Source organism: Nocardia sp. NPDC055053 (assembly GCF_053608285.1).
Map to the genome: position 1 here is coordinate 1 of NZ_JBSGVD010000033.1, position 55,783 is coordinate 55,783.

At 69.0% G+C, this 55,783-nt stretch carries 56 protein-coding genes, 1 tRNA gene and 1 pseudogene (1 of these 58 cut by a window edge); 22 read left to right on the top strand and 36 right to left on the bottom strand.

Annotation, left to right across the window (positions count from 1 at the left end; translation table 11 throughout):
• Positions 1–319 precede the first annotated feature (319 nt).
• A complete protein-coding gene (locus tag ACWF82_RS26915; protein ID WP_452505548.1) occupies positions 320–757 on the top strand; it encodes a helix-turn-helix domain-containing protein in 438 nt (145 codons plus the stop codon).
• A gap of 1 nt (position 758) precedes the next feature.
• Here ACWF82_RS26915 and ACWF82_RS26920 read toward each other — a convergent pair whose 3' ends face one another.
• From ACWF82_RS26920 to ACWF82_RS26935, 4 genes are all read right to left on the bottom strand, one after another.
• Positions 759–1,187, bottom strand: coding sequence for a phosphatase PAP2 family protein (locus ACWF82_RS26920; protein ID WP_452505550.1), 429 nt, complete (start codon positions 1,185–1,187; stop codon positions 759–761).
• A 155-nt stretch (positions 1,188–1,342) separates the two neighbouring features.
• Complete coding sequence (locus ACWF82_RS26925) at positions 1,343–2,422, bottom strand: hypothetical protein (protein ID WP_452505552.1); 1,080 nt, start codon at positions 2,420–2,422, stop codon at positions 1,343–1,345.
• The gene (locus ACWF82_RS26930) at positions 2,419–2,913 is read right to left on the bottom strand and encodes an ImmA/IrrE family metallo-endopeptidase (protein ID WP_452505554.1); all 495 of its coding nucleotides are present in this window, start codon (positions 2,911–2,913) and stop codon (positions 2,419–2,421) included. The genes ACWF82_RS26925 and ACWF82_RS26930 overlap by 4 nt, the downstream gene beginning before the upstream one ends.
• Before the next feature lie 251 nt (positions 2,914–3,164).
• Positions 3,165–3,635, bottom strand: coding sequence for a CGNR zinc finger domain-containing protein (locus ACWF82_RS26935; protein WP_452505556.1), 471 nt, complete (start codon positions 3,633–3,635; stop codon positions 3,165–3,167).
• A gap of 70 nt (positions 3,636–3,705) precedes the next feature.
• On the opposite strand from ACWF82_RS26935, the pseudogene ACWF82_RS26940 reads away from it, so the two are divergent.
• Positions 3,706–4,711 (top strand): annotated as a pseudogene (locus tag ACWF82_RS26940) (epoxide hydrolase family protein).
• A 123-nt stretch (positions 4,712–4,834) separates the two neighbouring features.
• On the opposite strand, the gene ACWF82_RS26945 reads toward ACWF82_RS26940, so the two are convergent.
• From ACWF82_RS26945 to ACWF82_RS26985, 9 genes are read right to left on the bottom strand one after another with little or no spacing between them, the layout of a single operon-like run.
• Positions 4,835–6,148, bottom strand: a complete 1,314-nt coding sequence (locus ACWF82_RS26945) for an oxygenase MpaB family protein (protein WP_452505558.1) — start codon at positions 6,146–6,148, stop codon at positions 4,835–4,837.
• Between the two features lie 34 nt (positions 6,149–6,182).
• The gene (locus ACWF82_RS26950; RefSeq protein WP_452505560.1) at positions 6,183–6,980 is read right to left on the bottom strand and encodes an SDR family NAD(P)-dependent oxidoreductase; all 798 of its coding nucleotides are present in this window, start codon (positions 6,978–6,980) and stop codon (positions 6,183–6,185) included.
• Positions 6,977–7,408 carry an alpha/beta fold hydrolase gene (locus ACWF82_RS26955; RefSeq protein WP_452505562.1) on the bottom strand — a complete coding sequence of 144 codons (432 nt, stop codon included), beginning with the start codon at positions 7,406–7,408 and terminating at the stop codon, positions 6,977–6,979. Before ACWF82_RS26955 ends, ACWF82_RS26950 begins: the two co-directional genes overlap by 4 nt.
• Positions 7,405–7,911, bottom strand: a complete 507-nt coding sequence (locus ACWF82_RS26960; RefSeq protein WP_452505564.1) for an acyl-CoA dehydrogenase family protein — start codon at positions 7,909–7,911, stop codon at positions 7,405–7,407. The genes ACWF82_RS26955 and ACWF82_RS26960 overlap by 4 nt, the downstream gene beginning before the upstream one ends.
• A 5-nt stretch (positions 7,912–7,916) precedes the next feature.
• Positions 7,917–9,068 carry a thiolase family protein gene (locus ACWF82_RS26965; RefSeq protein WP_452505566.1) on the bottom strand — a complete coding sequence of 384 codons (1,152 nt, stop codon included), beginning with the start codon at positions 9,066–9,068 and terminating at the stop codon, positions 7,917–7,919.
• Positions 9,065–9,472: a Zn-ribbon domain-containing OB-fold protein gene (locus tag ACWF82_RS26970; protein WP_452505568.1), complete on the bottom strand. Its 408-nt coding sequence runs from the start codon at positions 9,470–9,472 to the stop codon at positions 9,065–9,067. The genes ACWF82_RS26965 and ACWF82_RS26970 overlap by 4 nt, the downstream gene beginning before the upstream one ends.
• A complete protein-coding gene (locus ACWF82_RS26975; protein ID WP_452505570.1) occupies positions 9,469–11,022 on the bottom strand; it encodes a class I adenylate-forming enzyme family protein in 1,554 nt (517 codons plus the stop codon). Before ACWF82_RS26975 ends, ACWF82_RS26970 begins: the two co-directional genes overlap by 4 nt.
• A 40-nt stretch (positions 11,023–11,062) precedes the next feature.
• Complete coding sequence (locus ACWF82_RS26980; protein WP_452505572.1) at positions 11,063–11,956, bottom strand: SDR family NAD(P)-dependent oxidoreductase; 894 nt, start codon at positions 11,954–11,956, stop codon at positions 11,063–11,065.
• A gap of 1 nt (position 11,957) precedes the next feature.
• Positions 11,958–12,740 carry a crotonase/enoyl-CoA hydratase family protein gene (locus ACWF82_RS26985; RefSeq protein ID WP_452505573.1) on the bottom strand — a complete coding sequence of 261 codons (783 nt, stop codon included), beginning with the start codon at positions 12,738–12,740 and terminating at the stop codon, positions 11,958–11,960.
• A gap of 130 nt (positions 12,741–12,870) precedes the next feature.
• Between ACWF82_RS26985 and ACWF82_RS26990 the strand changes: the two genes are divergently transcribed.
• Together ACWF82_RS26990 and ACWF82_RS26995 are read left to right on the top strand one after the other, a co-directional pair.
• Positions 12,871–13,575 carry a TetR/AcrR family transcriptional regulator gene (locus ACWF82_RS26990; RefSeq protein WP_452505575.1) on the top strand — a complete coding sequence of 235 codons (705 nt, stop codon included), beginning with the start codon at positions 12,871–12,873 and terminating at the stop codon, positions 13,573–13,575.
• A gap of 81 nt (positions 13,576–13,656) precedes the next feature.
• Positions 13,657–14,133: a hypothetical protein gene (locus ACWF82_RS26995; protein ID WP_452505577.1), complete on the top strand. Its 477-nt coding sequence runs from the start codon at positions 13,657–13,659 to the stop codon at positions 14,131–14,133.
• A gap of 14 nt (positions 14,134–14,147) precedes the next feature.
• Here ACWF82_RS26995 and ACWF82_RS27000 read toward each other — a convergent pair whose 3' ends face one another.
• The 3 genes from ACWF82_RS27000 to ACWF82_RS27010 form a co-directional block, all read right to left on the bottom strand.
• Positions 14,148–14,678: a hypothetical protein gene (locus ACWF82_RS27000; RefSeq protein ID WP_452505579.1), complete on the bottom strand. Its 531-nt coding sequence runs from the start codon at positions 14,676–14,678 to the stop codon at positions 14,148–14,150.
• Between the two features lie 164 nt (positions 14,679–14,842).
• The gene (locus ACWF82_RS27005) at positions 14,843–15,844 is read right to left on the bottom strand and encodes a hypothetical protein (RefSeq protein ID WP_452505581.1); all 1,002 of its coding nucleotides are present in this window, start codon (positions 15,842–15,844) and stop codon (positions 14,843–14,845) included.
• Between the two features lie 10 nt (positions 15,845–15,854).
• Entirely contained in the window at positions 15,855–16,940 is a 1,086-nt protein-coding gene (locus tag ACWF82_RS27010) for a trypsin-like serine peptidase (protein WP_452505583.1), read from the bottom strand.
• Positions 16,941–17,263: 323 nt separating this feature from the next.
• Between ACWF82_RS27010 and ACWF82_RS27015 the strand changes: the two genes are divergently transcribed.
• Together ACWF82_RS27015 and ACWF82_RS27020 are read left to right on the top strand one after the other, a co-directional pair.
• Positions 17,264–18,376, top strand: coding sequence for a hypothetical protein (locus ACWF82_RS27015; RefSeq protein WP_452505585.1), 1,113 nt, complete (start codon positions 17,264–17,266; stop codon positions 18,374–18,376).
• A gap of 1,155 nt (positions 18,377–19,531) precedes the next feature.
• A tRNA-Leu gene (locus ACWF82_RS27020) sits at positions 19,532–19,616 on the top strand.
• 231 nt (positions 19,617–19,847) lie between these two features.
• Here ACWF82_RS27020 and ACWF82_RS27025 read toward each other — a convergent pair.
• Positions 19,848–21,122, bottom strand: a complete 1,275-nt coding sequence (locus ACWF82_RS27025) for a glycosyltransferase 87 family protein (RefSeq protein ID WP_452505587.1) — start codon at positions 21,120–21,122, stop codon at positions 19,848–19,850.
• Between the two features lie 141 nt (positions 21,123–21,263).
• On the bottom strand, positions 21,264–21,695 hold the full coding sequence (locus tag ACWF82_RS27030) for a MarR family winged helix-turn-helix transcriptional regulator (RefSeq protein WP_452505589.1): 432 nt from the start codon (positions 21,693–21,695) through the stop codon (positions 21,264–21,266).
• A gap of 58 nt (positions 21,696–21,753) precedes the next feature.
• Between ACWF82_RS27030 and ACWF82_RS27035 the strand changes: the two genes are divergently transcribed.
• Positions 21,754–22,773, top strand: coding sequence for a hypothetical protein (locus ACWF82_RS27035; RefSeq protein ID WP_452505590.1), 1,020 nt, complete (start codon positions 21,754–21,756; stop codon positions 22,771–22,773).
• Positions 22,774–22,986: 213 nt separating this feature from the next.
• Complete coding sequence (locus tag ACWF82_RS27040; RefSeq protein ID WP_452505592.1) at positions 22,987–24,564, top strand: hypothetical protein; 1,578 nt, start codon at positions 22,987–22,989, stop codon at positions 24,562–24,564.
• Here ACWF82_RS27040 and thpD read toward each other — a convergent pair.
• The 5 genes from thpD to ACWF82_RS27065 all read right to left on the bottom strand — a co-directional run bounded on the left by thpD (position 24,561) and on the right by ACWF82_RS27065 (position 28,470).
• The gene (thpD, locus tag ACWF82_RS27045) at positions 24,561–25,475 is read right to left on the bottom strand and encodes an ectoine hydroxylase (RefSeq protein WP_452505594.1); all 915 of its coding nucleotides are present in this window, start codon (positions 25,473–25,475) and stop codon (positions 24,561–24,563) included. The genes ACWF82_RS27040 and thpD overlap by 4 nt on opposite strands.
• Entirely contained in the window at positions 25,468–25,872 is a 405-nt protein-coding gene (locus ACWF82_RS27050; protein ID WP_189022653.1) for an ectoine synthase, read from the bottom strand. Before ACWF82_RS27050 ends, thpD begins: the two co-directional genes overlap by 8 nt.
• Complete coding sequence (ectB, locus tag ACWF82_RS27055) at positions 25,869–27,137, bottom strand: diaminobutyrate--2-oxoglutarate transaminase (RefSeq protein WP_452505691.1); 1,269 nt, start codon at positions 27,135–27,137, stop codon at positions 25,869–25,871. The genes ACWF82_RS27050 and ectB overlap by 4 nt, the downstream gene beginning before the upstream one ends.
• Positions 27,137–27,688, bottom strand: coding sequence for a diaminobutyrate acetyltransferase (ectA, locus tag ACWF82_RS27060; RefSeq protein ID WP_452505596.1), 552 nt, complete (start codon positions 27,686–27,688; stop codon positions 27,137–27,139). Before ectA ends, ectB begins: the two co-directional genes overlap by 1 nt.
• Positions 27,689–27,756: 68 nt before the next feature.
• On the bottom strand, positions 27,757–28,470 hold the full coding sequence (locus ACWF82_RS27065; RefSeq protein WP_379307358.1) for a response regulator transcription factor: 714 nt from the start codon (positions 28,468–28,470) through the stop codon (positions 27,757–27,759).
• A 279-nt stretch (positions 28,471–28,749) separates the two neighbouring features.
• On the opposite strand from ACWF82_RS27065, the gene ACWF82_RS27070 reads away from it, so the two are divergent.
• Positions 28,750–29,697, top strand: coding sequence for a threonine/serine dehydratase (locus ACWF82_RS27070; protein ID WP_452505598.1), 948 nt, complete (start codon positions 28,750–28,752; stop codon positions 29,695–29,697).
• Between the two features lie 66 nt (positions 29,698–29,763).
• Here the strand turns inward: ACWF82_RS27070 and ACWF82_RS27075 are convergent, their stop codons facing one another.
• From ACWF82_RS27075 to ACWF82_RS27105, 7 genes are read right to left on the bottom strand one after another with little or no spacing between them, the layout of a single operon-like run.
• Positions 29,764–30,618, bottom strand: coding sequence for an SDR family oxidoreductase (locus tag ACWF82_RS27075; protein WP_452505600.1), 855 nt, complete (start codon positions 30,616–30,618; stop codon positions 29,764–29,766).
• Positions 30,619–30,652: 34 nt separating this feature from the next.
• On the bottom strand, positions 30,653–31,336 hold the full coding sequence (locus ACWF82_RS27080; RefSeq protein WP_452505602.1) for an FHA domain-containing protein: 684 nt from the start codon (positions 31,334–31,336) through the stop codon (positions 30,653–30,655).
• A gap of 1 nt (position 31,337) precedes the next feature.
• Positions 31,338–32,627, bottom strand: a complete 1,290-nt coding sequence (locus ACWF82_RS27085; protein WP_452505604.1) for a vWA domain-containing protein — start codon at positions 32,625–32,627, stop codon at positions 31,338–31,340.
• On the bottom strand, positions 32,624–33,640 hold the full coding sequence (locus ACWF82_RS27090; RefSeq protein WP_452505606.1) for a PP2C family protein-serine/threonine phosphatase: 1,017 nt from the start codon (positions 33,638–33,640) through the stop codon (positions 32,624–32,626). Before ACWF82_RS27090 ends, ACWF82_RS27085 begins: the two co-directional genes overlap by 4 nt.
• On the bottom strand, positions 33,637–36,033 hold the full coding sequence (locus ACWF82_RS27095; protein ID WP_452505609.1) for a tetratricopeptide repeat protein: 2,397 nt from the start codon (positions 36,031–36,033) through the stop codon (positions 33,637–33,639). Before ACWF82_RS27095 ends, ACWF82_RS27090 begins: the two co-directional genes overlap by 4 nt.
• Entirely contained in the window at positions 36,030–37,202 is a 1,173-nt protein-coding gene (locus ACWF82_RS27100; RefSeq protein ID WP_452505611.1) for a hypothetical protein, read from the bottom strand. Before ACWF82_RS27100 ends, ACWF82_RS27095 begins: the two co-directional genes overlap by 4 nt.
• Positions 37,199–38,173 (bottom strand): glutamate ABC transporter substrate-binding protein, encoded by a 975-nt coding sequence (locus tag ACWF82_RS27105; protein WP_452505612.1) that lies wholly within the window; start codon positions 38,171–38,173, stop codon positions 37,199–37,201. Before ACWF82_RS27105 ends, ACWF82_RS27100 begins: the two co-directional genes overlap by 4 nt.
• A gap of 140 nt (positions 38,174–38,313) precedes the next feature.
• On the opposite strand from ACWF82_RS27105, the gene ACWF82_RS27110 reads away from it, so the two are divergent.
• Positions 38,314–39,519: an RNA-guided endonuclease InsQ/TnpB family protein gene (locus ACWF82_RS27110; protein ID WP_452505614.1), complete on the top strand. Its 1,206-nt coding sequence runs from the start codon at positions 38,314–38,316 to the stop codon at positions 39,517–39,519.
• Here the strand turns inward: ACWF82_RS27110 and ACWF82_RS27115 are convergent.
• Both ACWF82_RS27115 and ACWF82_RS27120 read right to left on the bottom strand, forming a co-directional pair.
• A complete protein-coding gene (locus ACWF82_RS27115) occupies positions 39,503–40,774 on the bottom strand; it encodes a hypothetical protein (protein ID WP_452505616.1) in 1,272 nt (423 codons plus the stop codon). The genes ACWF82_RS27110 and ACWF82_RS27115 overlap by 17 nt on opposite strands.
• Positions 40,775–40,946: 172 nt before the next feature.
• On the bottom strand, positions 40,947–42,446 hold the full coding sequence (locus tag ACWF82_RS27120) for a flavin-containing monooxygenase (RefSeq protein WP_452505618.1): 1,500 nt from the start codon (positions 42,444–42,446) through the stop codon (positions 40,947–40,949).
• 214 nt (positions 42,447–42,660) lie between these two features.
• On the opposite strand from ACWF82_RS27120, the gene ACWF82_RS27125 reads away from it, so the two are divergent.
• The 3 genes from ACWF82_RS27125 to ACWF82_RS27135 all read left to right on the top strand — a co-directional run bounded on the left by ACWF82_RS27125 (position 42,661) and on the right by ACWF82_RS27135 (position 45,351).
• Positions 42,661–43,815: an LLM class flavin-dependent oxidoreductase gene (locus ACWF82_RS27125; protein ID WP_452505620.1), complete on the top strand. Its 1,155-nt coding sequence runs from the start codon at positions 42,661–42,663 to the stop codon at positions 43,813–43,815.
• A gap of 258 nt (positions 43,816–44,073) precedes the next feature.
• Positions 44,074–44,688 carry an HAD family hydrolase gene (locus tag ACWF82_RS27130; RefSeq protein ID WP_452505622.1) on the top strand — a complete coding sequence of 205 codons (615 nt, stop codon included), beginning with the start codon at positions 44,074–44,076 and terminating at the stop codon, positions 44,686–44,688.
• Between the two features lie 72 nt (positions 44,689–44,760).
• Complete coding sequence (locus tag ACWF82_RS27135) at positions 44,761–45,351, top strand: class I SAM-dependent methyltransferase (RefSeq protein WP_452505624.1); 591 nt, start codon at positions 44,761–44,763, stop codon at positions 45,349–45,351.
• On the opposite strand, the gene ACWF82_RS27140 is transcribed toward ACWF82_RS27135, so the two are convergent.
• The 3 genes from ACWF82_RS27140 to ACWF82_RS27150 are packed head-to-tail and all read right to left on the bottom strand — an operon-like array spanning position 45,339 to position 47,085.
• The gene (locus ACWF82_RS27140; protein ID WP_452505626.1) at positions 45,339–45,548 is read right to left on the bottom strand and encodes an SDR family oxidoreductase; all 210 of its coding nucleotides are present in this window, start codon (positions 45,546–45,548) and stop codon (positions 45,339–45,341) included. The genes ACWF82_RS27135 and ACWF82_RS27140 overlap by 13 nt on opposite strands.
• The gene (locus tag ACWF82_RS27145; protein ID WP_452505628.1) at positions 45,545–46,165 is read right to left on the bottom strand and encodes an alpha/beta hydrolase; all 621 of its coding nucleotides are present in this window, start codon (positions 46,163–46,165) and stop codon (positions 45,545–45,547) included. The genes ACWF82_RS27140 and ACWF82_RS27145 overlap by 4 nt, the downstream gene beginning before the upstream one ends.
• Positions 46,162–47,085, bottom strand: a complete 924-nt coding sequence (locus ACWF82_RS27150) for a zinc-binding dehydrogenase (RefSeq protein WP_452505630.1) — start codon at positions 47,083–47,085, stop codon at positions 46,162–46,164. Before ACWF82_RS27150 ends, ACWF82_RS27145 begins: the two co-directional genes overlap by 4 nt.
• A 101-nt stretch (positions 47,086–47,186) precedes the next feature.
• On the opposite strand from ACWF82_RS27150, the gene ACWF82_RS27155 reads away from it, so the two are divergent.
• From ACWF82_RS27155 to ACWF82_RS27170, 4 genes are all read left to right on the top strand, one after another.
• The gene (locus tag ACWF82_RS27155; RefSeq protein ID WP_452505632.1) at positions 47,187–48,110 is read left to right on the top strand and encodes a LysR family transcriptional regulator; all 924 of its coding nucleotides are present in this window, start codon (positions 47,187–47,189) and stop codon (positions 48,108–48,110) included.
• Between the two features lie 129 nt (positions 48,111–48,239).
• Positions 48,240–48,677, top strand: coding sequence for a DUF4247 domain-containing protein (locus ACWF82_RS27160; protein ID WP_452505634.1), 438 nt, complete (start codon positions 48,240–48,242; stop codon positions 48,675–48,677).
• 41 nt (positions 48,678–48,718) lie between these two features.
• Complete coding sequence (locus ACWF82_RS27165; protein ID WP_379307322.1) at positions 48,719–49,144, top strand: DUF350 domain-containing protein; 426 nt, start codon at positions 48,719–48,721, stop codon at positions 49,142–49,144.
• The gene (locus ACWF82_RS27170; protein WP_452505636.1) at positions 49,144–50,673 is read left to right on the top strand and encodes a polyamine aminopropyltransferase; all 1,530 of its coding nucleotides are present in this window, start codon (positions 49,144–49,146) and stop codon (positions 50,671–50,673) included. Before ACWF82_RS27165 ends, ACWF82_RS27170 begins: the two co-directional genes overlap by 1 nt.
• An 18-nt stretch (positions 50,674–50,691) precedes the next feature.
• Here ACWF82_RS27170 and ACWF82_RS27175 read toward each other — a convergent pair whose 3' ends face one another.
• Complete coding sequence (locus ACWF82_RS27175) at positions 50,692–51,753, bottom strand: NAD-dependent epimerase/dehydratase family protein (RefSeq protein WP_452505638.1); 1,062 nt, start codon at positions 51,751–51,753, stop codon at positions 50,692–50,694.
• A gap of 114 nt (positions 51,754–51,867) precedes the next feature.
• Here ACWF82_RS27175 and ACWF82_RS27180 point away from each other — a divergent pair, with 114 nt between their 5' ends.
• The 5 genes from ACWF82_RS27180 to ACWF82_RS27200 all read left to right on the top strand — a co-directional run.
• On the top strand, positions 51,868–52,491 hold the full coding sequence (locus ACWF82_RS27180; protein WP_452505640.1) for a TetR/AcrR family transcriptional regulator: 624 nt from the start codon (positions 51,868–51,870) through the stop codon (positions 52,489–52,491).
• A 94-nt stretch (positions 52,492–52,585) separates the two neighbouring features.
• Positions 52,586–52,903 (top strand): nuclear transport factor 2 family protein, encoded by a 318-nt coding sequence (locus ACWF82_RS27185; protein WP_452505642.1) that lies wholly within the window; start codon positions 52,586–52,588, stop codon positions 52,901–52,903.
• Positions 52,900–54,054 carry an alkaline phosphatase family protein gene (locus tag ACWF82_RS27190; protein ID WP_452505644.1) on the top strand — a complete coding sequence of 385 codons (1,155 nt, stop codon included), beginning with the start codon at positions 52,900–52,902 and terminating at the stop codon, positions 54,052–54,054. The genes ACWF82_RS27185 and ACWF82_RS27190 overlap by 4 nt, the downstream gene beginning before the upstream one ends.
• 67 nt (positions 54,055–54,121) lie before the next feature.
• Positions 54,122–54,442, top strand: a complete 321-nt coding sequence (locus tag ACWF82_RS27195) for a hypothetical protein (RefSeq protein WP_452505646.1) — start codon at positions 54,122–54,124, stop codon at positions 54,440–54,442.
• Positions 54,443–54,571: 129 nt separating this feature from the next.
• Positions 54,572–55,783 carry the 5' portion of a transcriptional regulator gene (locus tag ACWF82_RS27200; RefSeq protein WP_452505648.1) on the top strand. It continues 36 nt past the right edge of the window, so only the first 1,212 of its 1,248 coding nucleotides appear in the window; the start codon lies at positions 54,572–54,574; the stop codon falls past the right edge of the window.

The window sequence follows — 55,783 nt, forward strand, 5'->3', positions numbered from 1 at the left end:
GAAACCCTGTTTCCCGGTGGCTCGGCGCAGGGCGTTCGCCCGGACTACTTCCAGGACGGCAGACAGGATGCACGCCATTGTGCGTCCTGCGGTACCTGCGAACCTCGGGCGGTTCGCTTGCCCCCTTCGCGAGCGAACCGGGACTCGCCGAACTGGCCGGGCCCCTACCCAACCGACCGCGCAGGACGGCTATCGTGAGCCTAAGACGGTCAGCTTGCTAATGCAAGTTGCAGAAGCAAGTTTTGTGATTGCGGATAAGGTAGCTAGCAGTTGTGCCGGGCGGGTGCGCCGACCGACGAGGAAGAAGGAGGTCGGGGCCATGTCGAACCTCGAAAACGATGACACGCCAGCAGAGTCCGAATGCGGACCGCCGTTTGCTGATCGCCTGAGGTTTCTCTTCGAGACGGTGTATCCGCGCGGTCGGGGTCCGTACAGTCAGACCGAGGTGGTCGACATGATCAGGGCCAACGGGGGCGGAATGACCACCGGCTACATGTCACAGCTGTTGTCAGGGAAACGCCGTTCACCCACATTGCCGACCGTGACCGACATCGCCACCGTATTCCGCGTCCCGATCGACTATTTCGGGTCGCCGGAGTCCTATGCGGAGATCCGGCGCCACATCGCTTGGATCAGTACGATCCGTGACTCGGGTGCCGAACAGGTCGCTGCCCGTACCTACAACCCTGCCGAGGTGTTCGAAGTCGGGTTCCGGGAGTTGCGCCGCAGCACCGACGAAGGCGACGCGGACAACTGATTCAGGACGCGAGCAGATAGGCGCCGGCCGCGAGCGCCGCTCCCACGATGGAGCCGACGACGACCTGTCCGCGGGTGTGATCACCCAGCCACACTCGCGACCATCCATTGACGACAGTCAGCGGCAGCGCGGCAAGAAACCACGGTGAGGCGATCAGCGCCAGCAGGACCGTCGTTCCCGCACTCACAGCGGTATGGACACTCACCTTCCATTTGCCGATCACGGTCACGATTCCGATGCCGAACAGGACAACCAGCCCGGCCACCGTCCATGCGATCAGAGCGCGCGGGGCGCCCTGCACGATCTCGACGATCAGGCCAACGCCCACGATGCCCAGAATCGCCGGAATCACCCAGCGCCGACCGTCGATATCGGTCACATGGTGATCGCTGGCGATTCCGCGCCGCACACCGGCCAGGATGATGACCATCGGGATCCCGCCGGTGATCGCGGCGACGAAAAGCCCCCACCCTGGAGCACCCACAGCGAACCCGGCGATCGTCCCGGTCACGATATTGATCACCCAGGGCGCCCCGAGCTCGGTGATCACCCGAGCCGCACGCGCTTGCGGCACCATCGTTTCCGTCACGCCGAAACCTCTCGCTGTTCATCCCGATACTTCCGTGCCAACGTCATTGCCCACGTGCGGTCGAGTTCTGCCTCGAGGGCCGCCGAGCGAATACCGGCACTACTGAACGCGGACGACGCTCGCCCCCGTAACAGCCACTCTGCTACTGCCGCAGCTACTTCCGTCATGTCTGCCACGGAAGCGTCAGGTTGTGGGGTGCTCTCGGCTTCCATGCTCAAGGCGTCGAGCAATTCGGTGACCCGGTCATCGGCTCGCTCATCGGTGCTACTGCCCCGCCGGGACGCCCGGCGAACGCCGGGCCAGCGCGTCGTCAACTCTCGATGGAGCGGGCCGATCGCCCACAGGATTCGCTTCGCACGCACCCACGACACGACCGGCGACAACATCATGCCAACGAAGATCACCAGCACGCCCGCCGCGGACACCGCGCGGGTGACCTCGAAGACCACGGGCAGCTGGGGCGCACCGAGATAGCGCGCCGCCACGAAGTAGCTCAGCCGAATCCACGCCCACACCGTCGCCGCGGCCAGCCCCACCGACAGCAGGGTCAAACTCCAGCCGGTCATGCTGCGCACATCCGCGGCACGAGCGGTCATCACCATCAGCGCAGGGCACAGCAGCGCCGGGAACAGCGCACCGGCGATGCCTGCCTCGGCATATCCGGGCAGATGACTGTAGGAGATGTCGAACTCGAACCCTCCTGCCGCCTGCGGAACCGTCGGCGCGCAGGCGAAAATCGCCATCGCTGCCACCGAACCGACCACCGCGATCAGGCCGAGTACCCGCGCCCCGCGCGCGACCCTCTCCGGATCGGTCGTGACGGCCAATGCCAGCACACCCGAGGACGCCGCCATCAGGTTGAACAGCACCATGCGCAATCCGGTCGAGAAATTGGCAATCGGCACGACAGTCTGCACCAACGTCTCCACCGCCGGGATGTTCACACTCAAATGCACGGCGACAACACCCAATGCCACCACCATGCTCCCCAGAACCCAGCTGCGCGACCACCACCACCGCCACGCCCGGCTCAGCACAGCGATCCACATCAGGGGCGCCAGAACGATGGCGTTCACCCCAGTGCCTCGCCCCAGCGAGATCGCAACCGCGGCTCTTTGCGACCGATGCGCTGCAAGCGGTTCAACAGCACGCTCGCGAACTGCTCGGCGGCCAATTCCTCGCCGGCCACACCTGCATTGCCGCACTCTCGGCGCAACATCAGCGCGGCCAACTCGTGTACCGCTGTCGGCAGCGCTGCCTGCGCCAGCTCGAGCACCGGCCGTCCCTGATGCCCCAGCACGATATGACCCAGTTCGTGGGCAAGAGTCCGGTCCCGAGTCTGCACCCAGGAGGCAACGCTGACCTCATCGTGATCCCGGTAATGGACCCACTGCCCGAACACCCCCGCCGGCAGTGCCGAATTCTCGACCACCTGCAACGGCCGCCCCCGGAACCGAGAAACCGCCGCCACCAACCCATCCAACGACTGAGACTCCTCCACCGTCGCCATGGTGAAGATACGGTCGACCGCCGAATTGACCGCCGGACCGCTGAACACGCCCATCATCCAACCACACCCGGCCTCGCCCGCCGATCGCCGATTGCCGAGCCGGCTTCGCCGGAGAGACTCCATGGTCGGCCAACGCCCCCGCGGCTCGATCCAGGCGTGCGGTCGTGGCACGGGTCACCCAGACCGGTGAGCGCTTTCCGCCTGATACTCCAATCATGCTGTGCCCGTGACCGTTTCGCCGCGTCACGATCGACAAGAACCGGGTGCGTCAACCCGACCCGAGCCCCTTGCCTATGGTCAGCCTCTGGCTATTTACGCCGGCCGGCGTTGAAGCGTGCCTTCTTCTGGCGATTCCCGCATGTGTTCATATCGCACCATTTGCGGGTGCGGCTCTGGCTGGTGTCGAAGAAGGCAGCCCGGCAGGTCGGCGCCGCGCACAAGGCCAATCTTCCGTCTCGCTCACCCGCGATAATGCTGATCGCGTCGGCAGCGATGACGCCAAGGGCATCTTCGACGCCGGAAGCCGAGCCGAGTTGCCATCGACGGTTGCCCTCGGCCGTCAGGACGGCCGCGGCCCGGCCCTGGATGCTGAAGTCATTGATGACCTGGACTGCAGACGCAGGAAGGACGTCGTGGATCGCGGCCGCTGTCGCGGCGGCGTGCATCGATTCCCTCAGTTCCCGAGCACGTTCGAGCTGGGCGGTGGTGCAGGAGCCCACCCCGAGGCCATACACGGCCAGCCAGTCGACGAGCCGCTGCGGCGTGGGAATGCGCTCCACAACGTCGCCATGACGCTCCGGCGACGTCCGAGCGTTCGCAGCCCACGCACCCGACGCCGACCTCGACGATCTGCGCGCGAGATTGGCTGCGGCGCGACTGCCGGAAGCCGAGACGGTCTATCGCCCCGCGCCCGACCCTCGCCGATGGGACCAGGGTGTGCCTCTAGCCGACCTCGTCGAGGTCGTGAACTACTGGCGCACCGGGTACGACTGGCGATCGTTCGAAGAGCGCCTCAACCGAATTGGCCAGTTCCGCACGCTCATCGATGGTCTGGGAATCCATTTCCTGCACCGCCGCTCCGCGCGCGCAGGTGCCACTCCCCTGATCTTGACGCACGGCTGGCCGGACAGCGTTGCCCGGTTCATCGATGTGGTAGACGAGCTGGCGGACCCGAAAGACGCAGGCGCGCCGGCGTTCCACGTTGTGGTTCCGTCGCTACCGGGCTTCGGTTACAGCGACAAGCCGGCCACTACCGGGTGGGGAACCGAAAAGATCGCGGCCGCATGGGTGGAACTGATGGGAAGCAACGTTCGCGGAGGCGCCGCCCGGGTTGACCACGGACGGACTCACGGCGACCGAGCGCACATGGACCGAGGAAACCCGCGATTTCTGGCGCCACCGCGCGGCATACGCCAAGCAGCAGGCGACCCGGCCGCAGACCATCGGCTACTCGCTCGTCGACTCACCGGTGGGGCTCCTCGCCTGGATCCTCGACAAATTCGCCGAGTGGAGCGATACCGAGGACAGCCCGTTCGAGACGATTTCCCGAGACCGCATTCTCGACGACGTCACCCTGTATTGGCTGACACGGACCGGCGCGTCGGCGGCCCGTATCTACTACGAAAGTCACAACTCGCTGGACCCCGAACTCCGGGTCGAGGTCCCGTCGGCCCTCACCATGTACCCCCGCGATACCGAGAAGTGTCCGCGCCCCTGGGCACAGCAGCGGTACCGGCAGATCGTCCGATGGACGACGCCCGCGACCGGGGGACACTTCCCATCGCTCGAGGTTCCCGAGTACTTCGTCAAGGACCTGCAAGAAGGCCTCGCGGCAGTATTGGCCGCCAATCGGTGAACGCGCTAGGTCGTGTTTCCCAATAGCCTGAGCCATTCGACCGCGAGTGCCATGACGATCCCAGCACCGCTTGATCCGCCTGCCTCGCAACAGCTCTCGCGATCCGTCAGAATTCGATGCCGATCAGCCGTGGTATGTCGCAGCGTCGGTGGTGAATTCGGCATGGCCGAGCCGCTCCAAGTACCTGCCGATCTTGCGAACCAGGCTCACGTCCGCCGCCGAACGGGTGATCGGAAGTCGGAGCAGCATTCCAAAGCTGAAATGGAGGCAGGCCGCGTAGGCGAATGTTGTTGCCGCGCGAAGTTTGTCGGCGACTGTGAGCTGCATGCCCATAGCGGCGGCCCGTTCCTGGCTTCCGGCCAGAGCCACCTTGATGAAAAAGGCTTTGGCGGTGCTGCGTTCCATGTGGTCGCGGAGACGGCTGATGCGAGTGCGATCCGGTTCGGTGTAGGCCTGCATGGTCGCGCGGACCAGCGCACCGCAGGTCGTGTCGTCATAGGCTTTGCGTAGGGTGGCCTGCCGGGTCGCCAGGACATCGACGATCGCGCGGGGAGTCGCCTGGAGCAGATCCTCGGGCAGCCCGAGCAGGTAGCAGCGGTAGCGCGCGAATTCGACCTGGGCCTGCTCGTCGGGGGTGAAGTGATCGCGTCCTTGCTCGAGGACGCGCATGGCAAGCAGCATGGTCGGGATGAGTCCGGCGGGCATCTGATCCGACTGCGGGATGGGGATTCCGTACACCGTGGAGTCCCAGTCGTCGCGGCGCAGGATGTTGAACCGGACCATCGAGTGCATGAGCCGGACCTTGGCCGCGGCCCGGAACCCGACACCGTGGCGCTCCAGCGCACCGGGCAGGGTAGTGCAGGCGAAGAACGACGCGGTCTCCTTCATCCGCCTGCCCGCGGTCCTCGTGCTGAGCGAGCCGGTGATCGCCATCGGCAGCGCCGCGTAGGTGTTCATGAAGGTCGCGACGAAGGCACCGCGGATCAGGAACGGCATGAGGTGCGCGGCCATGTTCCGTTCGATCCGGGCGCCCTCTTCGACCAATGCCATGTCGAGCCAGTCGGGAACGCGCGTCATGTCGGCGACAAACGCCACCAGCTCGGCCGGCGGATTCTCGACACTGTCGATCCCGTCCGCGCAGGCCTGGTCGAGCATCTCGACCAGGCGCCGGAAACCGCACTCGGGCATGAGAGCCGCGTAGGCGTCGGCGACGAGATCGCCGAGCATCGTGTAGGCCTCGATGGTGGCGACACGGTCGCGGTCGGCTAGCAGGAGCGGGCGCAACGCCGCGAACTCGGAGCGGATCGCGGTCTCCGCGTCCGGAGCGTCGGTGAATCGTTCCGGACGCCGGTCGAAATCGATAGCGCCGTACATGTCGGGTAGCAGTTCCTTCTGCCGGGCGATCCGGTCGCGGATATCGTCTAGGGAGGTCGTCATGAATAGTGGCCTTTCGGAAGGGATAGCACGGCGGTCACAGGGTCAGGGAGTAACCGCCGTTGACGGGTATGGTCTGGCCGGTGACCCATCCGGCGACGTCGGAGGCCAGGAAGAGGATCATGTTCGCGGCGTCGTCGGGCTCGCCGAATCGCCGGATCAGGTACCCGGACAGCACTTTCGCGGCGAATTCCGGGTCGGCGATCGCCTGGGCGATCGCGGGTGTCCTGGTCGCGCCCAGCGCGACGCAGTTGGCCGTGATGCCGAAGCGTCCGCCCAGCCGCGCCATCGACCGGGTGAACCCGGCGGCACCGGCCTTCGCGCCGGAATACGCTTCCATGCCGTTGATTTCGCCGACCCGGCCCGCGTCGGAGATCACGGTGATCACCCGGCCGTAGCCGTTGGCCCGCATCAGCGGGAAGACGTGCCGGGTCGCGGTCATCACGCCGTGCAGGTTGACGTGGAGGTACGGCGCCCAGTCAGCGGGTTCCTGCTCCCAGAACGGCCGCTGTGACCCCGGGGCGATGTCGGTGCCCCGGTTGCCCGCGTTGTTCACCAGGATGTCGATCGCACCCAGGTGCGCCGCGGCGCTGCCGATCGCGGCGCCGAACCGGTCGAAATCGCCGACGTCGGCAACGGCTGCGATCGCCACCGCGCCGGTGGAGCGCAGCTGGTCGACGACGTCGCCGGCACGCTCGGCGGCGACATCGTTGATGATCACCGCCGCGCCGCGAGCCGCCGCCAGTTCGGCCACCCGGCGGCCGACGCCCTGGCCGGCGCCGGTGATCAACACGGTGCGTCCGGTCAGTGTGAGCGGATTGTCTGGGGCGGTCACAGGTGGTTCCTCCTGAGCTCATCGAGAAACGACCGCAGCGCGGCCGCGAACACGTCGTTGTCGTCACCGGCGACCATGTGCCCGGCGCCGCCGACGTCGGCCACGACGGCGTGCGGAATCAGCTGACGCAGCAGCTCGACGCCGTCGTCGGTGGCGATGTCGGAAGCAGTGCCGCGAATCAGCAAGGTCGGCACCGTGATCCGCCGCGCCGCGCGTTCCAGCGTTCGCTGGAGGTCCTCGGCGGTGGCGACGCGACCTGGAAGAACGCCGGATCCCAGTGCCAGTACCACCGGCCGTCCACGCCACGGCGCAGGTTCTTGCGCAGGCCGTCGAGATTGCCGGGAGTGCGGCGGTGCGGGTTGTAGGCGGAGACCGCCGGCGCCGCCGGTGAAGGCCACCCCGGTGGTCTCCCCGCTCGCCGCGGTCATCGCGACGCCCCGTTCGCCGTCGCCGCGCGCGCGGCGACATCGCGGCCGACGATGTCCTTCATGATCTCGTTGGTGCCGCCGTAGATGGGCTGGATCCCGCGCAGGTCGCTCCCGGCGCCGGGTTCGGTCAACGCGAGTGAGCCGATCGCCGTTCCGGCACACAGCCGCGTGTGGCGCTGCTGCTCGGTACCCAGGTCGACCAGGTAGGGCACGACGAGGTCGTCCTGGACGCTGAGACCGGCGTTGACGGAGTTCGCGCCGACCCGGCACAGCTCCTCCATCACCACCATGCGATAGCGGAAGTCGGGCACCCCGCCGCCACCGTAGGCCTCCGGCACCGCGATGCCGATCAGCCCCAGAGCACCGGCCGCGGTCCAGGCGGACCGGTCGATGATGCCGTCGTCGTCCCAGCGCTCCCAGTGCGGTGCCACTTCTTTCGCCACAAAGGCGGCGACCGTCGCGCGGAAGTTCTCGTGTTCGGTGTCGTACAGCAAGCGCTTCAACCTGGTTACTCCCCTGCTCGCAGGACATGCACGGCGCAGACGGCACCGAGGCCGACCATGTGCGCCAGCCCGGTGCGCGCGCCAGGGTGCTGGCGGGGCCCGGCTTCACCCCGGAGCTGGGTGGTGATCTCGCCGATCTGACCGACTCCGGTGGGCCCGAGCGGGTGCCCGGACCCGAGCAAACCGCCGGACGTGCTGACCGCGACCCGGCCGCCGAGGTCGAACTCTCCGCGTTCCAGGGCGGCGGCGGCCTCGCCTTCCTTGACCAGTCCCATCGCCTCGACGTACTGCAGTTCTTCGATCGTGAACGCGTCGTGGAGTTCGACCACGTCGAGATCGTCGGGCCCGATGCCGGCCTGGTCGTAGGCCGCGTGCACCGTCGCACGGGTGAGTTCGGCGTCGAAACTCCGTGCCCCGTACAGCTCTTCGCTGCGCAGAACCGAGGACAGGACCCGCACACAGCGTGAGCGGTCCAGCCCCAGCGAGTCGATGGCGTCGTCGGAGACGACGATCGCCGCTGCAGCGCCTTCCCCGATCGGACAGCACTGCAGCCGCGTCAGCGGACCCGCCAGCGGCGGACCGGCGAGCACCTCCTCGATCGTGCGGGCCTTGGGCCGCTGCGCGTTCGGATTCAATGCCGCGTTCGTGTAGTTCTTCACCGCGACCGCGGCCAGCTGATCGGGCGTCGCGCCGTAGCGGTCGAGATACTCCGACGCCAGCAGCGCGAAGTGCGCCATCGGCGGCACGTAGGCGGCCGCCAGTGCCGGGAGACCGGTCGAGGCGAGTGCCCCGCCGCCGGCGGCCGGGAGCTTGTCGACCCCGAGCACCAGCGAGATGTCGCTCGTACCGGCGGCGACGTCGTGACAGGCCAGCCGGAAGGCGGTGGACCCGGACGCGGAGGCGTTCTCCACCTGCATCATCGGCACGCCGGTCACCCCGAGATGCTTGAACAGCGGCCGCGACGCGGCCATCCCGAGCAGCGCGGTCGCGGTGTAGACGCTGTCGACCGCGGGCCACGCGACTCGTGCGTCACCGAGCGCCGCCTGGACCGCGGTCAGACCCAGCTGGACGTAGGGCGTGTCGCCGGGTTTCTGGTAGCGGTGCCAGCCGACGCCGGCGACGTAGACCGGTCGCTGCTGGGCGAGCGTGATCTTCACCTGTCCCCCTGAAGGATCGGAGTGAAGCGCAGTTCGGCGACCTGGCCGTCGCCGCGCTCGATCGGTACGGTGACCGCCCGCACGCGCGTGCCGATCCCGGCGTCGGAGGCATCGATCAGCACCGAGCGCACCATCGGCCCCTCGTCGAGCACGACCGAGGCCAGCGTGTAGGGCGCGCTGACATGCCGATTCGGCGCGAGATGGATTTCCGTGACGGCCGCGATCGTGCCGGTGCCCGCCAGCGGGACCCGCCGCAGGCGTTCGCCGTGGTCGCCGTTGTTCTCGGAGCCGTACTCCTGGAACGGGTAGGACACGAATCCGGTGGAGTCACGCAGCCCGAACAACCGGGGCGCTCCATCGTCGTCGACGTCATAGAGGGCGGGTTCCGCCGAGACCGCTGTCATGCCGTCGCGCCCTTGTCCGCCAGGAAAGGCGCGCGCAGGACCCGTTTGAGGGACTTGCCCATCGAGTTGGTCGGAATCTCGTCGATGAACTCGATCGCCCGAGGCCACTTGTATTTCGCCAGTTTGCCGTCGCAGAAGGCCAACAGCTCCGCGGCGGTCAGGCGCGCGCCGGGAACGGTCTGGACGAAAGCCATCGGCTGCTCGCCGTGGTCGTCGTCGGGGACCCCGATCACCGCGACGTTCACCACTTGCGGGTGGGTCGCGAGCACGGCCTCACTCTCGGCGGGATAGATGTTCACGCCGCCGGCGATGATCATGTCGGTGATCCGGTCGGACAGGAACAGCACACCTTCGTCGTCGAGATAGCCGACGTCGCCGGTGAAGTAGAAGCCGTCCGCGTCGAGCTTGTCGTCACCGAGCGGACCGCGGCCGATATAGCCACTGATGACGGCGGGGGTCTTCGCTGTGATCTCCCCCGGTGTCCCGGTGGGAACGGGGCGTCGGGCCTCGTCGACGATGCGCACCTGGACCTGCCGGAACGGGATGCCGGTCGCGGCGGGTTTGCGCCGCAACAGTTCCGGGGTCGCGCCGGCGATCATGCCCGCCTCGGTCGCTCCGTAGATCTCGTGGACAACGTCGCCGAACACCTCGAGGGCCTGCTGCTTGAGCTGCGCGCTGAACGGCGCCGCGCCGCCGAGCAGGAACCGCAGCGTCGAAATGTCGTGGCGAGCGCGGACCTCGGTGGGCAGCTTGATGATGCGGTGCACCATGGTCGGTACCGAAATCCAATGGGTTACACCGTGTCCGGCGATCAGCGCCAGCACTTCCTCGGCGTCGAAGCGCCGCTGGAAGACAACGGTGCCGCCGGTGGCGAGGGTGAACTCGGTGTAGGACGGACCTGCGCCGTGATGCATGGGCAGGTTGATCAAGGCCTTGCTGCCCGGACCGCCGACGACGAGGTCGAACTGCACCGAGGTCCGGTAGTCCCGGAGCACAGCCTCGTCGACGTCGGTCTGGAAACTCGCCAGCGGTGCGCCTTTGGGCGCGCCGGTCGTGCCCGACGAGTAGATGATCAGCGGCGCCAGCGACGCCGCCACACGGTCGCGCTCGGTCCCCTCGGCGATGAGGTCGGCCAGCAACTCGGTGCCGTCGGCGGCGATGTCGACCGACACGATGACCTTCAGCTCCAGCGGCCCCCATGCCTCTACGACAGTCGAAGGTTCCGGGTCGTCGACGACCGCGGCCTTCACCTCGCAATCGGTGGCGATATACAGGGTTTCCGGCGGCGAGAGCCGGTAGTTCACCGCGACGATGACGGCTTTCAGCTTGGCCAGCGCCAGCGAGACGATCAGCCATTCCAGGCGCGTGTGCATCCGGACCGCGACGCGATCGCCCTCGCCCACGCCGCGCCGGGCCAGCGAGTCGGCGAGCCGGTCGGCGCTCGAGTTCCAGTCGCGCCAGGTCAGGGTGCGCTCGCCCTCGGTGGCGCAGACGGCATCGAGATTTGCCGGCGCGTACGCGGGCGACGGGGTCAGCGAGTGTGGGGACATGGTGGCTCCTCTTCGAGCGGATTCCAGCGGTAGAGCGAGGTCAGGACAGGCCGCCGCGGGCGCCACCGCTGACGGGGATGACCTGACCGGTCACGAAATCGGACAGCGGGGAGGCGAGCCAGAAGATGGCGTCGGCGGCCTCGCGGATGGTTCCGGTGCGGCCCAGCGCCGCGCCGAACATCGGGCGGGGCGCGAACATGTCGCGCTGCTCGCTCGGGTCGAAGCCCAGAGCTTCGAGCGTCTTGTCGGGGACGCCGAGCACCACTTCGCGCCCGTCGACGGTGATGGTCTGCTGGGCCGATTGCGGTGCGCCGAAACGGGTCTGGATCACGCCGAATGCGACGGCGTTGACGTTGACGTTGGCCGGGCCCCACTCTGTCGCGAGAGTCTTGGTCAGGCCGATCAAGCCCGCCTTCGCCGCGGCGTAGTTGGCGGCGCCGGCATTGCCGAAACTGGCGGCCAGGGAGGTGACGTTGACGATCTTGCGTTGCCGGATGATGCCGTCCTTGGCCTCCGCCCGACCGGCGTCGCGGAAGTAGGGCGCGGCGGCGCGGCAGATCCGGAACGGTGCCAGCAGGTGGATGTCGAGCATCGCCTGGAACTGTTCGTCGGTCATCCGGTGCACGGGCGCGTCCCAGAAGTAGCCCGCGCTGTTGACGATGATGTCGATGCCGTGCCCGGCCGCGGCCACGGACGCGATCAGCTTGTCCGGAACCGAGGGGTCGGTCAGATCACCGACGAACGGTACCGAGTCGTTGCCGATCTCGCCGGCGACCTCGTTGACGAGATCGGGGTCGAGGTCGGCGACGACGACACGGGCGCCGCTGGCGGCGAGCGCCTCGGCGGTCGCGCGGCCGATGCCGTTGCCCGCGCCGGTGACGATCGCGGTTCTGCCCGCGAGCAGCGCGCTGGTGAGGGTCGGGGTGGTCAGCATGTCAGCGGCCTTTCCATTGCGGCGCGCGCTTTTCGATGAACGCGCGGATTCCTTCTCGGGTGTCCTCGGACTGGATCACCGGGCCCGCGAAGGCCATCTGCTGCTGCCAGGCCTCTTCGTCGGACCACTCGAAGCTGTGCTGGACGATGGCTTTGCTCGCCACCACGGCCAGCGGTCCCGCCGCCACGATTTCCTCGGCCAGCTCCAGCGCGGCCGGGACGGCCTGGCCCACCGGCACGAGCCGGTTGACCAAGCCCATCCGGTGAAACTCGGCGGCGGATAACGGCTTTCCGGTCAGGGCCAATTCCATGGCGATGTTGGACGGGATCTTGCGCGGCAACCGGAAGAGCCCGCCGCCGATCGCGACCAGCGCCCTGGCTGCCTCGGGCAGACCCATCCGGGTCGCCTCGGTGGCGACGATCAGGTCGCACGCCAAGCACAGCTCGAAGCCGCCGGCGAGCGCGTCGCCTTCCACCGCGGCGATGAGCGGTTTGGTCGGCGGCTTCGACATCACGCCGAACCCGCCGCGGCGGACGGAGACCCCCATGTCGCCGACGGCGGCGGCCTTGAGGTCCTGTCCGGCCGAGAAGGTCGGCCCCGCGCCGGTGATGATCGCGACACGGAGCGTGTCGTCGGCCTCGTAGTCGTCGATGACGGCTTCCATAGCGCGCGCGGTCAGGCCGTCGAAGGCATTGCGGCGGTCGGCCCGGTTGATCGTGATCAGCAGGATCCGATCGTCGGATCGACGCTCGGTGCGGATGACGCTCTCGGAGTCGTCGGTCATATGTCGTTCCTTCGGTGGTCATTCCGGTCGCCGTAGTCGGCGTCATAGTCAGACCATAGATACTAGTTAACCAACAAGCAAGTATCTTCCGTGTCAAATGGTCAGCAAGTTAGCTGCTACGGTTTTTCCCATGACCGGAACTCAGGGGAAGACCAGCACGAAGCCGCCTGCGAACTCCGGAACGAAGGCGGCCGCGGCCCCCCGCCGCACCCAGCAGGAGCGGACCGCGCAGGCCGAACAGGCACTGCTCGACGCGGCGGCGGCGCTGTTCGCGAGGCGCGGAGTCGACCGGACCTCGCTCGCCGACGTCGGGCTCGCGGCGGGCTACAGCCGCGGCCTGGTCAACCATCACTTCGGCAGCAAAGCCGCGCTGATCGACCGGCTGGCCCACGACATCCAGGCCCGCTTCGTCGCCGGGATCGTCACCAAGATGACCGAATCAGGCGATGACGCGATCGACACGCTGGTGAGCCTGGTGCGCGACTACCTGTCGGCGCTGGTATCCCAGCCCGACGCGGGCCGGGCCTTCTTCGTCATGTGGTCTTCCGCGATCCCGGACGAGGCGGCCCTGCGGTCGGTCTTCGCCACCGACGACGCGCTGTTCCGGCTGGGCGTGGAGACCGTGGTGCGCGCCGGACAGGACGAGGCGACCGTGGACGGCGAGCTCGATCCTGCCGCGACCGCAGTGGCCCTCGTCGGCATGCTGCGCGGTGTGGGCGCGCAATACCTCATCGCGCCGGACGCCTTCGATCTGGCGGCGGCGATCGAGTCCGGCCAGCGCTTCGTCCGGCAGAGCCTGACGCCCACGAAGCGGAAGCCGTCCAGCGCGCAGTGAATCCGGCGCAGCGCGGCTACCTGCTTGACCAGCGCCGATCCATCCTTGCAGCAGCCACTCCCGACTCGCTACGCAGTCGACATGTCTGCGGAAGGCCGCCTGCCGTGCTCGGTTTCGCTATCGCGACGTGAGCTGGTCTTCCCGCGCATCCGAGCCGCATTGGACTCCTCGGCCGATCCGGTGGAACGCGTCGACCGCGCGATGGAAACCTTCCTCGACATCTGCACCGAACCCGCGTATCGCCACATCGTGCTGCTGCAGGGCCCTATCGCGCTGGGCTGGCGACGCTGGCGTGAAGTCGACCAGCGCCACCTCAGCGGGCTCGTCATCGACGGCGCCCAACACCTGCTCGATGCCGGCCACATCCAGCCGCACCCGCCCGAACTGCTCGCCAGCGCCTTCTACGGCGCCCTCACCGAAATGTCGCTCACCATCGCCGAATCCGCCGATCCGACCCTCGGCCGCGCTCGAGCGGCAGAGCTGGCCCGCGCCCTGCTCGGCGGGCTGATCACCGACACCGCACACACTGACACCAGCACGAAAACCAGACCATCGTAGCCGAGACCTCGTCCTCAGATCGGACCGAACAGCCCGGCGAGCCCGAGCACGAACAACACGGTTCCCAACACCATAGCGACGACGTGCGGAAACATGACGTGAGCAAAGAACCACGGCTGCCTCTGCCGCCATGAGGACGCGCGCTCCCACGGTTCCGGATCGGCAGGGTCGGCCTGGTGCCCGTCGGGTCGGACCGGGTTGTCGGCGACCCACCAACTCCAGTCGATGAGCGGTGAGGATGCACGTCTGCCGCTGGGCAACGCCACAGAGAACAGTGTGTGTGCAGTCATTTCGATGGCACGCATGCGGGGGTAGTAGTGCATCTGGTGAGCTTTGGTGAATGCCTCGAGCAGCCAGAACGCGACCCCGCTGGCGGCGGCGACGAGGAACAAGCCGTAGTGGTTCTGCTGAAATCCCAGGCCCAGGGTGGCCAGACTCAGCGTGACTCCCCAGCCCTTGATGGTGAGCAGTCGTTGATCGAACCCGTTCACGATGTTGTGCAGTTGTGCGTACTCGGCACGCAGGTCGTCGTGCAGGCGAGCCATGTCGCCAGAGTCCGCAGATTCAACCATGTCGCTTCCCCGTTCACCTGGCCGAGGCCGACACAACATCGGCCCAACTTGCGCTAAGGCGGCGGAAACGTCGTTATGCGTGTGCGCCAACAAGTCCCGCCTCGTCGAATCCACAGATCAGGATCAGCTAGGAGGGGTCATCGTTCCATCGCACGAGCGATCGGAACCGCGACGTCCGGGTCGGCGAGATAATCTTCGATGGCATGGGGTCCGGTCGGGTTGTGGGTTCGCTCATCCGCGAGTTGCCCGGCGAAGGACTCGTCGAATGCTCCCGCCAACGGGTGGACGAGGGCGACGATGTCCAGCACGTCATAGGCGTTCAACCACGCAGCTGCGCGGGTCGGGACTTGCGCTGGGATACCGGGGCGCCGTCCGGCGACCTTGCCCAGGAGGTTCTTCTGCACAATCGGGAACCCCAACGGACTGCCTGCGGTCACCAGCTGCCTGACCTTGTACGTCGCCGGGAGCCGGGTGAGCAGATCGTAGGCGACGATGCTGCCCAGACTGTGCCCCACGATCACGACATCACCGCCGGCTCCCACTTTCGCCCGCAGGTCCCGCTCGACGACGGCGAGGACCTGCTCTCGCATTTCCGTCATTTCCAGGTAGTAGGCGACGTCGTCGAGGAAGCGTTCGATGATCAGAGCGGGCGCGCCCGTCTTGCGGCTGAGGAATTGCAGAGCCCCACGTACCACCGGCAGCTTGAGCGCATCTCCGAACCCGAGCTCCTGCGCGACATCGTGTTCGGTGAGCCCGACCCCAGGATCGGTATAGCCGAGTTCCTTGACCGGGTCATAGTTGATCGCACCCGCGGCATCCAGAAGCAGAGCCACCTTCGTTTGCACCAGTTTCGCTTCGTCGGCTTCGGCAGCGGTGTCGAGCATTTCGAGCTCCGGCCGCCGGCCGCCACCGGCCTCGAAATCCTTGATGGCGTCAGCGAAGACATTGCCGTAGAACGGAAACACCACCTGCGATTCGTCGACAGGGCCACGTCCAGCCGTGATCAATCCCTTGGCCAGTCCCCCGACCCATTTCCGCTTCATACTCAGGACGTAGGCGGCGAGCCGGTCAGGATCGCGGGCGACCTCGTCGTCACTCTCCTGGCTACGACCATGGATGAACAGCAGCGTTGTCGACATGGACCTGCTCCTAGTCTTGTTGCAGAACCTTGGTGAGCAATGCGGCCTGGTCCGTCGACAGGTTCAGCGTTTCCAGGCGAGCGACGATGCTCGATACACGTATGCCCGCGTTGGCAATCCAGTGGCGCAGGTGATCGGGTGTCCGGCGTGTGACGAGGTTGCCGTTGATGTCGATCTGCCTGCCCTGAGAGTCCTGTGCCTGTTCGGCTCGATAGTGCAGCCCGACAAGCTCCCACTCGTCGTTGAACACCGGTGAACCCGACGACCCGGGCATCGTGTCGGTTTGATAGATCAGCCGCGTCGGGTCCACCTTCAGCAACAGGTTCTGCCGGAACGCCAGTTTGCGCGGATTCCCGCCCGGATGTTGGACGATGTTGAGAGGTTGGCCCTGGAGGATCTTCCCGATGGCCGGGTTCAATCGGATCCGGCCGAATCTGGACGCCGCCGCTTTTCCGTTGGGTAGTGCGGAGACTGCCACCAGCGCGAAGTCGAGTTCCCGGTCTCCGGTGACGAAGAACCGGTCCGGGTCCAACGTCAAGCTCACCGAGGAGCGGATCTGACCTGCTTCGTTTTCCTCGAATCGGAAGACCACTCGGACCCGAGGATCTTGTGCCGATTCCAACGTCGGGAACACGTGCCAGTTGGTGAGCAGCAGCTCGTCCGACACCAGGAAGCCGGTCGCCGGTCCGCGGGGTGTCTTGATCAGCGCGACCGAATCCGCGGCCGCGGCTGCCCGCTTGAGCCACAATCCGGGCACCATGTCGTCATCGCCCATCGCCTGCTCGAGCTCGCCGTCGATCACCACATGATCGGCGTTGTCCGGGATGGCGATGCCGCGAAGATTCGCTGCCGCCATCTTGCGGCCGACCGGCTCTGACCGCCATGCCTGGGCGGGGTCGGCCAGCACCGAGGCAATGTGTTCGACGTTGTCCGGAGTCACGATCGGCCCGCCGCCTGTCGGTAGCAGTGGGTCGACCCGTTCGATCGAGCTGATGTCGCCAGACGCGCGGCGTCCATCGTCCATATCGCACCGCCCCGTACCTCGTTCAGCCACGGAAACCACAACGATATTGCACTCTATGCCCCGCAGGACCACGGTCCTGCACACCGCTACGCAATCGTGACGGCTGGAACCTCAGGACCCGACAGCCCCGCCGCAGGCGACAGGTCGCGAAGGATTGAGGTAGTGCCTTACTCGTGTCCCGCCCAGCTGAGAGCGGGAGGGTGATCGTTGTTCCGTTTGCGGACCGGGATGCCGTAACAGGTCGCCACGCGTCAGCGGTCAAGAGCCGTCGCGGATCTGGGACGGCGCGGGCCGGATCGACCCGCTACAGGCCCTCGGCGGACGCAATCGCCACCATCAACGGTTGACCGGGTCCGGTGAGTGGACAAAGGATTCCCCGAGAAAGGAAAACTGCGATGGGTGAAGTACTTGTTGCCGAAACTGCCTCTGGTGTCACGCCGTCGATCACCGGCACCGGCAACGGCGGATTCGTGGTGGTGTGGAGCGATTCCACCCTTGTCAATATCAAGGCACGCATCCTGACCGCCGACGGCCAACCCGCGACCGACGAGTTCCAGGTCAATCAGACCCATGGTTCAGTTCATCCTGTTGCTGCCATGGCTGCAGGTGGCTTCGTCATCGCGTGGATGACCAAGGAACCAAATCCGCGGCTACTGCTGCAGCAGTTCAGCAACGATGGCAGCCAGATCGGCCAGGAGCGCCTGGTCAGCAGCACCACTGTCAACGCAGATCACCGTCCGGTGATCGCTCGACTGCCGGACCGGACCGTAGTCGTGGCATGGGTCAGCTCCCGCCTCGATGAAGGCGTCCGGGCAGCGTTCTTCTCACCTGATCTTCAATTGCGTGGCGAAGTCAGAGTTGACGAGGGACATCCGGTCAACACCGGCCCGCTGGCCGCGGCGAGCTTGCAGAACAACAGCTTTGCGATTGCATGGCGCGGCGGCGATAGCGACGCAACGATCCGGACGCGGTTGCGAATCTTCGCCCCGAACGGACACAAACCCGGGACAGAGAAGGCGCCGAACATTCGCAATGGCGGACAGATGTCCATGACTTTCCTCGACCCGCTACCGGGCAGCGAGTCCGGCCATTTCGTCCTCGCGCACACCGTCCCCGGCGAAGGAGAACAGGAAACTCTGGTGGCCACCGTGTTCAACCCAGCCGGAGATATCCTTCGTACCTTCAACGTCACCCACCGAGACGGAAACGGGGTAGCCGGCCAACCGGCAGCGGTAGCAACGAATGGCCAAGGGTTCCGCGTCGCTTGGTCTGAGCGCTTCCTGCCCGAGATCGGCGACCAGACGGGCAACAACATCAAAGTCCGGATATTCGGAGACGAAGGCGCGCTCGACACCGCAGCCGACCTCGCCGCCTCCACCGGCGACCAAACGTCCCCCTGCATCGTGAAAATTCTCGTCCCCGATACAGGCTTTCGTACCGGCATTGCGTGGCTCGACGACGCAGGGACCCTGGGCGCCAACCGGAGGTTGATGGCAACCACACTGTAGGGCCCGTTCGAGCGATCTGGGCGTGTAACTGTTCCTATTTGACTGGAGGGCATAGCCGTATCGCGAACCTGCAGTATTCGGTGGCTCGCCGGTTGCGTCAGCCATCACAATCCAGTCTTCCAGCAAAGCCACGAACGGCAGACCGGCCACACACGGTGAGCACAGGTCATCGCTGCCCCACCTACAAGGTTGCCGGCGTCGTCGGGGTACGCGGCGAAGGGCCGACGAGTGGAGAGCGGACCGCCACCGAGGCCAAGTACCCGCACCCGAATCTTTCTGCGCTGTATAGGTTTCGGACTAGGTTGGCGGGCGACAGGGTCCAGCGGCCGTGCCCAGGTTGGGGAGGGCCGGCGGGATGGAACCGGTGACGTTGATCGTGGCGGCATCGCAGCGGGCGCCACAGCAAGCTTGGGTGACACAGCCAAACAGGTGGTCGCCGACGCCTACAGTGCGCTGAAAGGACTGATAAGCCGCCGATACAGGTGATCGATGCCGTTGTCGTCCTCACGTTGCGCTCGACCTGATCGACCGATGCGCGGGCACTTGGACGATGGCTGCGACCCCGGTCCTGTTCGACCTGAACTTGCGAGCCGACGACCAGCTCCTGACCAGATAGCCCAAGGTCCTGCAACACCAGGGTCTGGCCATAGCAAATCGGCATAGTCATGCCGTAGCACAAGCCGACAGCATGCGCCATGGGAGAAGGCCAGAACGACGTCCTCGGTGCCGAGATCGACGTCCTCGTATGTGCAGCCACCACCGATCGCTTGCGCCGCGGCATATGAGGCCTGCACCGGGTCTGCCCGATCCAGACCACTGGCCGGACCCGACCGCGACAAACTCACTCGGATCAACATGCCTCGTCAGCGCATGCGCTGGTAGCGGCGATAAACGGCGCGGACGCTCAGGAGGTCCTTGGGGACAACCGAGCTCGGCGACCCCACATCCGCGACCAAGATCACAACGTCCGTCACACGCTGTCGAAACCCTCGCGGGAGCCTCGCGAGCCGAGGTCGCCCGCCGACTAGTTCGAAATCGCCCCTCCGCGAACATTTGCTCCGCCTTGACTCATCGCGATCTTGCGACAAAACGGCAGGTCACCTAGGCGATTTGGTTTCCGCCACCGCGTCGGATAATCTTTTGGCACACCAGCAAGTCCGGGTGGCGGAATGGCAGACGCGCTAGCTTGAGGTGCTAGTGCCCGTATTAGGGCGTGGGGGTTCAAGTCCCCCTCCGGACACAAAAGAAGGCCCCGATCAGATGATCGGGGCCTTCTTCGTATCCACACAACATCCGCCCTCGCGCAACGCCGACGACCGCGGGGACAAAGCTCCCGCTCTTGCCGGGGGTCGGCGATCGGCCGTGCGGCAGGAGAGGGTGCACGGGACGAGCTGCGCGGGTCGAGGCTTCTCGGTTATACCCACGCATGGACGGGCCGCCCCGACCACACCCTCTGTACGGCCCTCCCCCGCTAGGCAGCGCGGGCGGGCTCCTCAACCTTGGCGGACTCCGCCGCCGTATTTGCCGCAGGCCGCCGCCCGGTGAGGAGGAAGAGGGCAACCAAAGCGACGGCGAGCCAGACGTAGGTGTCGCCGACGAGGTGTTGCCACCAGGCCCAGGAGGTTTCTCGGTGTTCGCCGTCGGGGAGGAAGCTGTGGGGGGCTATGACGAAGACGGCGGCTACTGCGACTGCCGTGGCGTACCAGCCGCGGGCGCTGCTCGCGGGGAGGGTGCGGGCGTGGCAGACGATGGCGAGGAGGGCGGGGGCGATCCAGACCCAGTGGTGGGACCACGAGATGGGTGAGAGCAGGAGGGTGAAGACCGCGTTGAGGGCCAGGGCGATCGCGGGGGCGTCGGCGGCCTTGCGCATGGCGGCGACGACGAGGACGAGCAGGAGGGCGCCGAAGACGAGCCAGAGGGCGTCGAACGGGAGTCCGGTGACGTGCAGGCGGGCCAGGACGGCCTGGATGGACTGGTTGGTGTGGAAGGCCGAGCCGCTCAGGCCGGAGACGTTGCCGAGGCCGCCGAACCAGTAGCGGGTGGATTCGCCGGGGAGCAGCGCGAAGGAGGCGATCGTGGCGATCGCGCCGGTGGCGGCTGCGGTGGCGGCGGCCTTGTAGTCCTTGCGGACCAGGAAGAACAGGACGAACGCGGCGGGGGTCAGCTTGATCGCGGCAGCGAGGCCGATGAGCATGCCGCGCGGGTAGCGGGTCTTGGGGAGCAGGCAGTCGGTGGCGACGAGCACCATCAGCAGCAGGTTGACCTGGCCGAAGTCGATGGTCGATCGCACCGGTTCCAGCAGCATGGCCGCGGGCAGCGCGCACGCGGTCAGCAGCAGCGCGGCCTGGCGGCTCTCGCGGTGGTAGCGCCGGGCGACGAGGAACAGGGTCCAGCCGAGCGCGGCGATCGACGCCACGACATAGAGGACTTTCGCCGCACTCCAGGACAGCAGCGCGAACGGCGCGAGCGCGATCGCGGCGAACGGCGGATAGATGAACGGCAGGCCGATCCCGGCGGAGGTCTTGGGCAGCTGGCCGTACATGTCGGCGCCGTCGCGCATGGCCTCGATGCCGAGGCGATACACCTGCAGGTCGATGAAACCGCCGGAATATTGCTCGAACGGCCAGAGCGGGATGCGCACGCACGCGATCGATACAACCGTGAGCAACACCGGCACCAGCCACCATGCTCGATTGATCGGGCGTGGGGAACACTGCTGCACAGGGTGGGTGGTGTCACTACTCATCCGCGGCGACTATACCGACTCGCGTGCTATACCGCGTCATCGCCCGGCGGCGGCGGTGACGTGCGCAATAGCCAGCCGGATGCCCGATCCGGCGTGGTCGCGAGGTTGCCGGGGCCGACCGTGGGGTCTGCGGGATGCGGGTCAGTCGCCGCGGTTGTAGCGGATGAGAAAGGACGCCATCGCCTCGACATCGGCGTCGGTCCAGTCGGCGAATCGGGCGGTGAAGGCCTCCCGGCGGCGGCGCTCCGCCTCCTTGGCGACCGACCTCCCCTGCGCGGTGGCGCGCAGGATGTGGTTGCGCCGGTTGCCGGGGTCGACCTCGCGTTCGAGGTAGCCGAGCTTCTCCAGGGCACCGACCTGCCTGCTGACCGTCGACTTGTCGAGCAGGAACTGTTCGGCCAGGTCGGTGGCCTGACATCCGCCGCGCTCCAGGATCAGGTCGAGGATGCTGTAGGCGACCAGGCTCAGCTCGGGGTGCAGTTCGGCGGCGCGGCCGCGGGCGCGCCGGGCGAAGGCGGTGAGCTCCCGCTGGATGGCGTCGACGGCGTCGGCTCTTGTGTCTCGCGCGTTCATAGTTGTACGATACAACAATATATAGTTGCATTTACCAACCGTTTGGAGATTCTCCTCGATGACTCGCACCCAGCTCCGGCACGTCGCCGGACATCTGCTGACTCCGTTGCTGATGTGCCTCGGCATGGCCTTCGCGTATCTCGGCGCGTTCCACCAGCCGACGCCGAACCATCTCGAGCTGGCCGTCGTCGGCGATTCCCCGGAGTCGATGGTGCTGGCGCAGACGATGAAGGACAAAGCCGGTGACGGCGTCGACATCATCACGGTGCCCACCCGCCACGCGGCGATCGACGCGCTGGACAACCGTGACCTCGTCGCCGCGTACGTGCCCGACGCGCAGCGTCCCGAACTGCTCGTCGCCACGGCGGGCTCCGACACCACCGCCATGGCGGCCGAGGTGGTCTTCCGGCAGGTGTCCGATCATCAGGGCGTGCCGCTGGTCGTCACCGATGTGACCACGAAGGCCGGCGGGGATCCGACCGGGCAGGGGTTGTTCTTCCTGCTGGTCGCGTTGAGCGTCGGCGCCTACGGCAGTGTCGCGGTGATCGGCGCCGCGGGCACGACATTGCGGATGCGGGTGCGCGCGGCGGTCGGCGTGGTCACCGCGCTGGTGGTGAGCCTCATCGGCATCCTCGTCGCCGGACCGGTGTTCGGTGTGATCGACCACGACTACGCCGCCGTGTTCGGTATCGCGTGGCTCTACAGCGCGGGCATCATCCTGATCGGCATCGGGTTGCACACCTTCCTGAAGCGCTGGACCACGCTCGCGCTCATCACGCTGTTCGTGATGCTGAACTTCACCACCTCGGGTGGTGTCTACGGGCCGCAGCTGCAGAACGGGTTCTTCGGTGCGCTGCACTCGTTCTGGAACGGCGCCGACTTCGTGGAGGGGTTGCGCAGCCTGCTCTACTTCGACACTGCCGCCGGGTTCGGGGCGCGCCTGCTCGGGCTCTTCGCGTGGCTCGCGGTCGGTGTGGTGCTGATCGTGGTCGCCGGACAACACGAGGCGCGCTACGCGCCCGAACCGGTCGCGCCCGCCGCGGTCGAGGAGGAGATCGGCGAAGCGGTCGCCGTCTAGCCCACTGGCCGACGATGTGCCGGCCACGTCCCGGCGAATCCCGTTGCCGACCATCCGGATCCGCGATCCGGGCCAAGGTCGGCCGGTTCGCCGGAGCGTTGCGCGGAAAGGGGTCGCGGTATCGCGTAGACACGAGTACGGTGTAGCGCGCAACCGCGGCCAGCGCCAGACGCCGCATTGGGGGTCGAACGCGGAAAGGGTGGGCCTGCACCGATGAATGATCCCGGCGCGCAACCTGCTGGCGATCCGATCCCGCTCGAACAGCGCTATACCAGCGCCGACCCGATCGACTGGTGTGGCGCCGCCGTGTATCCGATGTACGCCGAGGCACTACCCGAGGGCACGACCATGGTGCGATTGCGTGCGGTGTCGGTGATGCCGCCCGCCGAGGTCTCCGGTCTCGGTCTCGGTCTCACCGTGCAGGAGGCGCATGTCCGCCTCGGCGGGAAATCGTTGCAAGGCGTCGACATCTGGTACGACGCCCTCGCCGCCGGGGTCGACATCCCGGTGACCGCGGACGGGCCCGAGGCACTGTTCACCCTCACCCCGGTCTGGGTGGCCGAGTCCGGGACACAACAGTCCTGGACCGGTAACTACGGAATGGTCGTCGACCTGCTGCCCGGCCGCGCGGCGACGCTGTGGTGCAGTACCGGGCCAGGCACACCGGATTTCAACGAGCTCGTCGTGGAACTGACCACGGTTCCGGCGCCGGATCCCGCGCCGTTCGTGCCGCCACCGGTGTCGACCGCGGCCCCGTCGATCCAGGCCGCCACGCCGCATACCCCTTTCGCGCCGGTGACGATGCCGCCCACGCCGGCGATCACGGCCGCCATGCTCGCCGGTTTCCCGGTTTCGACCGCCATGTCCGCTGGTCCGCCGGATGCGGCCGCGACGCCACACACCCCCTTCGCGCCGGTCACGATGCCGCCCACGCCGGCGATCACGGCCGCCATGCTCGCCGGTGCCGCGGTTTCGGCCGCCATGTCTGCGAGTTCGCCGGAATCGGCCGCCACGCCAGCTGGTCCGCCGGATTCGGCCTTCAGACCGCCGACAGCCCCGGCCCCAGACACCATGGCGCCCGTTGCTTCGCTTCAGATCCCGGTGCCGTCTGCTCCCCCGGCCCCAGCCGCCGCTGCTCCGGTTCAAACCCCGATGCCGCCTGCTCCCCCGGCCCCAGCCGCCGCTGCTCCGGTTCAAACCCCGATGCCGCCTGCTCCCCCGGCCCCAGCCGCCGTTGCTCCGGTTCAGACCCCGGTGCCGCCTGTTCCCCCGGAACCTGCCGCCATGCAGCCAGTTCCACCGACACCCGACGTGCCGCCCCCGACCTCGGCACCAGCCATCATGCAGGGACGTCCCTCGGCGCCGGTAGTCATGCCACCTGCGCCCAGCGCACCGACCGTCCTGCCGTCCGATCCCCCGATGCCTGTCCCGCCCGAGTTCCGGACAGGGAGCCACGCACCGCCGGCTCCCCCACCCATCGCACCCGATCCTCCTGTCGATACCGCGCCCGGCATCGCACCGCCGACCCTGCGCGCGCCGCAGGCGTCCGGCGGGCAGGGATTCGGGCGTGCGCTCTACGACCTGGGGACCGCGATGAACGAACGCGGTGAACACGATTCGGCGCGCGCCCTGCTGACCCAGGCCGCCGAGGCGGGACACAGCGGCGCCGCCTACGATCTCGGCGTGCTGCTGTTGCGCGCGGGTGACCGCGCTGGGGCCGAACACTGGTGGAAGGCCGCGGCCCACGATGATCCGCGGGCCGCGGCCTCCCTCACCGAACTTCCGCGCTAGCGCGCCTGATCCGCCAGCGCCGCCACCGCTTCCGGCGCCGCACGCACCGGGGTGACCTCACGGGCCGCGATGTGCGCCGGCCTGCGCCGGGGCGCCGCGTATGGCTCGGCCAGCGCGTTCTCCACGCTGTTGAACACCAGGAAGATGTTCGACCGCGGGAACGGCGTGATGTTGTTCGACGAACCGTGCATCATGTTCGAGTCGAACAGCAGCGCCGAACCTGCTCGCCCGGTGAACTGGGTGATGCCGAAGCGAGCGGCGAGGAAGGTGATGTCGTCGTTCGTCGGCACCCCGATCCGCTGCTCCTGCAACGACTCCCGATAGTGGCCGTCGGGTGTCTCACCCAGGCACGGCACGAAGGTGCGGTGCGAGCCTGGCATCAGCATGAGACTGCCGTTGAACGGGAAGTTGTCGGTCAGCGCGATCGACAGACTCACCGCCCGTGGCGCGGGCATGCCGTCCTCGGCGTGCCAGGTCTCGAAATCCGAGTGCCAGCCGAATCCGCTCCCACCGAAGCCGGGCATGTAGTTCACCCGGCTCTGGTGCAGGTACACCGCCGAACCGAGGATCTGCTCGGCGAGGCCGACGATCCGCGATTCGGTCAGCAGCTCCGCGATCGGCTTGCTGAGCTGGTGCACCTGGAACACCGAACGCACCTGCCCGGCCACCGGTTCCACCACGACCCGCTCGTCGCCGTAGAGCACGGGATCGGCGGCGAGATGACCGACCTCCGCACCGAACGCCGCCACCTCGTCGGGGCTGAGCAGGTCGGGGATCACCGCGAAGCCGTTGGCGTCGAACCCCGTCAGCTCGGGCGAGGTGATCCGGCCCCACACGGTGGGGTCGGTGCGCTCGAGATGTGGCGCCGGCTCGGTCAGCCGGGTCGGGTAGCGGTCGGACCGATCAGACACTTGCTGCCTCCTCCTCGACGACGAGCGGATACACCCCGTTCTCATCGTGTATTTCGCGGCCGGTGACCGGCGGATTGAACACACACAGCATCCGCAACCGGGTGCGCGCGTTCACCTGATGACGTTCGTGACCGTCGAGCAGGTACATCGAGCCGGGGCCGAGCTGGTGGACGGTCTGGTTGTCGAGATCGAGCAGACTGCCCTCGCCCTCGATCAGCCAGACCGCTTCGACATGGTTCTGGTAGTGGAACTCGTGGACGGTCCCGGCCTCGATCGTGGTCTCGTGGAAGGAGAACCCGACCCGGTCGCCCGCGAGCACGATGCGCTTGCTGCGCCAGCCGGGGCCTGCCACATCACGGTCGGTGCCGGTGATCTCGGCGGTGGTGCGCACGATCATGCGGCACCTCCACAGACGGCGTCGATCGAGGCCGACAGCACGGACAGGCCGCGGTCCAGCTCGTCGCTGCCGAGTGTCAACGGCGGCAGCAGCTTCACCACCTCGTCCATCGATCCCGAGGTCTCCACCAGCAGGCCCTGTTCGAACGCGGTGCGGCACACCTTGCCCGCCTGCGACGGGTCGTCGAAGACGATGCCGTGCACCATGCCGCGGCCGCGGGTGCTCACGCCCTCGTAGCGATCGGCGACCGTGGACAGCTTCCTGCCGATGTATTCGCCGTTGGCGGCGGTGTGCTGGGCGAGGCGGTCGTCGGACCAGTACTCGCGCAGGGCGGCCGTCGCGGTGACGAAGGCGGGGTTGTTGCCGCGGAAGGTGCCGTTGTGCTCACCCGGTGCCCACTGATCGTGCTCGGGCTTGAGCAGTACCAGCGCCATCGGCAGGCCGTAGCCGCCGATCGACTTGGACAGGGTGACGATGTCGGGGGTGATGCCGGCGATCTCGAAGGAGAAGAACGGGCCGGTGCGGCCGCAGCCCATCTGGACGTCGTCGACGATGAGCAGGATGTCGCGCGAGGCGCAGAGTCCGGCCAGGTGACGCAGCCATTCCGCGCGGGCCAGGTTGACGCCGCCCTCGCCCTGCACGGTCTCCACGATCACCGCGGCGGGGCGGTCGAAACCGGAGGAGCTGTCGTCGAGGACGCGCTGCATCCAGCCGAAGTCCTCGATGGTGTTGTCGAAGTAGCCGTCGTACGGCATCGGGGTGGCGTGCTCGAGCGGCACACCGGCGCCTGCCCGCTTGGCGGCGTTGCCGGTCACCGACAGCGCGCCGAGGGTCATGCCGTGGAAGGCGTTGGTGAAGCTGAGCACCGTCTTGCGGCCGGTGACCTTGCGGGCCAGCTTGAGCGCGGCCTCGACGGCGTTGGCGCCGGTGGGGCCGGGGAACTGCACCTTGTAGTCGAGGCCACGCGGCGACAGCAGCGTGTCGCGAATGGTCTCCAGCAGTTCACGTTTGGCGACGGTCGACATGTCGAGGCCGTGGGTGATGCCGTTGCCGGCCACATAGTCCAGCAGCGCCCGCTTGAGCACCGGGTTGTTGTGGCCGTAGTTCAGCGCGCCGGCGCCGGCGAAGAAGTCGAGGTATTCGCGACCCTCCTCGTCGCGCAGCCAGGCGCCCTCGGCGGTGGCGAAGACGGCGGGCCAGTCACGGCAGTATCCCCGCACATTCGATTCCATCGCCTCGAAAATGCTGGTATCGGTGGTCGTGATCATCGTCGTTCCTCCTGGCGCTGAGCGGGTGCGATGACATACAGCAGCTCGGCCTCGTGTGAATCGGGGAAATCGTGCGTTTCGAACAAAGAGTCGGTGCGCAAACCCGCACCGCGCTCTCGGGCCACCGCGGCGAACAGCGCCTGGGAGGCGGTGTTGCCGGGTGAGATCGTGGTTTCCAGCGTGGTGATACCCGCGGGTGCCACGGAATCCAGCAGCGCGTGCAGGATCGTGGCGGCCAGGCCGCGGCCGCGGAACTCGGCGTCGACGGCGATCTGCCAGACGAACACGGTGTCCGGCGCTTCCGGGCGGACGTAGCCGATGACGAATCCCACGGCGCGACCGTCGCATTCGGCGACGATCGACGTCGCGGCGAAATCACGACACCACAGCAGGTAGGCGTAACTGGAGTTGACGTCGAGCACCTGCGAGTCGCGGGCGATCCGCCACAGCTGGGCTCCGTCACCCAGTCGTGGGGGTCGCAGTGTCGGTTCCGCACCGAGAACCGCAGGGGCGGTAGCGGATTCGCTGGACATGGTGGACGAAGGCATACATCCACAGTGTCGAACCGACTTTGCGGTCTTTGTGTCGAGCTCTTTGCAGTTGTATGACGAGTCTTTTACTGCGATTGCGGATCGAGCCGATAGCCGAGTCCACGCACGGTGACGACGATGCGCGGGTCGGACGGGTCGCGTTCGATCTTGGTGCGCAGCCTGCGCACGTGGACGTCGACGATCCGCTCGTCACCGAAAAAGCCCTGGTCCCAGACTCTTTCGAGCAGCACGGCGCGACTGAGCACGCGACCGGGGGTCTCGGCGAGTTCGCACAGCAACCGGAATTCGGTGACGGTGAGGTGGATCTCCTCGGCCCCGCGGCGGACGGCGCCCGCGTCGGCGGCCAGGATCAGTGGCGCGTCCGGATGCGCGTCGAGGACGGCTTCCGGGGTGGTGTCGCGATCGGCGGTGATCCGGGCACGGCGGCGCAACGCGCGCATCCGTGCGGTGATCTCCTTGATCTCGAACGGCTTGCTGACGAAGTCGTCGGCACCCGCTTCCAGGGCCGCGACGACATCGTGGGTGTCGTACCTGGTGCTGATCACGATGATCGGCACGTCGTGGTCGCGGCGGATCTCCCTGATGCAGTCGAAGCCGTCGGTCTCGCCCCGCATCAGGTCCACGATCATCAGATCGGGCGGGCCGTCGATCCGCAGCCGGTCGAGGGCGTCCTCGGGGACACCGGCCTCGGCGACGGCATAGCCTTCATCTTCCATCGCGCGACGTAGGTCACCGCGCATCTGGACGTCGTCGTCCACGATCATCAAGTTCGCGCTCATGCCCGCACCTCGCTGTGGCTAGGTTCAGGCATGACCGCCGAGGCGGCTGTGTTGTTCCGCCGCTCGTTGCGCTCGCTCATGTGCACATCCTTTGCTGACACGCCGGGACGTGCGCCGGATAACTGGGGAGTTCGCGCCCCCAGACCGACACGACATCCCGTCTTCGAGCTTGTTACCGATCCGTTATGTACCCAGGCTTGGGGCAGCGTAAACCCGCCGTAACAATTCGCCCGGTCAGCGGCCGATCCGAAGCACGGTCGGCGGTGGCATAGTCGAGTGGTGACACCGACCTATGACGACATCGAAGCGGCCGCCGCGCGGATCGACGGGCTGGTCCGCCCGGTCACCGTCGCACCGGCCGCTCCCGGCACCGATCCGCTGTGGTTCGCGCTGGAGTTCCTGCAGTTCACGGGCACGTTCAAAGCGCGCGGCGCGCAGAATTTCGTGCGGGCGCACGCGGCGGCGGGGACGCTGCCCGCGGCCGGTGTGACGATCGCCTCAGGCGGCAACGCGGGGCTGGCGTGCGCGTGGGCCGCGCGCGAGGCCGGGGTGCCCGCGACGGTGTTCCTGCCCGACACCGCTCCCCCGGTCAAGATCCATCGATTGCGTGACTACGGCGCCGAGGTGCGACTGATCGGTCCGGAGTACAAGCAGGCGCTGGCGGCATGCCAGGAGTTCGCCGCCACCAGCGGGGCGCTCTCCTCGCACGCCTTCGACCATCCGCTGATCGCCGCTGGCGCGGGCACGCTCATGCGCGAGATCCACGCGCGGGTGCCCGATCTCGACACGGTGCTGGTCGCGGTCGGCGGTGGCGGCCTGTTCACCGGAACGGCGATCGCCGCCCAGCATGCGGGGATACGCACGGTGGCGGTCGAGCCCGAGAACTGCCGCTCGCTCAATGCGGCACTCGAGGCGGGCAGGCCGGTGGACGTCACGGTCGACTCGATCGCGGCCGATTCCCTCGGCGCGCCGCATGTTTCGGCGATGGCGCTGGCCGCCGCACAGCACGAGAGCGTGCGCTCGGTGCTGGTCGGGGACGACCTGATCCGCCGTGCCCGCAGGCAGCTCTGGGACGAGCATCGCCTCGCGGTCGAGAACGGTGCGGCCACCGCGATGGCGGCCCTGCTCGACACCGGGTCGGGCGCCGCCTATCGGCCCGAACCTGGCGAACGGGTCTGCGTCATCCTGTGCGGAGCCAATACCGACCCCTCCGACCTGGTCCACTAGGCGGCGCAGCGCGGTCTCGTGGCGCGGTGGTCGGGTCCTGGATCGGTCGATGCGGGGCTCGACCTGTCAGCGGACCAGTTCGTTCTTGGTGGCGTAGTTGGTCATCGCCGCGTTGAGGCCGCGCATGGCCAGCGTGTAGCCGAAGGGGAAGTAGCGCTGGCCCCAGTGGGCGAGGTGGATGTCGCGGGAGGTGTAGACCCAGTAGCGGTTGCGTTCGACGCCCTTGACGACGGCGGCGGCGGCCTGCTCGGGGGTGACGGCGTGGCGCAGGAACAGGCTCATCGCCTTCTGCAGGGCGGCGCTGTCGCGGTCGACGCCCGCGATATCGAGGCTGTCGACCATCGGGGTCGCCATGGCGCCGGGGCAGACCAGGCTGACGCCGATCTTGTGGCGGCGCAGATCGAATCGCAGGACCTCCGAGACGCCACGCAGACCGAACTTGGTGGCGCTGTAGGGCGCGTGCCAGGGCAGACCGAACAGGCCGGCCGCGGAGGACACGTTCACCAGATGGCCGCCGCGCTTGGCGGCGATCATCGGCGGGACGAACTCCTCGATGACGTGGATCGGGCCCATCAGGTTGATGTCGACGGTGCGGCGCCACTGCTGGTGGGTGAGCTTGTCGACGGTGCCCCAGGTGGCGATGCCCGCGACATTCATGACGATGTCGATGTGGCGCACGGCTTCGAAGGTGTGCGCGGCCAGGCCGACGACGGCGGAATGGTCGCTGACGTCGGCGGCGTGGGCCAGATGCACCGTCGCGCCCGCCGTGCGCAGTTCGGCGGCGGTCTTGTCGAGCGCGTCCGCCGTGATATCGGTGAGCACGAGGGCAGCGCCCTTGGCGGCGGCCGCGAACGCGGTGGCGCGACCGAGACCGCTGGCGGCGCCCGTGATCAGGCAGGTCTTCCCGTCGAACTTCGTCATGGTCCCGACCCTACGGTTTGGTGAACAGATACGTCTATGGCCCGGTGCCGATCGCGATGGTGGTCCAGCCGCCGACATGGATCCGGCTGCCGTCGCGCAGCGCGACCGCGACCTGGGGTGCGATCGGCGCGTCGGCGCCGTCCAGGCTGGTCCCGTTGGTGGAGCCGAGGTCGGTGATGGAGAGCCCGCCGCCCGGATCCACCTGGATCATCGCATGCGCGCGCGACACCCCGATGTCGACCGGCGCGATGCCGAGGTCGATCTCGGGCACGATGCCCTGCGATGCCGACCGTTTCCCGATCAGGAACTGGTTGCCGTGCAGGATGATCCGGCGTTCGGGATAGAAGTCGGGGAAATCGACGCGCTCGGCATCGGGGCCCTTACGCGCACGGACCCGGACGTAGAAGTCGCGGTCGGCGAAGACTCGCGCGACCCAGACCGGTGCCGCGCTGCCGGTCGGGTGGACCTCGTCCGGGCCGGGAGTGCGGAGAACGGTCGGGTCCGCACCGCGGTGTTCGACGGGCGCTGCCTGCGGGGGTACGGGCAGCGCCGAATCGTGTCCGCAGACCTCGCAGAATCTGCCGCTGGTCGGCGTGGCGCAGGACGGGCACAGCCGCAGTCGGGCCTGATCCGGCGCCGGAGCGCCGTCCAGGGCGGACCCGCACACATCGCAGTAGTCGGTCGCCTGCGACAGATGTCCGTCCGCGCAGACCGGCATGTCAGGAACCCTCCGGCCGGACCCGCGCCGTCTTGGTCGAGCGGATGTCGAGTGCGAGTTCATCGGCGGCGGCGACCTCGCCGCGCAGCTTGACCGTGCCGTCGCGGTCGTCGACCTCCACCACGCCGCGCAGCAGCTTGGCGGTGGATTCGTGGCCGGACGCGGCCGCCAGTTCCACCGCGCGCCGCAGCTTGGCGGTGGCGGTGGTCAGGTCGCCGCTGCGGCGGGCCGCCAGACCCTCCTGCACGGCCTGGGCCAGTTCGACCTGCCCGGTGTAGTGGGCGACGCGGGTGCTGATCCGGGTGGACAGCGTGGTGTCGGTGGTCCACACCGCGCGCACGAGACCCTGGCCGAGGATGTCGTCGCCTGCCAGCACGCTGAGCCGGGCGGCCAGCTTCTCGCGGCCTGGCGCGGCCGGTTCCAGTTCGATCTGCACGTGGTATTCACGTTCCTCGGCCGCCCAGGACGAGAGCGGGTACTCCCCCACCTGCGGGCCGGTGTCGGCGCGGCGGGCGGTGAGGTCTTCCAGGACCGGCGAGACCTGCTTGACCATCCTGACCCGCGCGCCCGCCGGGGTCCACACCTTCAAGGTCAGCTCGGGGATCACGCGGGCGACCGAGGAGCGCATCATCTTCGCGAAGTCGGCGGCCAGGTCCTTGGGGTCGGCAACCATGTCGGCGTCGCCGGACAGCTTCGAGGAGATCTTGTGCAGGTCGGCGGCCATCCAGTCGTCGCCGACACCGCGGCAGTCGCAGACGAAAAGGCCTTCGGCACGGTCGAGTTCGGTGCTCAGCTGCTCCGGTGACTCGTGCTCGTTCTTGCCGTCGGTGAGCAGGATGGCGTGTGCCTGCGCGCCGGGGTGCGCGGCGGCGACCTGGCGGGCCAGTGCCAGCCAGGAACCCATGGCGGTGCCGCCGTCGGGACGGAGCCGGTCCAGTGCCCGGCGGGCCGCGCCGCGGTTGCCGCGGTCGGCGGGGACGGACATGCCCTCGGTCGGGTAGATCATCCTGGCCTGTTCGGTGCCCTCGATGATCGCGAACGCGGTGCCGTCGGGGATCTCGTCGAGGGCGGTGCGGGTGGCGTTGCGCGCGTTCTCGAACTTGCGCTTGTTGCCCATCGAGCCCGAGCAGTCGATGATCAGGATCTCCAGCCGCGGTGGCGGGGTCGCGGCGACGGCGAGCTCGGGGCCGGTGGTCACCGTGAGGACCGCGTCCACCACGCCCGCCCCTTCGGCGAGGAACTCGTTCTGGTCGACGGCGATCGAAATACCTTCGGTCCCTGTAGAACTCATGACACTCCTGGATCGTGCGGGACGGCGCCGGGCGCGGGCACCGGGGCCAGCGCGACCGTGATGTTGTCGCTGCCGCCGCTGTTCAAGGCGAAGTCGGCGAGCGCGCGGGCAGCGGCCTGCGGTGAGGTCTCGACGGTGAACCCGGCGAGGGAGACGGCGTCGGGCAGGTAGTTCCACAGACCGTCGCTGCACAGCAGCAGCGTGCCCGGTTCGGTGGCGACCATGCGCTGCAGGCAGTGCGCCGACCACGGCGCCTCCCCGCCGTCGGCGCCGAGCCAGCGCAGCAGGGTGTGCGCGCGGGGGTCGTGCATGGCGGCTTCCTCGTCGAGGGCGCCCGCGTCGACGAGTGCCTGGGCCCAGGAGTCGTCGACGCTGAGCCTGCGTGAGGCGGTGGGGACGCCCGCGGCGAGCCAGAAGGCGCGGCTGTCACCGACATTGGCGACGGTGATCTCGGTGCCCTCCGTGGTCTCGCGCACGATCGCCGACACATACGTGCAGGAGGGCGCGTATTCGCTCGAGCGGGACATCCCGCGCACGGCCGCGGTGGCGGTCGCCAGGCCTGCCATCGCGCTGTCCTGCGCGGAGCGGCCGTCGGCGAGCGCGGCCAGTGCCGCGTCGACACCGGCCCTGGCCGCGGTGCCGGAGGCGGCCTGCGGGTCCTGGGAGGTGGACACGCCGTCGCTGACCACGATGACGCGCGTGCCGTCGCCGTCCCGGACGGCCGCGGCGACGGCGTCCTCGTTGCGGGAGTGACTGATTCCGCGATCGGTGAGGATGTAGACCGTGCCGAGATCGTCCTCGAATCGGTCGGGAACCGGCTTCGGGCTGCCGCACTGCACGCAGCGGCCGCCCTCGTAGCGTCGTTCCCCACAGGTCGAGCACTGCGGCACAGTGGCCGGATCGTGGATCGGCAGCGCGACTTTGCGCACCCCGAGTTCGCGACCGCACCCCTCGCAGAAGCGGTGCCCCGCCCTGCCCGATCCCGCGCAGTCCGGACAACCGGGCGCGCTCACAGCGTGGTCCTCGGCCGCACCACGTTCGCCTGATCCACCAGCACGAACCGGGTCCACATGTCGTCGGCTTCCCGAGCCAATGTCCGCAAGCATCGTTCCAACCCCGTCCGTACTCCCTGCTCGGTGAATTCCACGTCCAACAGCTTGCCTGCCGCGCTCGGTCGCTGTCCCGACCGGATCCAGCTCAGTGCCGCCTCCAGCACATGCATGCGTACCTGGGCGGTGCGGGCGCGCGAGTCCAGGCTCAGCCGTTCGACCCGCTCACCCGCCTCGCGCAGCAGTGTCTCGTCCAGATCGGCCGGGTCTCTACGCGCCAGCAGGGTTTCGACGGCGGAGACTCTGGCCTCGGTGAACATCGACGATGTGCGGTCCACCTGGTCGAGGACCGTCACCGCACCGGTCCGGTCGCCTGACGCGCGGCGCAGGCGGGCGGCGCCGAAGGCAGCGGAGAGGTAGGCGTGGTCGGTGCGCCACACCAGTTCGTAGAGGGCGAGTGCGCGGCGCAGGTCGGCCTCGTCGCCCTCGGCGCCGAGTTCCAGCGCGGCCGCCAGCGCGAGTTTGGGGGCGGGCTCGCCGGGCAGTGCGGCGTAGACGGCCTCGAAATCGGCTGCGGCGGTGGCATGGTCACCGGTCAGCACAGCGGCCTGCGCGCGATACCAGACCCGGCGCCAGTCGTACTCCAGCTCCTCGGCCAGTGCGTCCAGGCGGGCCAGGGCGGCCTCGGGTTCGCCTGCTTCCAGTTCGGCGCGGACCAGGCGCAGCGGAATCTCCACCGACTCACCGGATCCGGTGACCACGGCGCGCAGGCCCGCGGTCAGCGCCGCCTCCAGTTCCGCTGGGGTCGCCGCGTCGGTGGTGGCCAGCAGCGCGGCGCCGCTGTCGCCCGGATCGACCAGCGGGGCGGGCAGGCCGGTGATGAGCGCGGCGGGTTCGGGTGTGGGGCTGTCGATGCCGAAGACCGCGCGGGCCGGGCCGAACGAGCTCGACATGCCGGGGCGCGGGATGCCGTCGCCGGTGGCCAGCACCTCGCGCAGCACGCCGGTGAGCTGATCGGCCATCTCCGCCATCGAGCCGAAGCGGGCAAGCGGCTCGTCGTCGGTGGCCCGCAGCAGGAACCGGTGCAGCGAATCATGCTGGGCGAGAAGCGGTTCGGTGTCGGGGGTCGGTAGTGGACCGAGCTTGCCGTCGGCCGAGGCCACCCGCATCATCAGCACGGCCAGGGTGCGGCCCGCGGTGTAGACCTCGGTCGCCACGGTGGGGCCGGTCTCGGCGATCTCGGGCGCCTGATAGCCCAGGGTGCCGTAGATCGGGCTGGTGCGGTCGTCCATGGAGATGACGGCGCCGAGGTCGATCAGCTCGAGCCGTTCCTCGGTCTGCATCACGTTGTCGGGCTTGAAATCGCAGTACGCCCAGCCGCGGGCGTGCAGATAGCCCAGCGCGGGCAGCATTTCCAGCACGTAGGCGATGGCCTGGGCGGGCGGCAGGTAGCTGTTGTCGGTCTCGGCACGGTGCTTGCGCAGGATCTGCTTGAGCGAGGTGCCGCCGACGTAGGCCATGACGATGTAGCCGACCGGCTCGCCGTCGGTGTCGGCGTGTTCGGTGAAGTTGTGGATCTTGACGATGTTGGGGTGGTCGACCTCGGCCAGGAACCGCCGCTCGGCCAGTGCCGCCGCCAGCGCGTCGCTGTCACCGGTGTCGATGAGGCCCTTGAGGACCACCCAGCGCTTGTTGACGCGGTGGTCGACGGCCAGGTAGATCCAGCCGAGACCGCCGTGCGCGAGCGCGCCGGCCACCTCGTATTGCCCGCCGACCAGATCGCCCGCGCGCAGCCGCGGCACGAACGAGTAGCGGGTGCCGCAGTGCGGGCAGAACCCGGAGGTGCGGCCGGGCAGACCGTCGTGGCCGCGGCCGACCGGCTTGTCGCACTTGCCGCAGAAGCGATCGGATTCGGGGACCTGCGGGTCGGTGAGCACCGCCGTGGCCGGGTCGACGCGCGGTACCGGCGGCACCTCGACCAGGCCGGCGCCGAGCCTGCCGCGCGCGGCCGAGCGGGCCGACCCGGAGCGGTGGGTGCGCACCGAGCGGCTCGACGTGCGTCCGCTCGCGCTGACGGTCGGCGCGGACGGGCTGTACACGGCGGTGGCGGTCGGGGCGGTGCCGCAGGTTTCGCAGTAGCCGTCGGCGATCGTTCCGCCGCAACCGGGTTCGGCGCAGACACCAGATGCCGGTGGCGGGGTGCCGTTGCGCGGCTGTGCGGTGGTGCGCGAGGACCGGCCGCCGTTGGACGCGGGCGCCGGGCCCGGCGGTGGCGCGCTCGCCACGGGGGCGGTGCCGCAGACGGCGCAGTAGCCGTCTTCGACGGCGCCGCCGCACCCCGGTTCACTACATGTCATGCTGTCCGCCCCGCTTTCTCCCCGATGATCGAACGATAGTCCGCGACCGCCCGGGTGACAGCGGCCAGATCGCATGGTGTCCGGCTGAGCAGGCCCGTGGCGATGCGGTCGGCGGCGAGGACGTCGCGGTTCTCGCTGACACCCAGACGTGCCGCCTTGGCGCGGTAGGCGGTGAGCCTGCCGCGGAGCTCGGCCCGCCGGTCCAGCAGGCCGCGCGCCAATTCCTCGCGCCGCGTAGCGGTTTCGCCCGCCTGGGTGGCGCGTGCGCGCAAGGCCAGCAGGTACTCCACCGTCGGGCGGGTGGGGTGCGGGCCGAGCGTGTCGAGCTCGGCGCGCAGTCGCGCCGCCGGTTCGCCGCCGCCGGGTAGTTCGCCCGTGGCGACGGCGTGTTCGGCCTGCGCGACGGTGTCGTCGGCGCGGCGCTGCAGCTCGTCGAGCCCGGTCAGTTGCCTGCGCAGCGTCTCGACCGCGGCGGGCAGGTCTGCCGCGACCGCGAGATGTTCGGCATGCCGGGCCGATTCGGTCTCGACCAGTGCGGTGAGCGCGGCGAGTGCGGCGGTGACCTCGTCCGGCGCGAAACCGAGCGGGTCCGTTCCCGCCCGGCTCGACAGTGCCGCCAGCGGTTCGGCCGCCGCGTCCAGCGCGCCGTGCGCCTGCTCGACGCGCTGCTGCAGCGGAGCGAGCGCGCCGATGACCCGCCGGTCCACCGCCTCGACCTCCTCGGCGAACGGCGCGACGAAGGCGAACGCGGCGCGCATGCGCTCCAGCGAATCCGCGATACCGACCGTCACGATCGTTTCGGCGGGACCGGTGAGTCCGCGCTGCGCCAGCGGAATCGGGATGCGGGCGATCTCGTGCGGGCGGCCGCGCAGCAGTGCGGTGAGGCGGGCGCGGGCGCGGGCGTCGACCCGGCTACGCCCGCCGCGGATCTGCTCGGCCTCGGACACGATGGCGCGCACGCGGCCCAGGTCCTCCCAGAGTTCGCCGAGCGCCTGCTCCACCCGCGCCCAGCGCCGCGCGGTCTCCCCCGTCGGCGGATACCGGCGGACCAGGGCAAGGCCGGGGTGGCGGTCCAGTTCCAGCAGCGTCGTCGTCACGGTCGCCAATTCCGCTGTGCGCGCTGTCAGTTCGCGATCGATCTCGACGATGCCGAGCAGCGGCCAGGTCATCCCGCGTACCGGGGCACCGGCGGGCCCGGCGACGGGCCGAGTACCGCCAGATGCTGCTGGTAGATCCGCTGCCAGGTGCCGTCGGTGCGGGCGCGGTCGAGCACGCCGTTGACGAAGCGGACCAGGTCGTCGCTGCCCTTCGGCACGCCGACCGCGTAGGCGCCGGTGCCGATCTGGTCGCCGACCAGCTCCAGGTTGCGGTCCTGGGCGACCAGTCCCGCGAGGATCGGCTCGTCGCCGCTGATCGCGTCGACCGTGCCCTGCTGCAGGGCGACGAGGCAGTCGGTCCAGTTGGTCACGCCGAGCACACTGGGTGGCGTCGGCAACGAGAACAGCGGCGCCGCCGCCGTGGTGCCCTTGGTGACACACACCCGCTTGCCCGCCAGGCCGGCGGCATTCGTGATCCCCGCGCCCTTCGGTGCCGCGATGCGTTGCGCCGCACGGTAATAGACGCTGGAGAAGGCGACGTCACGGCGGCGTTCGCAGGTCGCCGAGAAGGTGCGCACGATCATGTCGACCTTCTTCTCCTGCAGCAGCGGGATCCGGTCGGCGGCGGCGACAGAGCGCAGTTCGATCTTGTCGGGGTCACCGAACAGGTCGCGCGCGATCTCGCGCGCCAGGTCGATGTCGAAGCCTTCGAGCCGTCCGGTGGACGGATTACGGAACCCGAACATGTAGGTGTTCTGGTCGACGCCGACCCGCAGCCTGCCGTTCGCGACGATCGCGGCCATCGACGACCCGGCAGGCATCGCACCGGGCCGCGGCTGACTCGTCGGCGCCAAGGTCGCCTCGGTATCGCAGCCACCGGTGCCTTCCGCGGTCGGCGCCGAGGTGATGGCCTCCGCACCGGGCAGCGGCGGCGCGACGGCGGTCGCCGGAATCGTCGACGGCTCCGGTGCCCCACCGCAACCGGCGACCAAGACGACCGCCGACACGAACACCGCCACCAGCGCGGTGCGCCGGGCGCTCATCGAGACACCCCCATCATGTACCCCCGAGTCAGGCTAGCTGCGCATACGCCGTCCAGGTCGAACGCAGTTCTCAATCTCGACATTGCTCGATCAGACCCTCCATCGAGAACTATATTGCGTTGCGCCGTAGAGTGTCCGGCGTGGACGAGGTCGTGCGTTTCACCTATCGCTTGCGGCCTGGTGCGCACGCGGTAAGAGCGCTCGAATCCGAATGGCATCGGTGCCGGTATCTGTGGAACGAAGCCGTGCACCAGCAACGCAGCGGCGCGAGGCCGACCTTCGCGCGATTGTCGAAAATGCTCACCGAAGCGCGCGCCCGTACCAGTTGGTTGCGAGAAGGGTCCCAGGTCGCCCAACAACAAACGTTGCGCACGTACTCGGTCGGCCTCGACCGCTCGTTCAAGGTGAAAGGGTGCGGACGTCCGAGGGTCAAGCGCCGTAAGCTTTCCCTGCCGTCGCTGGAGTACACCACGCGCGGATTCTCCATCAGAGAGCGCACATTGTGGCTGCCCGGCAAGGTGTCGATTCCCGTTGTGTGGTCGCGGGAGCTGCCGACGGCACCGACATCGGTCCGCGTGTACCGAGACTCCCTCGGCCACTGGTACGCGTCGTTCGTGACCCGCCGGACGGTCGAGCCTGCACCCCCCGTGACCGGTGCCATCGGCATCGACTGGGGCGTCACCGCCACTGCGACAACCACCGATCCCGAATACGACATGCCCTACGCGGGGCACCGTCGCCGGTGCGCCGCCGAACTCGCCCGAGCACAACGGAAGATGGCTCGACGCCGTCGTCCGCGCGGGGAAACCCCGTCGCGGGGCTATCAGCGAGCCCGCTGTGAAGCCGCTCGTCTGCACAAGAAAGCGGCCCGCCAGAACACTCATGCCGCCCGAGTGTGGGCGCGACGGGTCGTGGCCGAGCACCACACGATCGCGGTCGAGGATTTCAAACCCCGGTTCCTGGCCCGTTCCACGATGGCTCGCAAAGCAGCGGACGCCGCGATCGGGAGCGCGAAACGTGAACTGATCGAACGTGGCACGCGGGCGGGCCGGAAGGTGGTGTTGGTTCCGCCCGCTTACACAACCATGACCTGCGCGAGCTGCTCTGTGAGAGCCAAACAGCGGCTCGCACTGGGCGATAGAACATTCCGCTGCGAATCCTGCGGGCACACGGCAGACCGAGACCGCAACGCTGCCGCAGTCATTCTCGCAGCCACGGTAGATCTCGACCGTGTCAGCGCTGACGACATAAGACACTGCGCGCCTCCTTCCGGGGATACGTCTGGTGCGGTCCGAGCTGAAAATCCCCCGGCTACAGCCGTGGGAAGAGTTAAAGGAATTCCTTGATTCGGGGCCACAGGCCGGTTGTCACCGCGCCCGCGGCGGCCAGCAGGAGGATCAGCGTGCCGAAGGGGCTGAGGGTGAAGGTGGTTCCGGCGGCGTCGACGCCGTCGCGCAGGTCGGTGCGGGCCTGGGCGAGGGCGTCGCGGAGTTCGTGGTCGAGGCGGGCGAAGCTGGTGGCCGAGCTGTCGGGGCCGGTGCCGATCGCCTGGGTGACGGCGCCGGTGTAGTCGGCCTTCTCGTAGGCGGTGCGCTGGGCGTTGTGGCCCGCGGCCCAATTCGTCAGTGCGCGGGCCGCTTCGGAGTCGGCTGCCCCCGCGGCGGTGAGGCGCTGTTCCAGGTCGGTGGTGTGGGTGTGGAAGGCCGCTTCGGGGGCGGTGATGTCGCCGCGGGTGATCAGAGCGAGCGTTTCGTCGGTGCGGGCCTGCTGGGCCAGGATGCGGGCGCCCGCCAGGTTCTCCACGCGCGCACCGGCGCCCGAGTCGCCGGTGTCGAGCAGGTGCGCGGCGGTCAGCGTGGCGCCCACCGACCACAGCACGGCTAGCAGCGCGGCGGCCGCGGCCAGGGCGACACCGGCGTTCACCAGCCGGTTGGTGCGGCGCAGCAGCACCACCGAACCGGCGGCGCAGGCGGCCAGGACGAGCAGCAGGAGCACGATCGTGGTCAAGGGGAGCGCGCCGATGCGGTGCTGATCCTCCCGTACCGCGGCGAAGCGGGCCTTGTTGAGCTGTTCGGCGTTGGGCAGCAACGAGGTCTGCATCAGGTCGGAGGCCTGCCGCAGATAGGCGGAGCCGACGGGGAAGCCCTGCCGGTTGTTGGCGCGGGCGGTCTCCACCAGACCGGTGTAGGTCGGCAGGTCGGCGGCGATCCGGGCGACGATCGCCCTGGTCTGCGCGTCGGTCGCGCCCGCGGTCGCTTCCGCCAGTGCCGCGGCGGCTTCGGCGAGCGACTGCTCGTAGGTGTCACGCACCTGCGGCGATTCGATGCCACCGGACAGGAACGCCGTCGCCGCACCGGCATCGGCCGCCGACAGCGCGACGTAGAGGCTCTGCGCGGCGAACGCCAGCGGCTCGGTCCGGTCCAGCACCTGTTCGGTCCGCCCGGCCTTCGCGTCGAGCTGTTGTCCCGCGGTCAGTCCGGCGACCACGCAGGCCACCGTGATCACCACGAGCACCACACCGAGCACACCCGGTGTCGTCGCGGCGAAACGCCGCAGCCACATCCCCGCGTCACGGATGGTCGCCGGTAGGCGAGATCCCACACCGTCCTCCCCTCATCTCCCCGGGCGGTGTCTTCGATCGCGATAGTACGGGAGGCGCTGACAATTCGCCCGGGCGACCGAAATCGGCTCGGCACAAGCGGATCGGGCCCAGCACAGCGAAAAGGGCCCGCCACACCGATGGTGTGACGGACCCCGTCGACGTCGCGCTAGGTCAGGCGCCCGCGACCTTCTCGCCCGGCTTGACAGCGGTGCCGACCTTGCTGAAGCGCAGGACGCCGTCCTCGATCGGCGCCTTGTGCATCAGCGTGCGGTCGCGGTAGTAGTTGTTGACCAGCTTCCAGGCGCCACGGGCACCCTGACGCGGCATCGCGGCGTTGCCGCGCTGGATGTAGCCCGAGGTGAGCGCGCCACCCATCAGCGACTCGTCGGCGATGTCCTCGGGGTTGGCGTGCACCTCGAAGGTGGTGTAGCCGCGGTCGCGCATGATGTTCAGGACGCGGCACAGGTAGGCGGCGGCGAGGTCGGCCTTCAGCGTCCAGGACGCGTTGGTGTAGCCGATGATCATCAGGAAGTTCGGGATGTCGGAGTACAGGACGCTCTTGTAGGCGACGGTCTCGTTGAACTTCACCGGCTCGTCGTCGATGCTCATGGTGATGCCGCCGAGCATCTGCACGTTCAGGCCGGTGGCGGTGACGATGATGTCGGCCTCGAGCTCCTGGCCGGACTCGGTCAGGATGCCCTTCTCGGTGAACTTCGCGATGCGGTCGGTGACGATGTCGGCCTTGCCGCTCTTGAGCACCTTGAACAGGTCGCCGTTGGGCACCACGCACAGGCGCTGATCCCACGGGTTGTAGCTCGGGGTGAAGTGGCGCAGGTCCACGTTCTTGCCGACCTGCAGCCGCACCTGGGCCAGCATCAGCTTCTTGGCCAGCTCGGGGTTGGTGCGCGAGAGCTGGAAGCTGGCGCGCTGCAGGGCGATGTTGCGGGCGCGGCCGATCTTGTAGGCGATCTGGTCGGGCACGCGCGACTTCTTGAAGCCGACCGCGACCGGGTCCTCGGAGGGCAGCGCCTGGATCCAGGTGGGCGAACGCTGCAGCATGGTGACGTGCGCGGCGTCGTCGGCCATCGACGGGATCAGCGTGATCGCGGTGGCGCCGGAACCGATGACGACGACCTTCTTGCCCTTGTAGTCCAGGTCCTCGGGCCAGTGCTGCGGGTGCACGATCCGGCCCTGGAAGTCGTCCTGGCCAGGGAAGGTGGGCTGGTAGCCCTCGTCGTAGTTGTAGTAGCCGCTGGCGCCGACCAGGAAGTTGGCAGTCCATGTCTCGGTCTCGCCGGTCGCCTCGATCAGGGCGGTGACGGTCCACACGGCCGAGGTGCGATCGAAGTCGGCGGTGACGACCTTGCGGCCGAAGGTGATGTGGTCGGTGACGCCGTTTTCCTTGGCGGTGTCCTCCACGTACTGCCGGATGCTGGCGCCGTCGGCGAGCACCTTGGTGCCGATCCAGGGACGGAACCCGAAGCCGAAGGTGAGCATGTCGGAGTCGGAGCGGATGCCGGGGTACTTGAACAGGTCCCAGGTGCCACCGATATTCTCGCGGCGCTCCAGGATCGCGTAGCTGCGTCCGGTCTGCTCGCGGGTGAGGTGACAAGCCGTGCCGATTCCGGACAGGCCAGCGCCGATGATCAGTACGTCGACATGCCGCGTCATTGAGGAAACTCGTTTCGTAGGGTCCGTCGCCGCTCGCGCATCGTCGCCCGAGCCTCCGGCAAGATTACGTGTTTCGCATAGTTACGTCTAGTTCGGTTCGGTCGCGCCGCGGCGTGTCGGGGGTTGCGCGCACGGTGATCGGAATCCGTGACGTCGCCGCCCTCGCCGGTCAGAGTCGATAACCGACTCCCATCACTGCGACGAAAAGGCGGACATGACCGAGCGCGGACTGTCGTTCCACTGGTTCCTGCCCACGTATGGCGATTCGCGCGGGCTGGTCGCCGGCGGACACGGCAGCTTCATGTCCGGCGATCGCCCGGCCACGCTGCGCTACCTGAACCAGCTCACGGCCGCGGCCGAGGACAACGGCTTCGAGGGCGTGTTGACCCCGACCGGCGCGTGGTGCGAAGACGCCTGGCTGACCACCGCCATGCTGGTCCAGACCAGTGAGACGCTGAAGTTCCTGGTCGCGCTGCGTCCCGGCCTGGTCAGTCCCACCCTGGCGGCGCAGATGGCGGCGACGTTCCAGCGGCATTCCGGCGGCAGGCTGCTGCTCAATGTCGTCACCGGTGGCGAGCCGCGCGAGCAGCAGGCCTACGGCGACTTCCTGGACAAGGCGCAGCGCTACGCCCGCACCGGGGAATTCCTGCACATCGTGCGCGAGCTGTGGGAGTCGACCGAGCCGGTCAGTTTCACCGGAGAGCACCTGCGGGTGCGCGACGCGCTGCTCAGCGCCCGGCCGGACCCGGTTCCGCCGGTCTTCTTCGGCGGCTCCTCCGGCCCGGCGGGCCCGGTGGCCGCCCGCTACGCCGACACCTATCTGACCTGGGGTGAACCCCTCGACGCGGTGGCGAAGAAGCTCGACTGGATCCGTGGCCTCGCCGCGATCGAGGGCCGCACCGTCGACTTCGGTCTGCGCATCCACGTGATCAGCCGCGATACCGCCGCCGAGGCGTGGGCCGAGGCCGACCGGCTGCTGGCCGGCATCGCGCCGGGCGAGATCGCGCGGGTGCAGGCCAGCCTCGCCAACAGTGAGTCCGAGGGTCAGCGCCGGATGGCGCAGCTGCACGACGGGCGCACCGACGGGCTCGAGATCGCCCCCAACCTGTGGGCGGGGGTCGGTCTGGTCCGTGGCGGCGCGGGGACGGCGCTGGTGGGATCGCACGCGGAGGTGGCCGAGCGGCTGCTCGAGTACGCCGCGCTCGGGATCGACCATTTCATCCTGTCCGGGTACCCGCACCTGGAGGAGGCGTACTGGTTCGGGGAGGGTGTGCTGCCGATTCTGGAGCGCAAGGGCGTGTGGCGGCACCCGTCCCGGCCCGCGGCGGTGCCGGTGGTCGCGCCGTTCACCGCGGCGGCCAGTAGCTGAACACGGCAGTCGGTGCACAGTGGCAGTCACTGCCGGTGACCGTGCATTCCTCTGCACTGAACCAGCGGACGAGGCAGTGACCTGGCGCTGCCTCGTCCGCCCCGGAACCGCCATACTTCCTACCATCGGTGCAGTGATGCACGCTGTGCATCACACAACCGCACTCCCCCAGGCGTTTTCGGCATCGAGTGCATCCGGCGTTCCACGTGAATCAGCCCCTGACCAGGAGGCGGCGGCGTCGGCGATACGCTCGGTCTCGTGACCCTCACCGTCGGCTTCGATCTCGACATGACCCTCATCGACTCGCGTCCCGGTGTCGCCCTGGCGATCGACACCCTCGCGCGCGAGTTCGATCTGCCGATGGTGGGCAGCCACTTCGCCGACCACCTCGGGCCGCCGCTGGCCACCCTGCTCGCCGACGCGGGCGCACCCGACGACCTGATCCCCCACCTGGTCACCCGGTTCCGCGCGCTCTATCCCGATGTCGTCCCGCACATCCCCGCGCTGCCCGGCGCGACCGCCGCGCTCGACACGGTGCGCGCGGGTGGCGGACGCACGCTGGTGGTCACCGGCAAGTTCGAGCCGAACGCGCGACTGCACATCGAGCATCTCGGCTGGGAGATCGACCGTCTCGCCGGTGATCTGTGGTCCACCGGCAAGGCCGAGGTCCTGCGGGCCGAATCCGCGCACGTCTTCGTCGGCGACCACGCCGGGGACATGCGCGGCGCCAAGGCCGCCGAGGTGCTGGCGGTCGGGGTGACGACCGGGCCCTACGACGCCGACGGATTGCGGGCCGCCGGCGCCGATGTCGTCCTCGACGACCTCACCCAGTTCCCCGACTGGCTGGCCGGCTACGCGGCGGGCCGCGGATAGGACCGGAACCGCCTGTGCGCGGACCGGGTTCGCGGCCAGGAACCTCATCACGGTCCTGCCCGTTGTCGTGGCATGTCGATGGACCCCTACTGGAATCACAACACGCAGTACCACCCCTGGATCCTCGAGCAGGTCCCGGCCGAGGCCCGCACCGCACTCGACATCGGTTGCGGCGACGGCCTGCTCGCCCGCAAGCTCGCCACCCGCTGTGACGCGGTCCTCGGCGTCGACATCGACGCCGAGGTGATCGCCACCGCGCCGCCCGCGCCCACCGTGCATCTCGAGCAGGCCGACTTCCGCGAGCTCGACGACACCTTCGACGTGGTCACCGCGGTCGCGACCCTGCACCACGTCCCGATCCGCGACGGCCTCGCGGCGCTACGCCGGCTGGTCGCGCCCGGCGGCACCCTCGCGGTGGTGGGTCTGTGGAAGATGCATCCCCTCACCGACTTCCATTACCTGCCGTTGCTGCCCGCGATCCGCGGCCTGGACTGGTGGCGGCGCCGCGAACTCGGCGGACCGGGCGCCGCCGTGCGCGACCCGCGGGAAACGCTGTCCGAGATCCGTTCGGTGACCGGCGAATTGCTGCCGGGTGCGCAGATCCGCCGCCGCCTGATGTGGCGGTACACCCTGCTGTGGCGGCGACCGCGTCAGCTCGGGTAGGCCGCCACCAAACCGCCGTCGACGACGATGTCCTGGCCGTTCCCAGAGGAGGCGTCGGCGGAGCCGAGGAAGGCGACGAGGGCGGCGATCTCGTCGGCCGTGCCGAAGCGGCCCACCACCACCCGGCCCGCCGCCGTCGCCGCGAAGTCCTCGCTCATCGCGCCCGCAGCGAGCAGCGGCGGAGTCTTCCGGTTCATGCACGGGCCGCGGCTGCCGCGGCGTAGTAGCCGCCGAGGCTCAGCCCGACGACGCCGACCCGCGCGACACCGAGTGCGTCGATCGCGGCACCGATGACCGCCGGATAGTCGCTGGTGAGAACCGATGTCGCGGCGCGGCTACCTTGCCCGGGACCATCCATCGCGAAGACCGCGACGCCCCGCGCGAGGAGCGCGTCGGCGAGGACGTGGAATTCGTCTTTGCCGGAGTCGAGACCGGGCACCACGATCACCGTGCCCGCCGCGTCGGCGGGGCCGCGCAGGATGCCGGTGAAGCCGGGACCGGTGATGCGCCGCGCTGTCGGTTCCAGCAGGGAAAAGCCTTGTTCGGCAGCGGAGTCCGCCGCGTCGGCGTTGGCCCCATGGTTCTCGTCGGGGACCAGTGTCGCCAGGTGCGACCAGCGGGCCGCCATCAGGAGCTGGTGGCCGCGGGTGATCGCCGAACCCGGCGCTGTCCGGTACCTTGCCGCGGCCGCCGCACACGCCGGTGCCCAGTCGGCGGGCGCGGCGATCTGGGCGCAAATCCGCCGGTAGTCGTGCGGATCGATACCGGCGCCGGTGGCCCGGCTGAACAGGGCCTCGACCAATTCGGCGCTCATCGGGCGGTGCTCGTGGTCAGCACGGCTTTGCCTCGCACCCGGCGTTCCCGCAGGTCGACGAGCACCCGCGCGGTCTCGGACCAGTCGGCGACCAGCCCGACCTCCGGATGCAACCGGCCGCCGGCCACCCAACGCACCAGGGTGTCGAGATCGCGGCCGTATGGCCCGCCCGCGTAATGGAAGTGGCGGATCGTCGCGTTCTCGGGTCCGGCGAAGAAGTCGAAGAAGTCCAGGGTCGCCGGGGTACGGCCGGCCTGCCCGAACCAGATCAGCGTGCCGCCTGGCCGCAGCCGGGCCAGGCACGCGGCCACCGCGGAACCACCGGTCGACTCGAGCACGAGGTCGAACGGGCCTGCCGCGTCCGCGATGTCGTGCACCACGTGGGTCGCACCGAGTGCCGACAGCCGCCTGCCGCGTTCCGGCGTCGCCGTCACCGCGGTGACCTCGGCGCCCGCACCCGCGGCCAGCTCGGTCAGGTAGTGCCCCACCCCGCCGGACGCCCCGGTCAGCAGTATCCGCGCACCCGGCACGGCGCCGGCCGCGCGCAGCAGGCGCACGGCCGTGATCCCGGCCAGTGGCAGGGCCGCGGCCGTCACCGCGTCGACGGCGTCGGGCAGGACGGCGAGCGCGTCGGTGGGCACCGCGACGTAGTCGGCCCAGCCACCCAGCGGCGGGTGACCGACCACCCTGGTCCCTATCCGCGGGCCCGACCCGTCGGCCGCGGCCTGCACGACCAGCCCGGCGATATCCTTGCCCGGCAACAGGTCCGGATGCGGATTCTCCAGCAGGAACGTCTCGCCGCGGTTCGGGGCGAAGGCTTCGACGCGCACCAGCGCCTCGTCGGATCGCGGCACCGGTTCGGCCGCCTCGGTGAAGGCGACCGGTCGCTCCGGATCGCCGGTCGGAATCAAACGCTGCATGCCCCGAGACAACCGCCGGGCGGGCCCAACCCGCCAACAACCCGGCGACGACACCGACAACGATCGGTTGTCACCACTGGGTACGGCTACTGTCGACGACCGTGGATCTGGATCTGGCGACCGTGCGCGCCTTCGTGTTCGTCGCCGAGGAACGGCATTTCGGCCATGCCGCCGCGGCCCTCGGACTCAGCCAGCAAGCGTTGTCCAAACGGGTGGCGCGGCTGGAATCATCCCTCGGTGTCCGGCTCCTCGACCGCGACCACCACGGCGTACGGCTCACCGACGACGGTGCCCGCTTTCTGCCGGGCGCACAGGAAACCCTCGAGGCGAACGACCGTGCCGTCGCCGCGCTCCAGGCGGAGCAGCGCCCCCTGCGTGTCGACGTCTGGGGACACCTCTACGCGCCGCTGCGTACCCTCGCCGGGATCGCGACCGCGCCGGGCGCCCCGCCGCTGGAACCCGGCCACGGCCGTGACCTGCCCGCCGTCGCCGCCGCCCTCACCCACGGCGACACCGACGCGGGCTTCGGCCGGGTGCACCCGCCCCTGCCCGGGGGCCTCACCCATCGCCTGATCCGCCTGGAACCCGTCGACGTCTTCGTCAGCGCCGACCATCCGCTGGCCACGGCCACCGAACTGCGCCCCGACCAGTTGCGCGGCAGCGTCCTGCACACCCCGGCCGCGCTGGACCGCCTCGATTTCCTGGCTCGTTTCGCGGACCGATTCGGTATCGCGGAGCATCGCGCCACCCCGAATCTCGGCCTGGCGCCGATGCTGTCCGCGCTGGCGGCCGATCCGCGCGGCTTCGTGCTGCTGCCCGCCGACGTGCCGGCACCGGAAATCCCCGGCGTCCGCGCGATCCCCCTCGTCGATCCGACGCCGCTCTACGCGTGGTCGCTGATCTGGCGCACCCGCCCCGAACCGCCGCAGCTCGAAGCCCTGCTCACCACCCTGATCCGGGCGGCGGGCGAACGGCGGTGGCTCGACTACGATCCGGCCCGCGACTGGTTGCCCGCCGAGACGTAGCCACCGCACGGTTTTCGATGCGCGCGCACCGGGTGATACAGTCCGGCCAGTTTTTCACGGGGAGGGTTTTCTCATCAGCGCATCGCCGACAGTCGTGCGGCGCACCGGTTCCGGGGCGCCGCGGTGACGATGAATCGCACCAGATGGATCGTGGCCGGCATCGTCGCCGTGGTCGTCGCCATCGTCGCCGTGATCGTGGTGGTCGTGGTGACCCGCGACGAGGATCCGCGGGAGTTCGTCGCCGAGCGCTATCAGCGCGCCCGCCAGCTCGACCAGGTCAACGACGGGCTCGCGTTCACCACGACCGCAGCACCGGCCGCCGTCGCCGCCGCGATCGCCAAGGCCACCGACCCGCGCGGCCGCCGCAATACCGGCGACAACCACTACCTGCGCTTCGACAAGGATCTCGTCGCGGTGTCGCCGCACGCGGGCGGATCGCTGGTGCTTGTCGACAGTCTCGCCAACGGCACCCGCCGCCACCACGCGCACACCAGCACCTACGGCTGGAACAGCGGCTCCGCGGCGGGGGATTTCCGCGGCGGCGGCAGCGACAACGGCGGCAAGTAGTTCATCGAGGCGGCTCGCCTCACACAGCACAGGAGGACCTCATGCTCGCCGACCTGGCGGCGGACGCGGGCGCCGCGCTCGCCTATTCCGCGGTGGGAATCGTGTTGATGGCTGTCGGTTTCGGCATCGTCGATCTGCTCACGCCCGGCGATCTGCGCGCCCAGATCTGGCTGGAACGCAACCGCAATGCCGCGATCCTGCTCGCCTCGAACCTGTTCGGCGTCGGCATCATCGTGGCCACGGCCATCTGGACCTCCGAGGGCAAGATCGCGCAGGCACTGCTGGCCAGCGCGATCTACGGCGTGATCGGCCTCGCGGCGATGGCGCTGGCGTTCGTGCTGCTCGACGCGCTCACCCCCGGTGATTTCCGGGCCGTCGTCGCCGATCCGGAACCGCATCCCGCGGTGTGGGTCACGGCGTCGGCGCACGTCGCGGTCGCGCTGGTGGTGGCCGCGGGCCTCACCTGATGCCCGTGCACCGCCTGGCCAGGGCGGCGCTGCTGGCGACCGTGTTCGTCTGCGCCGCTTGCGGTCTGGTGTACGAGCTGTCGCTGGTGACCCTCGGCAGCTACCTGATCGGTGACACCGCGGCGCAGGCCTCGATCACGCTGAGCGTGATGGTATGCGCGATGGGCGTCGGCGCGCTCGCCGCGAAACCGTTGCGCCGCCACGCTGCCGCCGCGTTCGTGGCGGTCGAGCTGGCGCTGGCCGTGATCGGCGGCCTGTCGGTGGCGGCGCTGTACGCCAGCTACGCCTGGCTCAATGTCTACACCGGCACGCTGGTGCTGGCCGCGGCGGTGATCGGGATGTTGATCGGAGCCGAGATCCCGCTGCTGATGGAGTTGCTCCAGCAGGTCCGCAAGCAGGAGGCCAGCGGCGCGGTCGCCGATCTGTTCGCCGCCGACTACGTCGGTGCGCTGCTGGGCGGACTGGCGTTCCCGTTCCTGCTGCTGCCGGTGTTCGGGCAGATCCGCGGCAGTCTCGTGGTCGGTGTGGTCAATGCCGTCGCCGGACTGGCGTTGGCGTTCTTCTTCTTTCGCGCCCAGATGACGCGCGCCGCCCGGCACGTACTGGTCGCCGCGACCGTGGTGGTGGCCTGCGGGCTCACCGGCACCTATCTCTACGCCGACCGGTTCGAGGCGACCGCGCAGCAGGCGCTGTTCGCCCATCCGATCGTCTGGCAGACGCGCACGCCGTACCAGCAGATCGTGCTCACCGAATCGTTCTCCCCCTTCGGCACCACCGACACCCGGCTCTATCTCAACGGTGGGCTGCAGTTCTCCTCGGTCGACGAGTATCGCTATCACGAGGCGCTGGTGCACCCGGTGCTCGCCGGCGCGCATCGCTCGGTGCTTGTCCTCGGTGGCGGCGACGGCCTGGCGCTGCGCGAGATCCTGCGCTACCCCGATGTCGGCCAGGTGACGCTGGTCGAACTCGATCCGGCGATGATCGAGCTCGCCCGCACCGACGAACGCCTGACCACGCTCAACCAGCGCTCCTTCGACGACCCGCGGGTGCGGGTCGTCACCGCCGACGCGTTCACCTGGTTGCGCGGCGCGCCAGGGCTTTTCGACGCGGTGATCGTCGACCTGCCCGACCCCGACCAGACCTCGGTCGCCAAGCTGTACTCGCAGGAGTTCTACGCGATGACCGCCACTGTGCTGGCGCCCGGCGCCCGCATGGTGGTGCAGTCCGGGTCGCCGTTCTTCGCGCCGCGCTCCTTCTGGACCATCGACGCCACCCTGCGGTCGGCCGGGCTGCGCACCACGCCGTACCACGTGGACGTCCCGAGCTTCGGCGACTGGGGTTTCATCCTCGCCGCGACCGGGGAGAACCCGGCACCGGCGCTGCGCTCCCCCGGCCCACTGCGTTCCCTCGACGATCGCACCCTCACCGCGGCCACCGTGTTCCCGCCGGACCGCCGCGCCGTCGATCCCAAAGTGTCGACCCTTATGCACCCGGTGATCCAGGACCTGCAACGCCAGGAATGGCGTTGACGCTCAGACTGATCCCGCTCACCGAGTTCCGGCCTGCGCCGCGGGTGCCGCCCGTCGCGCACCGGGCGCGGTGACGAGGCCGAACGCGATCAGGCTGTCGGCGGTGTCGCGGATCGTGTCCTCGATCGGGCGCATGGTCCAGCCCAGTTCCCGCCGCGCCTTCTCGGCGCTGACGTATTCGGTGCGGCCGAGCACCGGCACCGTGAGCCGGACACTCTTGTCGAAGACCGCCACCAGGCGGACCAGCCAGTTCGGCAGTACCCGGGTCGGCACGCGGAAGCCCTGCGGGTTGTAGTCACGCGCCAGCAGCCGGGCGAGCTCACCCATCCACAGCGGTTCGGCCGCGCAGATGTACCGGTTGCCCGCCGCCGCCGGCACTTCCATCGCCAGCCGGTGCGCGACGGCCAGGTCACGGACATCGACCGGCGTCCAGCCGGTGTGCACCGACCCCGGCACGTCGCGGTTGAGCAGACGGCGGATCGGCTCGTGTGAGGTGCTGGTCGTCGTGTCCAGCAGCGGCCCGAGCACGATCCCGGGGTTCACCGCGACGAGTTCGAGTCCGCCTCCCTGTGATTCGACGTAGTCCCAGGCGGCGAGCTCGGCCAGGGTCTTGCTCTTCTGATACGCGGGACTACGGTCGACGACCGACCAGTCGGCCTCGGTCCGTTCCTCGTCGACCTCGTGCCCGTAGGCGACCGCGGCCACCGACGAGGTGAGCACGACGCGCCGCACCCCGGCCGCCGCGGCGGCGCGCAGCACCCGCAGGGTGCCGTCGACGGCGGGGCCGATCAGGGCCTGCTCGTCGTCCGGCGGCGTGGACGGGAACGGCGAGGCGACGTGCAGCACGGTGTCGCAGCCCGCCACCGCCTCGGCCCAGCCCGCGTCGTCGTCGAGGGTGGCGGCGACGAACTCGAGGTCGCCGCCGAGGCGGCGGGCGAGTTCGGTCAGGTGCGCGCGCTTGCCGTGCGCGGCGAGGTCGCGCACGGTGCCACGGACGGCGTAGCCGTGCTCGAGCAGTTCGGCGATGCAGTGGCCGGCCACGAAACCTGTCGCGCCGGTGACGAGTACCCGTGTGGTCATGATGTTCACCCTTCAGTGGAGGCCGCTATCTGAGCGGTGCTCAAATAATCTAAACACTGCATAGATTTGCTGTCCAGTGCCAAATTCCTGGGACGTCTCGCATAGGCTCGGAGGGTGAAGCGCACCAGATACCACCACGGCGACCTGCGGGCCACGCTGATGGACGCGTGCCTGCGCCTGATCGAGAGCGAAGGCCTCGCCGCCGTGAGCCTGCGTCGCGTCGCCCGCGAGGCCGGGGTCAGCAGCGGCGCGCCCTATCACCATTTCGCCGACCGCGCCGCGCTGCTGTCGGCGCTGTCGATCGACGGCTTCCAGCAGCTCGCCGCCGACCTCGCCGCGGCCAAGGCCGCCGCCACCACACCGCTGGGCATGCTGACCGATCTCGCCGATGCCTACGTACGGTTCTCCCGCGAGCATCCGGCGCAGTTCCGGCTGATGTTCCGGCCCGAGCTGTCCCAGCCCGACAAGCACCCGGACGCACACCTCGCCGCCGACGTCGCGTACGAGATACTCGACGACACCGTCGCCGAGGCGGTCGCGGCCGGCGTGCTGCCCGCGGACCGCGCCGAAACCCTCGCCGTCGCCTGGTGGGGGCTGGCGCACGGCCTGGCCTCACTGTGGCTGGACGGACAACTCGAGAAGCGCAGCGAACAGATGGGCACGCAGGCGCCCGAGCTCGTCGACGCGATCATGCGCGCGTTCACCGACCTCATCTCCCCGCCCCGCCCCGGCGCCTGACGCGCCGTCGCCTATTCCCCCTGCCGGACACGCGCGTTCACCTACAGTGGTAGCACCACATTTGCCTCGTGTGCCCACCCGAGCAGGAGACCCGATGTCTGCCACCGCGAAACTCGATCCCGTGGTCGAAGTGTTCGTCGACGCGCTCAACGCCCAGGACACCGGCCGCTTCTACGGTGTACTGACCGAGGACGCGACCATGTCCGACGACGGCGTCGAACGCGATCTCGCGCAGTGGACCGAAGCCGAGATCTTCAGCAGCAACGGGCATCTGGAGGTCGAGTCGGTCGACGCGGACGGCCTGGAGCTGACCGCCGGCTACACCAACAGCCGTTGGGGCTCGATGCGCACCACCTGGCGGTTCGTCGTGCGCGACGGGCTGATCAGCCGATTCGAAACCGGACAGGCGTGAACGACAATCACTTGCTGACCCCGCGGTACGGCCAGGGCTCCCTCGCCGATCTGCTCCCCTCCGTGCTCGCCTGTCTCGGCGTCGACGGCGAAACCGACCGGCTCGCCCTCGGTCTCGATGTCGACCGGGTGTGCGTGCTACTCATCGACGGCCTCGGCGCACAGGCGCTGGCCGCCAACGCCGACGCCGCGCCGTTCCTGTCGAGCCTGCCACCGGCGACGATGACCGCGGGGTTCCCGAGCACCACCGCCACCAGCCTCACCACCCTCGGGACCGGCCTGCCGCCGGGCGAGCACGGCGTCGTCGGCTACCTGCTGCGCCTGCCCGACGAGGAGCGGCTGTTCAACACGCTGCGCTGGACCCTCACCGGCGACGGCCCGAAGGTCGACGCGCTGACGGCGTTCCCGCCCGACCGAATCCAGCCGCAGCCCACCGTCTTCCAGCGTGCCACCGCGGCCGGGATCGCCGCGATCCAGGTCGCGCCCGGCTACCAGGACGGCTCCGGCCTCACCAAGGCGGGCTGGCGCGGCGGCGGTTTCCGGCCGACCTTCTCGGTCGGCGATCTCGTCGACGGTGTGCTGCAGGCGATCATCTCGGCGCCGAAAACCCTGGTCTACACCTATCACGCGGATCTCGACACCACCGGTCACGCCCGCGGCCCCGGCTCGCGGGCCTGGCGGTTCGAGCTCGCCAACGCCGACCGGATCGCCGCCGAGCTCGCCGCGCGACTGCCCGAACGCACGGCGCTGATCGTCACCGCCGACCACGGCATGGTCGAGCTCGCCGACCGGATCGACTTCGACACCCACCCGTACCTGCCCGAGGGTGTGGTGACGCTCGGGGGCGAACCGCGCGCCCGCCACGTCTACACCGTCGAGGGCGCCACCGCCACCGTCGCCGACACCTGGACCGGGTCGCTCGGCCACGACTTCCTGGTCAAGACCCGCGCCGAGGCCGTCGAAGCGGGCTGGTTCGGGCCGCGGGTCACCGCCGACGCCGCGGCTCGCATCGGCGACCTCGTCGTCATCGCGTGCGGTGACGGTGGCGTGGTGCGCACCGGAGCCGAGCCGTTGCAGTCGATGATGGTCGGCCACCACGGCTCGCTGACCGCCGCCGAACAGCTCGTTCCGCTGCGGATCCACCGCACCTGATCCGTACCGCCTAGTCTGAAGGCCACTCGACGCGCGACCGCGCTCGGCGAACACTCCAGGAGGAATCATGCACGCCACCACCCGAACCGGCGCGCTCGCCGTCGGCGTCGCGGTCCTGGCGGTCCTGGCGAGCGGCTGTGCCGAGGTCGAGCGGGTGCTCAACCAGGGTGGCGACACTCCGTGCCGCGAGTACGTCAACCAGGATGCCGACACCAAGCGGATCACCATCACCAAGGCGATCAAGGAGCGCAACGGCACCGACAACGAGCCGGCGGGCACCCTGGTCGACTCGATGATCGTGCAGGTCGACCTGCTGTGCGCGGGCCAGCGCAATGTCGACACCCCGATCAAGAACGCCGACATCGCCGGCCTGTTCCTGAACAAGTAGCCGACGGCGGCGTCAAGCCGCCACGACAGGGCATGCGCCGGTGACCTGGTCGTCCTGGCGGCAATCGGCGCACAGACCGGTGGCGCAGCTGATAGACAGGAAGGCGCCACCGACGAGCAGGGAGTGAACGTGGGCGCACACGACGACCCGATCGCCGGACCGCCCAGGCCGGACCGGCTCGCCGACTATCGTGGCGCGCTCGAACAGCAGTGGAACCGGCTCGCGGCACCGTCGCGTCCCCTGCAGTTGCCACGCGACACCGGCCCGGTGCGCGAGGAGGTGGCCAAGTCGTGGCAGCGCTCGCTGAACACGGTGGACCCCGCCCAGACCGTCGCCCCCGGATTCGACGACATCAGCGACCGCTGGTCGGAGTCACCGCTGCGCAGGCCGGTCACCGAACTCGCGGGACAGCTGCGCGGAATCGCCGAGGACTCCGGCTATCTCGCCGTCGTCAGTGACGAATCGGGCACCATCTTGTGGACCGCGGGCGATCGCACCCTGCGCCGTCAGGGCGAACAGGTGAACTTCGCGCCGGGCGGTGTGTGGGACGAAAGCCATATGGGCACCAACGGTTTGTCGCTCGCGCTGCACGACGACAAGGCCGTCACCGTGTTCTCCGCCGAGCATCTGGTCGCCGCCCTGCACGGCTGGGTCTGCTATTCCGCGCCCATCCACGGCCCCGACGGCAGGCAGGTCGGCGTGCTCGACCTGTCCTCGAGCTGGGAACGGTCGCACCCGATGGTGATGACCTCGGTCCGCGCGCTGGTAACCGCGGTCGAGACGATGTTGCGCGCCGAAGCGCCGACCCCAGCGCCGGGTGTCCGGCTCGAATGCCTCGGCGCCGCACGGCTGTTGCGCGACGGCAGACCCGTCCCGCTGCCGCCGCGGCAGCTCGAGATCCTGGCCCTGCTTGCGCTGGAACCCGAGGGCTATACCCCCGAACAGCTGCACGCCGCGGTCTACGGTGACCGGGCGGTGTCGCTGAACACGCTCAAGGCCGATGTCTCGCATCTGCGCCGGGCCACCCGCGGCGAGATCGCCAACCGGCGCTACATGCTCACCGGGCCCGTGTCCTGCGATGCGGTGGATCTGCTCGCCGCCATCGAGGGCGGCGATCTCACCTCGGCGCTGTGGCTGTATCGCGGTCCGCTGCTGCCCGGTTCGGACCTGCCCGGCGTCGAACAGTGGCGGGCCCACCTCGATGTCGGCATCCGCAACGCGGTGCTCGGCAGCGACCGCGCCGAGCACGCGGTCGCGTTCGGCCAGCGCTGCCCCGGCGATGCCGCCGTGCACGAGCACGCCCTGCGCCTGCTGCCGCGCGACGACGTCCGCCGGGCCGTC

Excerpts from the sequence above, each read along its gene's own strand:
- ACWF82_RS27035 (WP_452505590.1), top strand. The coding sequence starts at position 21,754 with ATGACTCGCACCCAGCTCCGGCACGTCGCCGGACATCTGCTGACTCCG.
- ACWF82_RS26990 (WP_452505575.1), top strand. The coding sequence starts at position 12,871 with ATGACCGGAACTCAGGGGAAGACCAGCACGAAGCCGCCTGCGAACTCC.
- ACWF82_RS26980 (WP_452505572.1), bottom strand. The coding sequence starts at position 11,956 with ATGCTGACCACCCCGACCCTCACCAGCGCGCTGCTCGCGGGCAGAACC.
- ACWF82_RS27085 (WP_452505604.1), bottom strand. The coding sequence starts at position 32,627 with ATGAGTTCTACAGGGACCGAAGGTATTTCGATCGCCGTCGACCAGAAC.
- ACWF82_RS27025 (WP_452505587.1), bottom strand. The coding sequence starts at position 21,122 with ATGAGTAGTGACACCACCCACCCTGTGCAGCAGTGTTCCCCACGCCCG.
- ACWF82_RS27040 (WP_452505592.1), top strand. The coding sequence starts at position 22,987 with ATGAATGATCCCGGCGCGCAACCTGCTGGCGATCCGATCCCGCTCGAA.
- ACWF82_RS26995 (WP_452505577.1), top strand. The coding sequence starts at position 13,657 with ATGTCTGCGGAAGGCCGCCTGCCGTGCTCGGTTTCGCTATCGCGACGT.
- ACWF82_RS27150 (WP_452505630.1), bottom strand. The coding sequence starts at position 47,085 with ATGCAGCGTTTGATTCCGACCGGCGATCCGGAGCGACCGGTCGCCTTC.
- ACWF82_RS27165 (WP_379307322.1), top strand. The coding sequence starts at position 48,719 with ATGCTCGCCGACCTGGCGGCGGACGCGGGCGCCGCGCTCGCCTATTCC.
- ACWF82_RS27125 (WP_452505620.1), top strand. The coding sequence starts at position 42,661 with ATGACCGAGCGCGGACTGTCGTTCCACTGGTTCCTGCCCACGTATGGC.
- ACWF82_RS27195 (WP_452505646.1), top strand. The coding sequence starts at position 54,122 with ATGCACGCCACCACCCGAACCGGCGCGCTCGCCGTCGGCGTCGCGGTC.
- ACWF82_RS26945 (WP_452505558.1), bottom strand. The coding sequence starts at position 6,148 with ATGACGACCTCCCTAGACGATATCCGCGACCGGATCGCCCGGCAGAAG.
- ACWF82_RS27095 (WP_452505609.1), bottom strand. The coding sequence starts at position 36,033 with ATGACATGTAGTGAACCGGGGTGCGGCGGCGCCGTCGAAGACGGCTAC.
- ACWF82_RS27120 (WP_452505618.1), bottom strand. The coding sequence starts at position 42,446 with ATGACGCGGCATGTCGACGTACTGATCATCGGCGCTGGCCTGTCCGGA.
- ACWF82_RS26970 (WP_452505568.1), bottom strand. The coding sequence starts at position 9,472 with ATGACAGCGGTCTCGGCGGAACCCGCCCTCTATGACGTCGACGACGAT.
- ACWF82_RS27185 (WP_452505642.1), top strand. The coding sequence starts at position 52,586 with ATGTCTGCCACCGCGAAACTCGATCCCGTGGTCGAAGTGTTCGTCGAC.
- ACWF82_RS26915 (WP_452505548.1), top strand. The coding sequence starts at position 320 with ATGTCGAACCTCGAAAACGATGACACGCCAGCAGAGTCCGAATGCGGA.
- ACWF82_RS26930 (WP_452505554.1), bottom strand. The coding sequence starts at position 2,913 with ATGATGGGCGTGTTCAGCGGTCCGGCGGTCAATTCGGCGGTCGACCGT.
- ectA (WP_452505596.1), bottom strand. The coding sequence starts at position 27,688 with ATGCCTTCGTCCACCATGTCCAGCGAATCCGCTACCGCCCCTGCGGTT.
- ACWF82_RS27100 (WP_452505611.1), bottom strand. The coding sequence starts at position 37,202 with ATGACCTGGCCGCTGCTCGGCATCGTCGAGATCGATCGCGAACTGACA.
- ACWF82_RS27140 (WP_452505626.1), bottom strand. The coding sequence starts at position 45,548 with ATGAACCGGAAGACTCCGCCGCTGCTCGCTGCGGGCGCGATGAGCGAG.
- ACWF82_RS27160 (WP_452505634.1), top strand. The coding sequence starts at position 48,240 with ATGAATCGCACCAGATGGATCGTGGCCGGCATCGTCGCCGTGGTCGTC.
- ACWF82_RS27015 (WP_452505585.1), top strand. The coding sequence starts at position 17,264 with ATGGGTGAAGTACTTGTTGCCGAAACTGCCTCTGGTGTCACGCCGTCG.
- ACWF82_RS27175 (WP_452505638.1), bottom strand. The coding sequence starts at position 51,753 with ATGACCACACGGGTACTCGTCACCGGCGCGACAGGTTTCGTGGCCGGC.
- ACWF82_RS27030 (WP_452505589.1), bottom strand. The coding sequence starts at position 21,695 with ATGAACGCGCGAGACACAAGAGCCGACGCCGTCGACGCCATCCAGCGG.
- ACWF82_RS27080 (WP_452505602.1), bottom strand. The coding sequence starts at position 31,336 with ATGCCGGTCTGCGCGGACGGACATCTGTCGCAGGCGACCGACTACTGC.
- ACWF82_RS27075 (WP_452505600.1), bottom strand. The coding sequence starts at position 30,618 with ATGACGAAGTTCGACGGGAAGACCTGCCTGATCACGGGCGCCGCCAGC.
- ACWF82_RS27105 (WP_452505612.1), bottom strand. The coding sequence starts at position 38,173 with ATGAGCGCCCGGCGCACCGCGCTGGTGGCGGTGTTCGTGTCGGCGGTC.
- ACWF82_RS27145 (WP_452505628.1), bottom strand. The coding sequence starts at position 46,165 with ATGAGCGCCGAATTGGTCGAGGCCCTGTTCAGCCGGGCCACCGGCGCC.
- ACWF82_RS27065 (WP_379307358.1), bottom strand. The coding sequence starts at position 28,470 with ATGAGCGCGAACTTGATGATCGTGGACGACGACGTCCAGATGCGCGGT.
- ACWF82_RS26955 (WP_452505562.1), bottom strand. The coding sequence starts at position 7,408 with ATGACCGCGGCGAGCGGGGAGACCACCGGGGTGGCCTTCACCGGCGGC.
- ACWF82_RS27170 (WP_452505636.1), top strand. The coding sequence starts at position 49,144 with ATGCCCGTGCACCGCCTGGCCAGGGCGGCGCTGCTGGCGACCGTGTTC.
- ACWF82_RS26985 (WP_452505573.1), bottom strand. The coding sequence starts at position 12,740 with ATGACCGACGACTCCGAGAGCGTCATCCGCACCGAGCGTCGATCCGAC.
- ACWF82_RS27050 (WP_189022653.1), bottom strand. The coding sequence starts at position 25,872 with ATGATCGTGCGCACCACCGCCGAGATCACCGGCACCGACCGTGATGTG.
- ACWF82_RS26920 (WP_452505550.1), bottom strand. The coding sequence starts at position 1,187 with ATGGTCATCATCCTGGCCGGTGTGCGGCGCGGAATCGCCAGCGATCAC.
- ACWF82_RS26975 (WP_452505570.1), bottom strand. The coding sequence starts at position 11,022 with ATGTCCCCACACTCGCTGACCCCGTCGCCCGCGTACGCGCCGGCAAAT.
- ACWF82_RS27005 (WP_452505581.1), bottom strand. The coding sequence starts at position 15,844 with ATGTCGACAACGCTGCTGTTCATCCATGGTCGTAGCCAGGAGAGTGAC.
- ACWF82_RS27135 (WP_452505624.1), top strand. The coding sequence starts at position 44,761 with ATGTCGATGGACCCCTACTGGAATCACAACACGCAGTACCACCCCTGG.
- ACWF82_RS27000 (WP_452505579.1), bottom strand. The coding sequence starts at position 14,678 with ATGGCTCGCCTGCACGACGACCTGCGTGCCGAGTACGCACAACTGCAC.